Below are 57,671 nucleotides of genomic sequence, written 5' to 3' on the forward strand. Positions count from 1 at the left end.
CCGTTCTCCCCGAGAATCTCCTCCGGGCTCTTATACTGTTTCAGTAGGTCATCGATTACAGCAAGGTCAATGGTCATGGCAACTCCTTGGGGTAAGTGGATTTACCCCGAAATGACCATTTACACAAACCTTTTTACACCCCCGAAGACGTAAGGGGACTGGCTCCACCGGGTGCCTGTCCCCCTTGCCTTGCTGTTACCCCGATCTTAAAATCCGGAGGCCGAAGTTAACAAGATCGGGCTCGATCTAAAAATCCGGAGGCCGAAGTTAACAAGATTGGCCTCGATCTAAAAATCCGGAGGCCGAAGTTAACAAGATTGGCCTCGATCTAAAAATCTGAAGGCCGAAGTTAACAAGATCGGGCTCGATCTAAAAATCTGGAGGCCGAAGTTAACAAGATTGGGCGCGATCTAAAAATCTGGAGGCCGAAGTTAACAAGATCGGGCTCGATCTAAAAATCTGAAGGCCGAAGTTAACAAGATCGGGCTCGATCTAAAAATCTGGAGGCCGAAGTTAACAAGATCGGGCTCGATCTAAAAATCTGGAGGCCGAAGTTAACAAGATTGGGCGCGATCTAAAAATCTGGAGGCCGATCTTAACAAGGTCGGGCTCGATCTTAAAATCCGGAGGCCGACCTTAACAAGTCGGGGCGCCTTTGCTGTAGGTAGGATTAACGATCTGATGCTTGGCAACGTCCCCTCCCGCAAAAAGACAAAAGCCTTTCCCCTAGATTTCTTGTCAAACGCCGATCCACTGATAGTGGTGCCAGGTCTTGCAAAATGACTTTTACGACAGCTAAGGCCAACAGTACAAGACCTAGCATCGGTTCCTCTGGCACCGGTCCGCTAACTCCCGAATTGTCTGTAGTATATGATTTTGTGCATTTTTTGTGACTTAACTCACCAGATTAGAGTGTGTATTTAGTTGTGCATTCATGAATGCTGGTATAATGTCTACCGTGCTTTATGTCAGTTTGAATAACTCCCGGTAGCATGCCGTACGGCGCCTATGAGTGAGATATGCACAACATCGACATAAATGTGAATGTGATGACGCCTGGCCCTGAAATGGAGATGGTGCAAAAGGCCAAGGAGGCTTTGGGAGAAGGAGGACTGAAGTCCGTCCGGTTCCCGGAACCGCTGGAATCCGCCTTCAACGAGTACTACCGCGAGAAAACCCTGAAACACGTTAGGGTCGCACTCCTGACCGGGTTCATTCTGTACGCGGTCTTCGGGCTGGTGGACGGCCTGCTCCTGCCTGCGGACCGGGCCCACATGTGGTTCATCCGCTACGCCGTGGTCTGCCCCACGGTCATGGCCGGCCTTGCATTCACCTACCTTCCCCATCTCCGGCGTTTCATGCAGCCGGTCGTCTCGCTGGTGATGCTGGTCGGGAGCCTCGGCATCGTCTCCATGGTCTACTACGACCCGACCCCCACCAAGAATTACTACTACTCCGGTATTTTGCTCCTCATCATGGGTGCCTTCACCTTCGTAAGCCTCAGACTCCGTTACGCGGTCTGCTGGGCCATGGCCACCACGCTGGCATACGAGGCTGTGGCCATCTTCTTCAACCACACCGACGTCACTATCCTCATTCAGAACACCTTCAGCATCGTCGCCACCATCATCATCGGGGCCTTCTCCAATTCGCTGATGGAAAATTACCTGCGCCGCGACTTCCTGAACGCGAACCTGCTCGAGTACGAAAACCGGCAGCTCCAGAATGCGACCCTGGAATTGCGCAGGCTTTCCATCTCGGACCCGCTGACCAGCCTGGGCAACCGCCGCCAATTCGAGGTGATGCTGGACCAGGAATGGCTGCGCGCCGTCCGCTCCGAGGCCCCCATAGCGCTCATCTTCTTCGACATCGACTTCTTCAAGTTCTTCAACGACAACTACGGACACCAGGCTGGCGACAATTGCCTCAAACTCGTGGCGCAGGAACTCGGAGGGTTTGCCAGGCGCCCCGGAGACACCGCGGCGCGCTACGGCGGCGAGGAGTTCGTTTTGCTGCTTTCCGGGGTCGGCCTTGACGATGCGGCGTCCATCGCGGAGTCCTGTCGTAAAGCCGTGGAGGCCCTCCAGGTCCCTCACAGTCATTCTCCGGTTGCCCGGGTGGTCACGGTCAGCGCCGGTGTCGCTGCCATGTGTCCGGACCGGGACGCGAGCAGGTCCCAGCTCGTCGAAGCTGCGGACAAGGCGCTGTACCGGGCCAAGCTGAAAGGGCGCAACCGGGTGGTCTCCTCCAAGAAGGAGCCGGGAAAGAGAGTGAGGCAGGTTTACCCGCACGCCGTCAACTGAATCAGCTCTCAAGCCCACCCCTGTCACCCGCCGCAGAGTTCATCACCTCACTCGGGAAAATCCTGCCCGACCGCTCCCAGAACCGGATCAGGTCATTCGTCCTGCTTGACCTCTCATTTCCTGCCGTTATGATCCTTGTGTCGGTTTATCACTAAGAGAGCAACACGGAGAACGGCATGGAAACGATGACGAGATTCAAAGCACTGGTCGTGGAGAAAGGGGCGGACAATACCTTCACCAGGAGCCTTAAGCAGCGTGACATAAACGAACTGGGGGCGGGGGAGCTTTTGGTGCGGGTGCGCTATTCTTCGCTCAATTACAAGGACGCCCTCTCCGCCACCGGCCATCCCGGCGTGACCAGGCAGTTCCCGCACACACCGGGGATCGATGCCGCGGGCGAGGTCGCTTCCTGCAGCGACGGCAGCTTCGCGCCGGGCGCCCAGGTGGTGGTCACCGGGCACGACCTCGGCATGGAGACCGACGGAGGGTGGGGCGAGTACATCCGCGTCCCCTCGTCATGGGGGGTGCCGCTTCCTGCCGGGCTTTCCCTGCGCGAGAGCATGATTCTCGGGACCGCCGGGTTCACGGCAGGGCTGTCGGTGTTGAAACTGGAGTGGGCGGGGGTGAGGCCGGAAAGCGGCGACGTCCTGGTCACCGGTGCGACCGGCGGGGTCGGGAGCATGGCGGTGAGCATCCTGGCCAAGGCGGGGTACCGCGTCGTGGCCGCCACGGGCAAGGCGGCCGACGAGGGTTTTCTGCGGGACTTGGGCGCGGCGGAGGTGATCTCCCGCGCCGAAGTGATGGCGGGGGCGGAGCGAGCCCTGATGAAGGAACGTTGGGCGGGGGCCGTCGACGTGGTCGGGGGAGAGATGCTCGCCGCGGTGCTGAAATCCACGCGCTACGGCGGTACGGTCACCTGCTGCGGTCTGGTCGGCTCCGCTGAACTCCCGGTCAACGTCCATCCCTTCATCCTGCGCGCAGTCACCCTGGTCGGGATCGACTCCTCGCGCTGCCCGAGCGCCACGCGGCTCGAGGTGTGGCAACGGCTCGCCGGTCCGTGGCGCCCCGCACTCCTGGGCCAGATGGCGACCGAGGTGACGCTGGAGGGTCTGGAGGATGAGATCAGTCGGATTCTCCGGGGTGGCGTCAGGGGGAGGGTGGTGGTGCAGCTGTAAGCTCTGCTGCCGCGGGCAAAAATAAAGGCCAGTCCGGGTGCGGGCTGGCCTTTACTTGTGAAGGGGCTCAGGAAATCGGGATGCGGTGCCCCGTGCCGCGTTGCTGTTGCGGCTTTGGTAGCCGGATGGTGAGGACCCCGTTGTTCAGGTCCGCCCTGATCTTTTCTTCCTGCACCGGATACGGCAGCACCACGCTGCGGGAGAAGCTGCCGTAGCGGCACTCGGAGAGGAAGCCTCCCGCGGCCCCTTTCCCCTCGCGTACGACCTTCTTTTCACCCCTGATGGTGAGGCGCCGGTCCACCAGTTCGACGCTGAAATCTTCCTTCTTCATCCCCGGCACTTCGGCTCGGATCACGAGTTCCTCGGCGGTTTCGTGCATGTCGACCAGCGGGCCGCCGCGCTGCATGAACGCGGGAATCACGTCGGCGGTGAGGTTCTCCAGCGTTCGTTCCTCTTTCTTCGCGGGCACCAGGTTGTTCAGCAGGGTGCCCACCTTGTCCTGTACATGTTCAAGGGCGTCACGCCACTTCTCAGGTACCAGGCTTGCCATCCCTCATTCACCTCCTGTGCAACGTCTTTAGCTCACCTGCACCTCGATGCGCCGCGGCTTGGCGATTTCGGCCTTGGGTATGCGCAGTGTCAGTATGCCGTTGGCGAAATCGGCCTTGGCCTGGCCGTGGTCGAGGCTCTCCGGAATGGTGAACTGGCGGAAATAACTGCCCAGTTCGAACTCGCGGTAGACCGGAGTGCCCGCCATGGTGTGCGATGCGGGTGCGCTGATGGTGAGTACTCCCTTCTCCACGTTGACGTCGATGCTCTCTTTGGCTGCGCCCGGGAGATCGGCGGTGACGAAAAGACCTTCGTCGGTTTCGATGATGTTTACTGCCGGGCGTATGAATCTCTCGTTCGACCTCGTTTCTTCACGCGGTTGTACGTTCATTTCGTCGTTTCTTTCGGTCAAGCTGTTGGGTGCCATATCGATGACCTCCTCTTCACAGTATTTCCGGCTTTAGGAAAGCTTGATTTCGATCCGTTTCGGCTTGGCGTGCTCCGCCTTGGCCAGGGTCACGGTCATGATGCCGTCCTTGCACCGGGCGCTAATCCTGTTGGCGTCGATGTCGACCGGGAGCTCGAGGGTGCGGCTGAATTTGCCGGAGCCGAGCTCGCTGCGGTGCACGACCCCTTTCACCTCGGCGAAAGGCTTGCGCTCGCCGCTGATGGTCAGGGTGTTTCTGAGGACCGAGAGGTCCACATCTTTGGGGTCCACCCCGGGGATCAGGGCTTCCACGTAGACGTTGCCCTCATCCTCGCTGAAGTTGACCATCGGGAAGCGACGGGTGGTCACCGGCGAGAGGAACGTCGGACCAAAGGAACGGTTCACTCCTACGCCGCGGAAGGCTTCGTCGATCTCTCTTCTCAGGTTGTCCAGTTCTCTGAAAACATCCCAACTTGCCATGTGATTTACCTCCTTTCGGTGAGTCGAATTTCTGAGAGTAAGATAATCACTGTTTTTGCGCTGTCAAGGGGGGGGCGTGTGAGGCCATCGTCCTGGTGCGGTGCTTTGGGGGGGGCTTTCGGAGGGGAGGGCGCGCGATATACTCTAGCCATTCCGGCCGGGAGGTGGCGCATGCATTCGATCGGCAACGAGGCATTGTTTGACCTGCGCAAGGTCGCTTTCCTTTGTTCCCGCAAGTTTCCCCAGGAGGCGGCGGAGAAGGCGTGTCGCTGGGCGGAGGCGCAACGCGAGGCCGGCAACTGCGTCATCTCCGGCTACCATTCCCCGATCGAGAAGGAGGTGCTCTGCAGGCTGCTGCAGGGAAACCAGCCCATCATCATCGCCCTGGCTCAGGGGCTGAACCGGCTGGACTCGCAATGGGAGCGACACCTGGCGGCGGGGCGCCTCCTGGTGATATCCCGCTACGCCCAGAGTGTGAGTCATCCCTGCGAGTCGAAGTGCTATCAGCGCAACAAGATGATGATCGACCTCGCCGACACCGTTGTCATAGCCCATGCGTCTCCTGGCGGAAGTCTGGAGCGGCTGTGCTCGGAGCACCGAGGCAAAGTGGTTCTGCTGTAACGCGGCTGGCTCTGAAATTTCTAAAAATAAAAATATTGACAATCGCGAGCCCCTCCTCTATAAAAGAAAACAACTTTCAAAACCAACTGTGACATTGGTCCATCTGGCAATTCCATCCCCCAGTCAATCAAAGGTTTAGCTCTGGAAGTGGCGATGTCTTGACTCTCGCAATGCGGGGTTTTTCTGTCACTGTATTCCCGGGTTGATGCTCTGAAAGTGAATGTCATTGTACTGATGACGTTCTCAGGGCACGAGATTCCGATTACGGACAAATGGCGCAGCGTCACTGTGTTACCGACAGCGATGCAACGACTCAAGGGAGTATTGTTTTTTTTCTCCAATGAATGAAATCGGTTTTCAGTTTTGAATGAACGGGCCGATAGACCACAAGTAGTGAATAACAATCAACTGGATACGGCAACTTGTTCCAGATTTTGCAGTCAAAGCCGGCGGAGTCGAAGCAATTATAAGAGGAGGGGGTTATGGTCAAAGTGAAGAAGGTCGCCGTGAGCGGCATGCTCCTTTTGGGGAGCCTTTTTATGACATCGGGGGCTGCCTTCGCGCTGCATCCCGAGCTGGTGGTGCCGGAAAAGGTGGAGTGCAACGTGAAGGCGTGCCAGGAAATCATGCGCCTGGGCAACAAGTACCAGGTGGAGGGGCTCTTTTCCAAGGAGTTCCAGGAAGGAAAAGCGCAATGCTCCCGCATGGACGTGGCGCTGGCGGTGCATCTTCTCACCGAGAAGATGGCGGAGAAGGTGGTCAAGGAGGGGAACCAGGCGGTGGACAAGGAGGACCTGGTGCTCCTGAGCGACCTCAAGGAGGAACTGCGCGCCGAGATGCTCCTGGTCGGCACCAGGACCTTCCAGTCGCGCCATGAGGACCTGGGAACCAAGTTCACCGCCCTGACCAAGAACATCGCCCTCTCGGGCGGGATGGTGGGCGTGCTGCAAGGGTCGATCGGCAACAAGCCCAAGGACTCTACGGACGTGGTAGGGCGGGCTGATCTCGTGTTCAACTTCAAGGTGGGTGAGAACACCATCGCGGTCATCGACGTCGAGGCGACCGGCGGCGACGGCGTCGACGCCAGGGTCCCCTCCTTCTCCGGGATGAACGGCGTGGCCGGTTCGACCGGCGACCGGGTCCGCTTCCGCGAGGCATGGATCGAGCACTCCGCTCTCAGCGACCGCCTCCTGCTTACCGCGGGCAAGGTCGATCTCTCCAACTACTTCGACACCAACGCCGTTGCGGGCGACGAAAACAGCCAGTTCCTCTCCGGCGCCTTCGTTCATTCCGCCGTGCTTCCCTTCCCGGCCAACGGCCCGGGTGCGCGGATCCAGGCCAAGCTGGCGGAGCCCCTTACTTTCGGAGTCGGCTACGGCAGCGGCGACGCCGACAGCGCGAACGACTCGGACAGCAACGACATCTTCGATCACGGCTTCGGCATCGCAGAACTTGCCTACAAGCACAAGGCGGGCGAACTCGAGGGGAACTACCGGATCTACGGCGCCTTCGATAGCGCACCGGCGGACGGGACCCGCAAGCTGGTCGGCAAAAGCGCCTACGGCCTGGGAGTCAGCTTCGACCAGCAGGTCACCGACAAGCTCACCCTCTTCGCCCGCTATGGCCAGCGCGACAAGGATGTCTACGCGGCAACCCGCGCCTGGAGTGCCGGCGGCCAATACCTGGGGCTCGTCGCCGGCCGCAAGGACGACGTGCTGGGCTTCGCCTACGGGCAGGTGAAGGCGGCGCGTACCGTGGCCGATGCCCAGGAGAAGCTTGCTGAGATCTATTACAGGTACAAGGCAAGCGACCAGATCGAGATCTCGCCTGTGGCGCAGTACCTGGTGCACCCGGCGGGCCTTAGCGGTAACGACGACGTGCTGGCGCTCGCGCTGCGCGCGAAGATCAGCTTCTAGAGAGGCGGACACAAGGGGGGCGGCGCCACCCGACGCCGCTTGTACGGCACACAGTAAAGGAGCGTGGATGATACCTCTGGGACTTTTAAGCGCAGGCGAAAACGGCGAGATCGTCGAGATCGTGTTCGGCAAGGGGGAGGCGGGTCGCGCCGGGAGCGCCGAACAGGATAAGAGCATGGTCCGGGTCGAGGAGATGGGGCTTCGGATCGGCAAGAACGTTGAAATGCTGACCAACGGCGGCAGCACCATCCTGCTCAGGGTGGACGAGGCGCGGATCGCCCTGGCCCGCCGCATGGCGATGAAAATCATGGTGAGGAGATAGCGAGATGAATCTGGCAAGGCTGAAGCCCGGGCAGAAGGGGACCATCACCTCGATCGGGTCGATCGGACCTTTGAAAAGGCGGCTCATGGATATGGGGGTGTTGGTGGGTGAAGAGGTCAAGGTGCTCAAGGTGGCACCCATGGGCGACCCCATCGAGGTGAGCATCAAGAGCTACAACCTGTCCCTCAGGAAGAAGGAAGCGGAAGGTATCGCGGTGGAGGTGGCGGGATGAGCACGCAGTTGAAGTACAAGGACGAGGAGTCAGACGGCGAGATCTCCGGGCGCAGCGCCGAGGCGCGCGTCATCACCGTGGCAGTCGCGGGCAACCCGAATTCCGGCAAGTCCACGCTGATCAACGCCATCGCCGGCACCAGGCTCCACGTCGGCAACTGGGCCGGGGTGACCGTGGAGAAGAAGGAGGCCCTCTTCGACTTCGGCGGCAGGAAGATCCGCCTGGTCGACCTTCCCGGGACCTACTCGCTCTCCCCCTACTCGCAGGAGGAGATCGTGGCGCGGGATTACCTGGTCCACGAGCGCCCGGATCTCATCATCAACGTGGTGGATGCCACCAACCTGGAGCGCAACCTCTACCTCACCGTGCAGATCATGGAACTGGGCATCCCCGTGGTCATGGCGCTCAATATCTACGACGAGGCGCAGGAGAAGGGATACCGGATCGACGGCAAGGCGATGGAAGAGATGCTTGGTATCGCGGTGGTTCCCACTTCGGCCACCAGGAAGACCGGGCTCGACCAGTTGCTCGACACTGCGCTGCGGGTGGCTGACGCCCCGAAGCAGCGGGTCCCGAAAAAGCTCAACTACGGTGAGGACATCGAGGTCGCCTGCGACTACCTGGCCAAGTCCTTCCGCACCAGTTATCCGGCGCTGACCGACAGCTACCCGCAGCGCTGGCTGCTCTTGAAGCTCATGGAGCAGGACAGCCACGTCATGAGGGAACTGGACCTGGACGACCTCGACTTCCTGGACCAGGCGCTGCACCACCTGAGGAAGGCCCACGGCGAGGACATCGAGTCTATCATGGCCGACGCCCGCTACTCGCTCGCCTCCGGGCTGACCCGCGAAGTGCTGCACAAGCCAGAGCTGCGCCCTACCGAGATCACCGAGAAGATCGACAAGATCGTGCTGAACCGTTTCCTGGGGATCCCGATCTTCATGGCCGCCATGTGGCTGCTGTTCAAGCTCACCTTCGACCTGTCCGCCCCGTTTGGGGCCTGGCTCGGCTCCATGACCGACGGTCCATTCAAGCGTTGGGCCTCCGCCCTGCTGACCCCTCTGGGGGCGCCGGACTGGACCGTGTCGCTGGTGAACGACGGGGTGATCGCCGGGGTGGGCTCGGTCATCGTCTTCGTGCCGGTCATCTTCGCCATGATGTTCTTCATCACCTTCCTGGAGGGGAGCGGCTACATGGCGCGCGCCGCCTTCGTGATGGACCGCACCATGCACGCCATAGGCCTGCACGGCAAATCATTCATACCGATGCTGCTCGGTTTCGGCTGCAACGTCCCGGGGATCTACGCGACGCGCACCCTGGAGAACCCCAAGGACAAGGTGCTGACCGCGCTCTTGGTGCCGCTCATGTCCTGCGGCGCGCGCCTGCCGGTGTACGTGGTCTTCGTTTCCGCCTTCTTCCCCAACAACTCCAGCACGGTGATCTGGTCGTTGTACGTGATGGGGATACTGCTCGCGGTGCTGATGGGGCTCATCTTCAAGAAGACGCTGTTCCGCGGCGAGGCCCCCATGTTCATCATGGAGCTCCCCCCCTACCGCATGCCTTCCCTGCACAGCCTCTGCGTGCACACCTGGGAGAAGGGGAAGCACTTCCTGTACAAGGCCGGTACCTATATCTTCGCGGTCTCGATCCTGGTCTGGTTTCTGTTGAACCTTCCCTGGGGGGTCGAGCACAAGCGCGATTCTTACCTGGGGCAGGCGGGCGCTGTGGTGGCGCCGGTGTTCCAGCCCATGGGTTTTGGCACCTGGGAGGCGGCATCGTCCCTGATCTCAGGCGTCATCGCCAAGGAGATCGTGGTCGGCACCATGGGCGAAATCTACGCGCCCAAGAAGGAAGAGCAGGCGGAGGTGCCGACCCTGCAGGAGGATCTGAAGGAGATTGGGGTTTCCTTCGGCGCGGCCTGCAGCAAGGCGGTCAAGACGCTCCTGTATCTGCCGGTACCGGAGGAGAAGGAGAAGGACCGTTCCGCGCTAAAACAGGCGCTGCTGGGGGTATTCACCCCGCTGTCGTCCTACGCCTTCATGGTGTTCGTGCTGCTCTACATGCCCTGCGTGGTGGCGATCGCCGCCATGCGCCAGGAGTTCGGTACCTGGAAATGGGCCGTGGTGGGGCTTGGTTATCAGACCGCGCTGGCCTGGTGCGCCGCGCTGATCGTCTATCAGGGGGGAAGAGTCCTGGGGCTGGGAGGTTGACATGGGAATCGCAGACGCAATCATCGCGGCCCTCCTCGTAGGGGGAGCCTGCTACATCCTGTACGCCACGCTCTGGAAGAAGAAGGGGTGCTGCGGTTGCGAAGGGGGGAGCTGCTGCAAGAAGTAACGCGCTGAAACGACGAGGGCCGGGGAAGTTCCCCGGCCCTTTGCGGTTGGTGGTCGGTTTTTTCAGGCGTAGACGGAGAACCCCTCCGGCGGGTTCACCGCGGCCGCTTGCTGGGCCAGGATGTTGGCCATCTGCATCTGGGCGTTGGCCGCGTTCTTCATCAACTCCATGGAGGCCGACTGCTGGGCGAGAGCAGCGGCGCCTGCTACCTGCATGGTTGCTATGGTGGTTACATCCATAACGTGTCCTCCTGCAGCCCCTTATCTCGGCCGCTGCAGCTCTTTTCGGCAGGGAGGCTGCGATCCTTGAGGGGAAATCGCTCCGCCCTCCCCTTTCCCGCGCCCGGCGGCTATACCTCTACGTTCAGGGTGCTTCCTTTCAGTGTGGTCTCCACCCGGATCTCGCCGGTGAGGGTGCGGTGCACCGGGCATTTCTCCGCGATCTCCAGGAGCTTCTCCCTCTGCTCCAGGTCGAGCTCCCCGATCAACTCAAGCTCCCGTATGAACTTGTCGATGCGTCGGTCCTCGGACTCGCAGTCGCGGCAGTCCTCGGCGTGGATCCTGTGATGGGAAAGCCGCACCAGCGCCTCGACGAGCGGCCACCCCTTGCGCCGGGCGTACATCTGGACGGTCATGGTGGTGCAGGCTGCGAGCGCGGCCATCAGGAACTCGTAGGGGGAGGGCCCCTCGTTGCTGCCGCCGTAACTGACCGGTTCGTCGGCGGTCAGGCTGAAACCGTTGGCGAAGATTTCGGTGCGGAACCCTTCGGCACCGGTGCGGGCGGTGACCCTGTTGTCCGAGGCCTGGGAATCCGGCTGAGCCACGGGCTCGGCCTCGGCCTCGGCCGCGCCGAGATAGCGGGTGGCCCAGGAGGCGATGACCTCCCCCGCATAGCGCGAGTCGGCGCCCTCGGAGAGGAGGTGGTCGGCGCTTCCCAGGGAGATGAAGCTCTTCGGGTGGTGGGCCGCCTGGAAGATCTGGGTCGCGTTGTCGATCTTCACGATGCCGTCTGCCGGTGAATGCAGCACGAGGAGAGCCCCCGCGAGATGTGCCAGGGTCTCGGCGGGACGCTGCGCCTCCAGGTCGTCGAGCAGGCTTTTCCTGATGGTGAAGTCGCTGCCCCCCAGGTTGACCGTCGCCTCTCCTTGCCGCTCGGCCTCTTCGGCCGACTCTCCCAGCAGGCGGCGCAGATGGGAAGGGCTGTAGGGAGCGGCGATGGTGGCCACCGCCGTGGCCGAAGGGATTTCGGCGGCGGCAACGAGCACCGCCGATCCGCCCAGCGAATGACCCACCAGCAGGCGCGGAGCCTGGTACTCGCGCTCCAGAAAACGTGCCGCCGCCACCAGGTCGGATACCTGCGAGGAGAAATCGGTGTCGGCGAAATCCCCCTCGCTCTCGCCCAGCCCCGTGAAGTCGAAACGAAGCACGGCTATGCGCCGGCTGCTCATGGCCCGCGTGATGTTGACCGCCGCCTTGATGTTCTTGGAGCAGGTGAAGCAGTGGGCGAAGATGGCGTAGGCCACCGGGCGCTCGTCGTCCGGGAGTTCCAGCCGGGCCGCCAGCCGGTAGCCGCTTCCGTTGGGAAAGGTGATCTTCTTCGTGTTCATGGCGAACTCCTCGGCGGGGCCGTCCTGGCCGTCGCGCACCCTGCGTTCTCGCAGCCAGGAAAATGATAATTGCGGCCGGTCGCAAGTCAATGGGTTGCCATTTCCCTGCTCATCGACAGGATTACCCCAACGGCAACCTGATGGGGGAAATCCGGATAATGGGATTTGAATCACAACATGGCAACTCTTTGCCTCTTTTCTCTTTAAGGAGAATGAGATATAAACGTAACCTCCATCATTATAATGTAATGCAATGCCATTGGGAGTCAGAAGATGTTTGCAACGTGGTCGATCAAGAAGAGGGTTGTCGTTTCCGTTGTCGCTTTGTGTGTCGCCAGCATCACCATGCTGGGGCTGTTTGCCTACCTGTACCAGATGCACCAGATGCGGGAGGGACTAAAGGACGAAGCCGCCAACAGCGGTCGCCTGTTCGAGGCGATCCTGAAAGGGGACGCCGAGGGGTTGGCCCGCGCCCACGCCGGCCTCGACAAGCTCGACGTGCTGCTTGCTCCCTTTGCCGCAGGCAACAAGGACGCGCTCCTTGCCGCGGCCAAGCCGATATTCGGCGAGATCAAGCAGAACAACAACATCACCCACATGTACTTCATCCAGCCTGACGGCAAGGTGCTGCTGCGGGCGCACAAGCCGGAGCAGGACGGGGACATCCTGAAGCGGGAAACGTTCCTGAAGGCCCAGGCCACCAAGCAGATGGCCTGGGGGCTGGAGATGGGGAAGAACTTCTTCTCGCTGCGCTGCGTGAAGCCCGTCAGCTACCGGGGAAGCGCGCTGGGCTACATGGAGGTGGCCGAGGAGATCGACCACGTCTTCCAGCAGATGAAGCAGATCACCGGTAACGACGTCACCCTCTTTCTCACCGAAGACTTCCTGAAGGGCAAGTCGACGGAGGTGAAGAGCGAGAAAGTCGGCTCCTTCCGCATCCTGTATCCGACCCAGAAGGAAGTGGCGCTCGGACTGGCGGCCAAGGTGCTGCCGGAGATGAACGAAGCGCTCAAGGAGCCGCAGCTTGCCATCGTCTCCCTGAAGGGGGGGAGGTACCTGGTCGGCGTCGGGCCGGTGAAAGACGCCTCCGGCGGGACCGTCGGCATCCTCTTCTCCCACAAGGAGATCAGCCCCCTGTTCGCTACCATGTGGAAGGGGGTGGCGGCGCAGCTGGGGATCTTCATCGCCATCCTGCTTGCCTCCATCGCGATTCTCTACCTGTCGCTCAAGCCGAGCCTGGATCTCTTCACCACGCTGAAGGAACACATAGTCTCCGTTACCACCACGTGGGACCTGAACCGCCGCCTCGAGGTGCAAACCGAGGACGAGATAGGCGCCATGGCCGCGGATTTCAACGCCATGACCGAGAAGCTCGCCCTGATGGTGCGGCAGGTGAGCCACTCCAGCAACGAGCTGGGCGCGGTTTCCGGCAACCTCGTGCAGGTCTCCGGCACGGTCATGGGGGCTGCCGAACAGCAGTCGAGCTCGGTGAACGAGGCCTCCAGCGCCATGACCCAGATCACCGCCTCCATCAAAGGGGTGGCGGGAGCTGTGGAGGGGCTGTCGCAGTCGGCCTCGGAGAGCTCCTCCTCGGTCTTGGAGATGGCTTCCAGCATCGAGGAAGTGGCGCTCAACGCCGAAGCGCTGGCCCAGCAGGTGGACGAGGTCGGCTCGGCGATCATCGAGATGGCCGCTTCAATCAAGCAGGTGGGGAGAAACGCCGACCTGCTCCTCGAAGAAGCCAGCATCAACTCCTCCTCCATCGTGGAAATGGACAGTTCCATCAAGGAGGTGGAGAAGAACGCGCTGAACACGGTGAAGATCTCCGAAGCGGTCAAGCAGGACGCGGAGGTGGGTAAGAGCGCCGTCGACTCCACCATCCTGGGGATCAGGGCCATCAAGGATTCCTCGCGCATCACCTCGGAGGTCATCGCCACCCTTTCCCAGCGCGCCGGCGACATCGGCGCCATACTGTCGGTCATCGACGACGTCGCGGAGCAGACCAACCTCTTGGCCCTCAACGCCGCGATTATCGCGGCCCAGGCCGGCGAGCACGGCAAGGGGTTCGCGGTCGTGGCCGGCGAGATCAAGCAGCTTGCCGAGCGCACCAGCGCCTCCACCAGGAAGATCTCGGACGTGATCAACGGCGTCCTCGAGGAGACCGACCGCGCCGTGGTCGCCATCAGCCAGGCGGAGCAGAACATCGCCCAGGGAGAGGAACTCTCCCGCAGGTCCGGCGAGGCCCTGGAGCAGATCGTTGCCGGCGTGCAGCAGGCGACCGAGCAGGTGAACGGCATCGCCCGGGCCACCGCCGAACAGGCGCGCGGCAGCCTGATGATCAGGGAAACAACCGAAAAGGTCACCACCATGGTGCGCCAGATCGCCATATCGACCCGCGAGCAGGGGGAGGGGAGCAGCCTCGTGCTGAACGCGGTGGAGAAGATGAAGGTGCTCACCGACCAGGTGAAGAACTCCACCCGCGAGCAGAGCAACGTCGGGAACTTCATCGCCCAGTCCACCGAGAACATCACCGAGATGATCCGCCACATCAAGAAGGCCTGCGACGAGCAGAGCAAGGGGGCCGACCAGGTGCTTCCGGCGGTCGAGAGCATCAAGGCCGCCACGGAGACCAACCTCGGCGCGGTCAAGGTGCTCGGCGAAAGCATGTCGGCGCTCGCCGGCCAGATCACCGTCCTGCAAAACGAGATCGACCGCTTCGACGTCTCGTCCAAGGGGTAGATTGCCGACCATCGCAAGACCGTTGACCACTGTAGGGGCGAATGATCATTCGCCCCTTTTTTCATTCCGCCGCCACACCACTTCCCGACAGCGCCGGTAAAACCGGGTATAATTCCTGGCGTTGCTCAATCCCCAGAGCGGGGCCCGCAGCCACTCCGCTCCGAGAAAGGCGGCCGGTGCGCCATGCCCGAAAAGGACCTAAGCTTCACCGTCATGACCTACAACGTGCACCGGTTGACCGGCAACGACCGGCACACCTCGGCCTCGCGCATCGCGGAGGTGATCGAAACCTGCCAGCCCGACATCGTGGCGCTCCAGGAACTTCCCGGCGCGCGCTTTCGGCCCGAGATCGGGGGCGCCTGCCAGGACCTGGCGCATGAATTGGCGTTGGTGGTGAGAAGGGAAGTTCACTACCATCTGGAACGGGAACGGTGGGGCAACGTGGTCTTCAGCCGTTTCCCGATGCGGCTGGTCCGGGCAGGGGGGCTGCATCCGGAGAACCGCTACCGTACCATGGTGCCGCGGGGCGTGATGTGGGTGGAGATCGACCTGTACGGGCAGAAGCTGCAGTTCGTGAACACCCACCTGGGGCTCACCCCCCGGGAGCGCAGCTACCAGGCGAAGGTGCTCACCGGGGCCGAGTGGCTCGCGCACCCCGATTGTCGCCCCCCGGTGGTGTTGTGCGGCGACTTCAACGCCCTCCCCAGTTGGAGCATCCACAAGCGCCTCAGAAATGCGCTCCAGGACGAGCAGGAGCGGCTCAAGTTCGGGCACAACCAGTCCACCTTCCCGAGCAGCATGCCCATAGTCCGGTTCGACCACATCTTCATCTCGCCCGACCTCGCGGTCGAGAGCGAACTGATCCCGCGCACCAGGCTGACCGCCGTTGCGTCCGACCACTTGCCGCTCGTCGTAAAGCTGCGTCTGGCAGGCGTTGAGCCGCAGGCGGCGCTGGTCAGGTAGCAGCTGAAATCGCCAAAAATTCTAAAGTCGGCGGCCACCTCGTCCGAAGAGAAGGGAGAATCAAACAGATGCCCCGCAGCGGGGAAACGGAGAGATGCTATGAGCGAATACACGGAGATGCCGGACGATATGGAAGTACAGGAAGTTATCATCGAGCGCGTGCTGCAGAACACGGGCTCTTTGCTGGAAATCTGCCTGGTGAAGCACGGGCGCCAGTACGAGGCGGCGATCTTCGTGGAGAAGAAGTACAAGCCGGGACCGCCGCTGCCGCGCCCGCTGGAGGCCCCCTCCGGCCAGTTCAGCCACTGGATGGGGGTGCGCCCCAAGGTGGGGCTCTCCCAGGAGGAGGCAGACCAGATCTGCTACGAGGTGAATGGCCTGAACGCCTTGCACCGGATCCAGATGAAGGACAACTGGGGGAGCCTGTTGGACGCAGTCTGACCGCGCCTTCCTTCCCCGCCACATCGATACGAAGAAGGGCCGCTCCCGTCGGGGGGCGGCCCTTTTCCTTTTCCATTCACGATGGTCTTTCGTTCCCTCTCTACATCTCGACCCTGGTCAGAACCCCCTGCAGCTTGCTGGCGGGAAGCTGGTTGAACTGGACGAAGTTCGGGCTCAGCTTCTTGATGGCGTTGAACACCTTCCAGATCGGGTTGTTGGTGGTGATGTCCTCGACGCCGTAGAAGATGACCTTCTCGTGGATGTCGTTCTTCTTAAGGAGCGTCTCGATGTCGATCACCTCCATGTACCCGGCGAAGATCTCGAAGGAGTCCAGCCCGCTGCCCCGGTTCTCGGTCAGCTTGTAGGAGACCCCGAACGGCTCGTCGGTCCTGATGATGGAGATGAAGACGTTGCGCTCGTAGATGATGTTGCTGCGGATGATGCAGTGCACCACGTAGGGGGGCACCACCGCCCACTCGCGGGTGAAGAAGAGACCGGTCCCGGGGATGGTGCGCTGCTTGGCGAAGATCTGCTCGTAGGAGAGGAGGAAGGTCTCCACGTCCAGCGGCTTGAGGGCCCGGTACAGGGCGCGCTGTCCCTTGGTCCAGAGCAGGATGGTCAGGAAGGGGATCGAGGCCAGGATCAGTGACCAGTAGCCGCCGTGCGGCAGCTTGTTCAGGTTGGCGATCAGGAACACGAAGTCGACCACGGTCACGGCGATGGCGACGGGGACCTTCCACTTCTTGGTGGTGTTGGCGAAGATCATGGTCATCATGATGCCGGTGATGGTCATGCTGCCGGTGACAGCGAGGCCGTAGGCGGCGGCCAGGTTCTCGGACTTGCCGAAGAGCAGCATGATGAAGATGACCGCCACCATCAGGGTCCAGTTCACCGAGCCGATGTAGATCTGGGACTTCAGGTGGCTCGAGGTGTAGTCCACCTTCATGAGGGGCATGATCCTGGTGGTGATCCCCTGGTAGATGATCGAGAAGACGCCGCTGATCAGGGCCTGGGAGGCGATTACCGTAGCCAGGATGGTGAGCAGCAGGAAGGGGATGTACAGGTATGGGGCCTGCCCGTGGATCATGCCGAACAGGGTGTTCTTCTCGTGCTGGTGCTCCAGCAGGAAGGCTCCCTGCCCCAGGTAGTTGATCACCAGGGCGACGAAGACGAAGTACCATGCCCGCACGATCGGCTTTCTCCCCAGGTGCCCCATGTCGGCGTAGAGCGCCTCGCCCCCGGTGGCGCACAGGATCACCTCGGAGAGGACGAAGAAGGCGGACATGCCGTTGTCGAGGAAGAACTTGATGGCGTACCAGGGCGAAATCGACTTGAGGACTTCAGGGTGTCCCGAGATGGCGATCAGGCCGGACAGGGTAAGGGCCGAGAACCAGAGCACCATCAGGGGGCCGAAGGCGCCTGCCACCTTGTCGGTTCCCTTGGATTGGAAGATGAAGAGGATGATGGCTATGGTGGCGGCGATGGCGATCACGCCTGCCTGCGACAGGTTGGCCGTGGCCGGTATCAGCTCGAGACCTTCGACGGCGGAGAGTATGGAAATGGCCGGTGTGATGACGCCGTCCCCCAAGAGCAGGGATACCCCGATGAAGGAGAGGAGGCCGATGAATCCCATGGAGCGCCCCCCCTTGAGCAGGCGGACCAGGATCTCCTTCAAGACGATGGTCCCCCCTTCCCCCTTTCTGCCGAGGCTCATGGCAAGCCAGGCGTACTCGACGGTGACCAGGATGAACAGGGTCCACACGATCAACGACAGGATGCCGAAGATGTTGTCCGGTGTCGGTTTGGTGAGGGCGAAGATGACGGTAAGGGTATAGATGGGGCTCGTGCCGATGTCGCCGAAAACCAGGCCCATCGATTTCACAACCCCGCCCCAGTATGATTGTTCGTGTTTCATGGAGCAAGCCTCCGGTTGATATCAGCGCGCAACATATAGCACCGCTGTCAGTCGGTGACAAGAAAAACCGCGCAAACAGCCGGTATATCGACAGCCCGCCCCGCGTCGCCCACGTGCTGCCTCGCCGCGGGTAGCCCTTTTGGCAGCACTAAAGTCAGGGGGGCGTCTTGATCGGGTCGAACCGTTTCCCGGAAGGACCCGAGCCCGGCGCCGGCGTCCGTGTCGTGCCGGACGGGCGCGGCGGGGACGCCGGGAAGGGGGCTTCGCCATGCTTCATATACGCCATCGGCCTCGGGAATGTCCCTTCCGCTTCAGGAGGGGGGCGGCCAAGCGGGCGCCGCTCGCGCTGAGATCGTCGGAAATCCCTGTTTGCGCTTGACATTCTCCCCTATTGCTTGTAGCTTAAGTCGTTTCTCTCAAGGCTTGAACTGACAGCGCGGAGGCCGTTTACATGGATTACAAGGACACTCTCAATCTCCCCGACACCAAATTCCCGATGAAGGGGAATCTTCCCCAGCGCGAGCCCGAGATGCTCAAGCAGTGGGCCGAGGTTGACATACACAACAAGATCGAGGAGGCCGGCAAAGGCAAGCCGCGTTACGTGCTGCACGACGGCCCTCCCTACGCCAACGGGCACATCCATATCGGCCACGCACTGAACAAGATCCTCAAGGACATCGTGCTGAAGAGCAAGAGGATGGAGGGATTCGCCGCCCCCTACGTCCCGGGGTGGGACTGCCACGGTCTCCCCATCGAGCTGCAGGTGGAGAAGAACCTTGGCTCCAAGAAGCACGAGATCTCCAAGCTGGAGATGCGCAAGCTCTGCCGCGAGTACGCCGCCAAGTTCGTGGGGATCCAGCGCGCCGAGTTCGAGCGCCTCGGGATCTTCGGCGACTGGGACGAGCCGTACCTGACCATGAACGCGAGCTACGAGGGGGCCACCGCCCGCGAACTGGCCCGCTTCGCCGAGAACGGCGGCCTCTACAAGGGGAAGAAGCCGGTGCACTGGTGCTCCTCCTGCGGCACGGCGCTGGCCGAGGCCGAGGTCGAGTACGCCGACCACAAGTCCCCCTCCGTCTTCGTTAAATTCGCTCTGAAAGAGGACGCCGGGAGCGTGGCGCCCGAGCTTGCCGGCAAGAAGCCCTCCATGGTGATCTGGACCACCACCCCGTGGACCCTTCCCGCCAACCTCGCCATCGCGCTGCACCCGGAGCTCGACTACGTGGCGCTTGCGCTGAACAGCGGCGACGTGGTCATCGTGGCCGACGGCCTGAAGGAGAGCTTCCTCAAGGAGATCGGCGCGGAAGGGGAGGTGCTGGCCAAGTTCCCCTCCAAGCTGCTGGAGAAGAAGCTGGCCCGCCACCCGTTCTACGACCAGGATTCCGTCATCCTCCTGGGCGAGCACGTAACCCTGGAAGCCGGTACCGGCTGCGTTCACACCGCACCCGGCCACGGCCAGGAGGACTACGAGCTGGGGCTGCAGGAAGGTCTCGACATCTACAACCCGGTCGACAACCGTGGCCGCTTCTACGAGAACATCGAGTTCTTCGGCGGGCAGTTCGTCTTCGACGCCAACAAGAACGTGATCGAGAAGCTGACCGAGGTGGGCGCCCTGTTGGGTTCCAAGGAGATCTCGCACTCCTACCCGCACTGCTGGCGCTGCAAGAAGCCGGTCATCTTCCGCGCCACCGAGCAATGGTTCATCTCCATGGAGAAGAACGACCTGCGCGGCAAGGCCCTCTCCGAGATCAACAACGTGAACTGGATCCCGAAGTGGGGTCGCGAGCGCATCTACGGCATGATCGAGAACCGTCCCGACTGGTGCGTTTCCCGCCAGCGCTCCTGGGGCGTCCCCATCGCCGCCTTCTACTGCAAGAGCTGCGGCCACGTCATGGCCGACGGCAAGATCATGCACCAGGTGGCCGACCTCTTCGCCGAGCACACCTCCGACATCTGGTACGACTGGGATGCCGCGAAGTTCCTGCCGGAAGGGACCTCCTGCCCCTCCTGCGGCAAGAACGAGTTCGAGAAGGAAGGCGACATCCTCGACGTCTGGTTCGACTCCGGCACCTCGCATGCCGCCGTGCTCGAGCTGCGCGACAACCTGGGCTCGCCGGCCGACATGTACCTGGAAGGGAGCGACCAGCACCGCGGCTGGTTCCACTCGTCGCTTCTGGCCAGCGTCGGCACCCGCGGCCGCGCCCCCTACAAGAACGTGCTCACCCACGGCTTCGTCATGGACGGCGCCGGCAGGAAGATGAGCAAGTCCGTGGGCAACGTCGTGGCACCCGAGGACGTCATCAAGAAGTTCGGCGCCGACGTGCTCCGCCTGTGGGTCGCGGCGCAGGACTACCGCGACGACCTGCGCATCTCCCAGGAGATCCTGACCCGGCTCTCCGAGAGCTACCGCCGCATCAGGAACACCTGCCGCTACATCCTGGGCAACATCCACGACTTCAACCCCGACACCGACTGCGTCCCCTTCGCGGAGATGCCGGAGCTGGACCGCTGGGCCATGCACCAGCTGGAGCTTTTGAAGGAGAAGGTGCTCGCCTCCTACACCGACAGCGAGTTCCACATCCTCTACCACGCCGTGAACGGCTTCTGCACCGTCGAGATGAGCGCATTCTACCTCGACATCCTGAAGGACCGCGTCTATACCTCGAAAAAGGATTCGCAGGCCAGGAGGAGCGGCCAGACCGTCATGTACAAGGTGCTCGACGCGCTGGTGCGCATGGTGGCGCCGGTACTCTCCTTCACCGCGGAGGAAGTCTGGGCGGAGATGCCCGGCACCCGCGAAGCGAGCGTACACCTGGCGCTCTTCCCGGCGCTCACCCCCGAGGTGAAGGACGAGGCGCTGGCAGGCCGCTGGGAGAAGATCATCAAGATCCGCTCCGAGGTTTCCAAGGCGCTCGAACTGGCCCGCGTCAAGAAGGTGATCGGGCATTCCCTGGATGCCGCCGTCGCCATCAAGGCTACCGGCGACACCGAGGCGCTCCTGAAGGAATGCGCGGACCAGCTTGCCGAGATCTTCATCGTCTCCAAGGCTGGGCTTGCCGGTGAAGTCTCCGGCGAGGTCTACGTCGCGGAAGGGATCGAAGGGCTGGAGGTGGGCGTGAGCGCGGCTCCCGGCGAGAAGTGCGAGCGCTGCTGGTGCTACAGCGAGGAGCTCGGCAAGGACGCCGAGCACGCGGGCATCTGCCCGAAATGCCTTGCGGCGGTGAAATAAGAGGCGGTCACCAAACCGGAATGTCCATGCCCCCTCCCGCCGGGAGAGGGTGCCCGTAGGGCGGGTGAGGGGTGTGCCCGTGGCGTTACCCTCACCCTAGCCCTCTCCCGGAGGGAGAGGGAACCTTGGACCACGTTCTAAAGGATCCTATGAAACCAAAATACATCATCCTCGCGGCGGTCTCGGCGCTGGTGCTGGTCCTCGACCAGTGGAGCAAGCTCTACATCGACAAGAGCATGACCCTGCACAGCTCCTATCCCGTCATCGAGGGGTTCTTCAACATCACCTATCTGCGCAACAAGGGGGCCGCGTTCGGGATATTGGCCTCTTCGAGCTACCGGCTCCCCTTCTTCCTGCTGGTTTCGAGCATCGCGGTCATCGTGATCCTGGTGGCGGTCAGCAAGGTGCGGGACGACCAGACCTGGAACGTCGCCTCCCTGTCGCTGATCTTCTCAGGCGCCCTGGGCAACATGATCGACCGCGTCCGCCTGGGCGAGGTCATCGACTTCCTGGACGTGCAATGGAAAGGGCACCACTGGCCCGCCTTCAACATCGCCGACTCCGCCATCTGCGTCGGCGTCTTCATCCTGGCCGTCGAGATGCTGCTCGAGGAGCGCAGGGAAAAGAAGACGCCACCCACCTCGGACGCATCCTGACGGTCCTTTCCGGATTTCCTTTCACCTCGGGCGCTGGGGCCCACCGTATAGGTGCGGCCTCGGCGGCCTGTAGGGGCGAATAAATATTCGCCCGGCACAGCCGGTCCGAGGCACCTGCGCCGCGCGCAAGCCTCCCGCTGGCGCACCAACAGGGGCGACTGGTTATTCGCCCCTACGCATTTTCATTCCCAGGGGAGCGATGCTTCACCCTTCCTCGCCTTTCTCCTCCAAAAGCCGCGTGAACAGCTCCCTGATCTCGTTGGGCAGGCGCCGCGCCTTCATCTCCGGGCTCACGCACGCCAGCGTCACCTTCGCCTCCACCAGCAACTTGTCGTCTTCCTTCCTGACCACCTGTTGCGCCACGGTGAACGAGCTGTTCTTCAGCGTGGCAATCTGCGTGCGCACCACCAGGAGGTCGTCCAACCTGGCCGGCGCCCTGAAATTCGCCTCGATGGAGACCACCGGGAAGATGATGCCGAGGTCGTGCATCTCGCGCACCGACAGCCCGTGTCCCCTGAGGAATTCCGTCCTCGCCCTCTCCATGTAGCTTATGTAGTTGGAGTGGTACACCACCCCCCCCGCGTCGGTGTCCTCGTAGTAGATCCGTACTTCCATGCAGCCTCCTATAAAAAAAGATCCCCGGGGGATCTGTCCATGTAGCCCTCGCCCTGCGGGAGAGGGCGGCCGCAGGGCGGGTGAGGGAGGTCTTGATGCCAACGCCCTCACCCCTGCCCCTCTCCCGGAGGGCGAGGGGGGATTCCTCGTCTTTACTGTAGGGGCGAATAACCATTCGCCCGGTTTTGGTAGTGCCGCGCCGGTGCCTGGCGTTCAACAGCTGCAGAGATGAGGGGCGGGGCTGGGCGAATGATTATTCGCCCCTACGCGTTGTCAACCGGCTCGGCGCTGGCGGATTCGGAAGGCGCCTGCACCTGCGTCTCGTCTCCCAGGATCCTGCCGTACACCTCGCGCACCGCCTCGGTGACCCGCTCGTAATCGGCCATGAGCGCCTGCCCCGGGTTCTTCAGCATCGGGTCGTAGCCGAGCCGTCGCGCCAGCTTGTTCAGGTACTTGAGCGGCCCCCCCAGGTCGTTCATCGAGTAGTCGTGGATGATCCTCAGCCGGTTCTCCAGGCGGCGCAGGAAGCGGTAACCTTCCGCCAGGGACTGGAAATCGGGCTCGGAAATGTGGCCGAGCATGCGCATGGCGTCCATTGCTTCCAGGGTGTTGGAGCCGCGGATCTCGCGGTGCTCGCAGCCGTACCTGAGCTGCAGGAACTGGATGATGAACTCGACGTCGACCATGCCGCCGCGACCGGTCTTGATGTTGTAGCTCCCGGTCGACTCCTTGGCGAGCTCGTTCTCCATGCGCATCCTGAGGCGGTGGATCTCCTTGCGCACCGAGTCGTCGGCGCTGGAGCCGTACACCGTCTGCTCGATGACCTTTTCCACCTTTTCCTTCAGACGGGGGTCGCCGTAGGTGACCCGCGCCTTGGTGAGCGCCTGGCGCTCCCAGATCTGCGCCTCGGTGGCGTGGTAGCTCTGGAAGGATTCCAGCGAGGTGACCAGGGGGCCGGCGTTCCCCGAGGGACGCAGCCTGGTGTCGATCTTGTAGGCGTACCCTTCGCGCGTCTGGGTGGTCAGCACCAGGATGATCTTCTGCCCGAGCTTGGCGAAATACTCGCGGTTGGTGATGCTCTTCTCGCCGTCGGTGAACCCCTGCCCGTCGTAGATGTAGATGACGTCCAGGTCGGAGTGGTAGTTAAGCTCGAAGCCTCCCAGTTTCCCCATGGCCACGATGGCGAAGGCCGCCTCGTGCCTGGTGCCGTCTTCGTTGACCACCATGGGGCGTCCGAAGCGGGCCAGCTCTCCGGTCGCTATGCAGCAGGCCGCGGCGAGGGTCACGTCGGCCAGATCGGTCAACTGCTGGGCCACCTCGGGCTGCTTCATCTTGCCGTAGATGTCGTTCATGCCGATGCGCAGGAACTCCTCGTGGCGGTAGCTCCGCATCGCGTCCAGCTGCTCTTCGAAGCAGTCGGCCTGGGTGATGAAGTCGTCCAGTTCCTTGGCCATGGCGGCGCGCTCTTTCTGCAGGTAGGCATAGCCGCGCGTGGTCATGCTGTCCAAGAGTTCCGGGTGACCGATGAAGATCTTGGAGAGGAACTCGGACATGCCGAACATCGAGGTGAGGAGCTTCAGGATGTCCCGGTTCTCGGCCAGGAGGGCGTAGATGGAGGAGCGGGTTCTCTGCGAGGAGAGGAACCGCTCCAGGTTGGCCAGCGCGAGGTCCGGGTCGGGGGAGCTGAACACCTCCTGCAGGAACAGCGGGGCGATCTTCTCCAGGGTGCGCCTTCCCTGTTCGGTCAGGTTCGCCTTGGCGGGGCCGTCGCGCAGCACCAGGAGGTTCTGGTAGGCGGCGTCGGGGTGCTCGAAGTGACGCTCCTCGAGCATGTCCTTGATGAGGTCCGGGTCGGCGTTGTGGTCGAAGAAGAAGTGTACCTCGGGGAGTACCTCCTCCTTGATCTTCTCGTCGCGCGACAGGAACAAATCCCCGTAGATGGCGGAGACGGCGCGCCGGTGCCCCTCCAGGGTTTCCCGGAACCTGTCCATCCCGTCCTTCCTGAGGTAGCCGCAGCGCCGTGCCAGCGCGCGCAGTTCCTCATCCTTTCGGGGTAGGGCGTGGGTCTGCCGCTCCTGGACCACCTGGATCCGGTGCTCGACGGTGCGCAGGAAGCGGTAGGCGTCGGAAAGGGCGGTGCAGTCGGCTTCCTTGATGATGCGCGCCTGGTAGAGGGTCTGCAGGGCCCTCAGGGAATTGCGCTCGCGCAGGTGCGGGTTCTTGCCGGCGTAGACCAGCTGCAGCGCCTGGATGAAGAACTCGATCTCACGGATGCCGCCCCGCCCGAGCTTGATGTTGACCTCCCCCTCCTGGTTCCTGGCCAGGGAGGCGTCGATCTTCTTCTTCATCGCCATCATGTCCTCGATCAGGTTGTAATCGAGATAGCGGCGGTAGATGAACGGGGTGAGCGCCGCGAGGATCCTCTCCCCCAGCTCGATGGAACCGGCGACGGGGCGCGCCTTCATCATGGCGGCGCGCTCCCAGGACTGTCCCCACGCCTCGTAGTAGACCTCGGCGGAGCGCATGGAGCTGGCGAGGTCCCCCGCCTTGCCGTCGGGCCTAAGCCCCATGTCGACCCGGAACACGAAACCGTCCTCGGTAACCTGGGAGATCGCGCGGCTCACCATTTCGGCCAGCTTGACGAAGAAGGTGTGCAGCGAGAGCTTGCCCTTGAACCCGCCCCGGCCGTCGGGGATGCCCGTGCACTCCCCCTTGTCGGAGGAGTAGAAGTAGATCAGGTCGATGTCGGAGGAGAAATTGAGCTCCCTGCCGCCGAACTTGCCCATGCCGATGATGGTGAATTCCGCCGGGATCCGTCCGTCAGGGCTGTCCTCCATCGGCGTGCCGTGTTCCTGCACCAGTTGGGCAAAGGCGGCCTCGTAGGCGAGCTGCAGCGTGGCCGCAGCGAGCGAGGACAGTTCGCCGGTCACCTCCTCGAGCGTGGCCAGGCCGTTCAGGTCGCGTGCGGCGATGCGGAGCATCTCGGCGTACTTGAAGCGGCGCAGGTGGGGGAAGAGGTCGGCGTAGCAGGTTCCCTGCGGGACGCGCTCGCGCAGGGCCTGCAGCATCTCGTCCTCGCTGCGGCGCCGCATGATATCGCGCTCGATGAAGAGGTGCTGCAGGTAGGAAGGATCACGGCAGATGATGTTGGTGAGAAACGGGGAGGAGCCGCAGATGTTCATCAACTGGGCGGTGAGCGCGCGGCGGGAGCAGATCTCCAGCAGGACCTCGCGCGGCACCACGGTGCTGATGCGCTCGAAGCCGTTCAGCGCCATGTCGGGGAGCGGGGTGGCGAGTGCGGAGAGCGCCAGTTCGACCAGGCGCTCGCCGGGCAGCACCTCGGAGAGGAGCCTCAGGTTTTCCACCGACCGCGCGCCATAGCTGAACCCGACCTGTTCCAACTGGTGGGACAAGTCCCCTTTGTCCGGCTCCGAAAGCGCGGACAGAAGCAGCGCGGCCAGGTCGGAAAGGCGGCTCATAGCCCGACCAGTGCCTTCAGCTCCGTCTCGTAGTCGCCGCGCACCACCCCTTTTTCGGTGATGATGCCGGTGATGTAGCGGGCGGGGGTGACGTCGAAGGCGGGGTTTCTGACCTTGACGCCTTCGGGTGCGATGGTGACCCCCTGCACCTTGGTGACCTCCTCGGAACTCCGCTCCTCGATGGGGATCAGGTCGCCGTTGGCGAGCTTCAGGTCGAGGGTGGATATCGGCGCGGCCACGTAGAACGGGATCCGGTTCTCCTTGGCGAGAACGGCGACGCTGTAGGTCCCGATCTTGTTGGCGGTGTCGCCGTTGGCGGCGATGCGGTCGGCGCCGACCACGCAGAAGTCGATCTGTCCGCTCTTCATAAGCCAGCCGGCCATGTTGTCGGAGATGAGGGTCACCGGGATGGAGTCCTTCATCAGTTCCCAGGCGGTGAGGCGTGCGCCCTGGAGCCAGGGGCGGGTCTCGTCGGCAAAGACGTGGATGTTCTTGCCCGCCTCGTGGGCGCCGCGGATCACGCCGAGCGCGGTGCCGTAGCCGGCTGTGGCCAGGCCTCCCGCGTTGCAGTGGGTGAGGATGGCAGCTCCCTCCTTGACCAGGGCGGCACCGTGGCGGCCGATCTCCTTGCAGATGGCGAGGTCTTCCGCCTCGATGCTGATCGCCTCGGCCTTCAGGATCTCGCGGATGGAGTTGAGGTCGAGTTCCTTGTGCTGCAGCGCGACCCGTTTCATCCGCTCCAGCCCCCAGAACAGGTTGACCGCCGTGGGGCGGGTGCGCCCCAGGACCTCGCAGACGTTCTCGAGTTGGCGGTAGAAGGTGTCGAAGCTGTCCGCGATGATCTCGCGAGCGCCGAGCGCCACCCCCATGGCGGCGGCGATGCCGATGGCCGGGGCGCCGCGGACCACCATGCCGCGGATCGCCTCGGCGACCCCCTGGAAGTCCGTGTACTCGTTGTAGACCTCCTCGGCGGGGAGCCGGGTCTGGTCTATCATGATCACCTTGTTGTCGCGCCACTCTATGGTTCTGAAGGACATATCCACCTCGTTTGACTGCTAACTTCAAAAAAACCGAACTTCTGTAACGCAAAGACGCGGAGCCGCAAAGTCGCAAAGGGGAATCTGGGGGGAAAACCCTCGATTCGTTTTTCTTGGCGCCTTAGCGCCTTTGCGACTTTGCGTTGAGCCTCTGGCTTTTGCCTTTCTTTCCTACCCCTGGAGCTTTTTCAGGAGCAGCTCGTTCACCACGGCGGGGTTGGCCTTGCCTTTGGAGGCGCGCATTACCTGGCCGACGAAGAAGCCGAAGACGGTTTCCTTGCCGCCCCGGTACTGTTCGACCTGCGCCGGGTTGTTGTTCAGCACTTCGTCAACCATCGCCTCGATGGCGCCGGTATCGGAAACCTGCACGAGCCCCTTCTCCTCGACGATCTTCTCCGGCGCCTTGCCGGACTTGTACATCTCGTCGAAGACGGTCTTGGCGATCTTGCCGGAGATGGTCCCTTTCTCCATCAGCTTCAGGAGGTCGGCCAAAAGCGCCGGGGTGACCGGGCAATCGGTTATGGAGCGGTTGTTGTCCTCGTTGAGCGCGCGGGAGACCTCGCCCATGACCCAGTTGGATACCGTCTTCGCCTGCGGGAAGAGGGCGACGGTCTCCTCGTAGTAGGCGGCCAGTTCGCGGCTCGACACCAGCACCTCGGCGTCGTACTCGGGAAGGCCCAGCTCGGCGACGTAGCGGGCGCGCTTCGCCTCCGGGAGCTCCGGCAGCGTGGCGCGCACGTCCTCGATCCACTGGTCCGGGATCAGGACCGGAACCAGGTCCGGGTCCGGGAAGTAGCGGTAGTCGTGCGCCTCTTCCTTGCCGCGCATGGAGCGGGTGGTGCCGGTGTTCGGGTCGAAGAGGCGGGTTTCCTGGATCACCTTGCCGCCGTCGTCGAGGATCTCGGCCTGGCGCTCGATCTCGTATTCGATGGCCTGCTTGATGAACTTGAAGGAGTTGATGTTCTTCAGCTCGGCGCGGGTGCCGAAGACGGTCGAGCCGACCGGCATCAGCGAGACGTTGGCGTCGCAACGGAAGCTCCCTTCCTCCAGGTTGCCGTCGCAGATGCCCAGGTACATGACGATCTGGTGCAGCTTCTTGAGATACGCGATCGCCTCGTCGGGGGAGCGCATGTCCGGCTCGGAGACGATCTCCAGAAGCGGCGTGCAGGCGCGGTTCAGGTCGACGCAGGAATCGTCAACCCCGGGGATGTCGGCGTGCACCAGCTTGCCGGCGTCCTCCTCCATGTGGATGCGGGTGATGCCGATCCGCTTCCTTTCGCCATCTACCTCGATGTCCAGGTGCCCGTGCTGGCAGATGGGGAGGTCGAACTGGCTGATCTGGTACCCCTTGGGGAGGTCGGGGTAGAAGTAGTTCTTGCGGGCGAACACGTTTCTCTGCGTGATAGAGCAGTTGGTGGCGAGTCCGGCGAGGATGGCGTTTTCCACCACCTGCTTGTTGAGCACCGGCAGGGCGCCCGGGAAGCCGAGGCAAACCGGGCAGGTCTGGGAGTTCGGCTCGGCGCCGAAGCGGGTCGAGCAGCCGCAGAAGATCTTGGTGTTGGTGGTGAGCTGGGTGTGTACCTCAAGCCCGATGACAACCTGATATTTCATATGAGCTCCAAAAAACCGAAAGGCTGTAAACCGTTAGCCACGGAGAAAATCTGAGGAAATCTGAGAAAACCAAACACAAAGCTTTCGGGGTTACCCCAAAGCCTTCACAGTCTTCTGGTCACGGTTTGCTCCGAAGTTCTCAGATTTTCTCCGTGGCCAATGGTTTTAGGTTTTACAGCGGCGCCTTCTTCAGGTGCCACTGGGTCTCCCTCTCGAACGCGTAAGCGGTGGAGAGGATGGTCGCTTCACCGAAGGGCTTGCCGATCAGCTGCAGGCCGATGGGAAGACCGGCGGCGCTGAAGCCGGCGGGGATGCTGATGCCGCAGGTACCGGCCAGGTTCACCGGAATGGTGAAGATGTCGGAGAGGTACATCTGCAGCGGGTCGGCCAGCTTCTCCCCGATCTTGAAGGGAGGCGTCGGCGCGATCGGGGTGAGCAGCACGTCCACCTCCTGGAATGCGTTCAGGAAGTCCTGCATGATCAGGGTCCTGACCTTCTGGGCCTTGACGTAGTAGGCGTCGTAGTAACCGGAGGAGAGGGCGTAGGTCCCCAGCATGATCCTTCTCTTCACCTCGGAGCCGAACCCCTCGGCGCGGGTCTTGGCGAACATCTCCTTGAGGCCCCGGACATCCTCGGCGCGGTGCCCGAAGCGGACCCCGTCGTAGCGCGCCAGGTTGGAGCTCGCCTCGGCGGTGGCGATCAGGTAGTAGGTGGCCACGGCGTACTCGGTATGCGGCAGGCTCACCTCGCGCAGCTCGGCGCCCAGGCTTTTATACAGGGCGATGGCCTCGTCCATGGCGCGTTTCACGTCCGGGTCCAGCCCCTCGATGAAGTACTGCTTGGGGAGACCGATCTTCAACCCCTTGACGCCGGTTGCGAGGCCGGCGACGTAATCGGGGACCGGGGTGTTGACCGAGGTGGAGTCCTTGGGGTCGTAGCCGGCAACGGCCCCCAGGAGGAGCGCCGCGTCGGTGACGTCGCGGGTGAGCGGCCCGACCTGGTCCAGGGAGGAGGCGTAGGCGATCACGCCGTAGCGGGAAACCCGGCCGTAGGTGGGCTTGAGCCCGACGCAGGAGCAGTGGGAGGCCGGCTGGCGGATGGAACCGCCGGTGTCGGTGCCGAGGGTCGCCGTCGCGGTGCGCGCGGCGATGGCGGCGGCCGAACCGCCGGAGGAGCCCCCCGGGGTGCACTCCAGGTTCCAGGGGTTCTTCACCGGGCCGAAGTAGGAGGACTCGTTGGAGCTCCCCATGGCGAACTCGTCCTGGTTCAGCTTGCCCACGATGACCGCGCCCTGTTCCTTAAGCTTCGCGACCGCGGTGCCATCGTAGGGGGGGACGAAGTTTTCCAGGATGCGGGAGCCGCAGGTGGTGCGGATCCCCTTGGTGATGAAGATGTCCTTCAGGCCGACGGGGATGCCGGTAAGGGGTGCCACGTCGCCGGCGGCGATGCGCCGGTCGGCCGCTTCCGCCTCGACGAGCGCCTGCTCCGGCGTCACCGTGATGTAGGCGTTCACCTGGCCGTCCACCGCCTCGATGCGCTCCAGCATGGCGCGGGTCGCCTCGACGGAGGAGACCTCCTTCGCCTTAAGCTTCTCGTGCAGCTCATGTATGGTAAGGTCGAAAATTTCCATTGCAAAACACTCCGATCTTGTAGTGTCAGACCAGTCAGAATAGTCGGACCAGTCAGACGTCCGACTATTCAATGACCTTGGGCACCCTGAAGAAGCTCTCCGCGCGCTGCGGCGCGTTGGCGAGGGCGGCTTCCACGCCGATCGAGTCGGCGGGCTGGTCGGGGCGGAAGGCGTTCTCCATCGGCACCGCGTGCGAGGTCGGTACGATGCCGTCGGTATCCAGTGCGTTCAGCTTTTCCACGTAGGCAAGGATGCCGTCCATCTGTCCGGTGAAGGTGTCCAGCTCGCTGTCGGAAAGCTCCAGTCGGGCAAGCCTTGCTACGTGCTCCACCTCACTTCTCGTGATCTTCATACCTGCTCCAAATGCGCCCCTGACGGGGCGTCCTGACGTTAAAAGTGTCCCCGGTTATTATCATGAACGGTCTAAAAAGGCAACGGGAGCTAGTCCGGGAGTACCAGCCCCGCCTCCACGACGTTGGACGGCGCGCTCTCGACGTTTTGGCTGTCGATGGCCGCGACGCTGGTCACGGCGTAGCTGTAGGTGATCCCCAGGATCACCTCCCTGTCCTGGTAGGTGTTGCCGGCCAGCGGCGCCTTGTTGAGCGGGGCGAGCGGCATCGGCTCCCCCTTTTTGCTCCGATACACGTTGTAGCCGGCAGCGCTTCCCTGTTCCGGGGGGAGTCCCACGAAGCTCAGCGTCACCTCGTTGGGGGAGCCCGCCGCCTCCAGCACCGGGGGGAGGGGAGGGGTGACCGCAGTGCGCCGCACCTTGTTGGAGTCCTTGCTCTGCGCGCCGCTTTTGGTGAAGGAGCGCACCTTGTACTGGTAGGTCTGCCCCTTTTTCAGGTCGAAGTCGTCGTAGATCCAGAGGCTCCCCACCTGGCGCACCCCTTGGGGAAGGTCGAGATCGACCAGCGCCAGCTGCTTGTACGCGTTCGGGCACTCCTCGCAGTCCTGCGCCGGAGGAAGCACGTCGCGCCGGTAGAGCAAAAAGCCGGCAAGGTCTTCCAGCTTGCCCCCCTTTTCCTGCTTGCCCGGGCCGGACCAGCTCACCTGGAGCTCGCCCCCCTTCTGGGCAGCGGCCAGCGTTGCGATCGGCGCCGGGACCAGCGCCTCGGGGGGGATGAGCTGGCCCCGCTTGCCGCAGCCCGGCAAAAGCGCGAGCGAGGCGGCCAGGAACAGGGGGGGGAGGAACCTGCGTGCGGTCGCCACGGCTTAACGCCCTTCCTTGGCGCGTGCGATCTCGGCCTTGACGCACTCGAGCGCGGTGCCGCCGGTGGCCCTGCGTGCGTTGACCGAGGCTTCCAGGGTGATGGAGCCGAAGATGTCGTCCTCGATACGCCCGGAGAAGATCTGCCACTCGGCCAGAGAGAGCTCCGGGATGTCCATCTCGTTCTCGATGCAGTAGCGCACCGCCTTGCCGACGATCTCGTGGGCGTCGCGGAACGGGATACCCTTCCTGACCAGGTAGTCGGCCACGTCGGTCGCGGTGGAGAACCCGGCGGCCGCGGCGGTCTTCATACGCGCCTCGTTCACCTTCATCTCGCGCACCATGTCCGCGAAGATCTTCAGCGATCCCTTGACGGTGTCGATGGTGTCGAACAGCGGCTCCTTGTCCTCCTGCATGTCCTTGTTGTAGGCCAGCGGCAGCGACTTCATCAGGGTGAGGAGCGACATCAGGTTGCCGTAGACCCGGCCGGTCTTGCCGCGCACCAGTTCCGGGACGTCCGGGTTCTTCTTCTGCGGCATGATGGAGGAGCCGGTGCAGAAGGAGTCGGAGAGGTCGACGAACTTGAACTCGCTGGTGGACCAAAGGATCAGCTCCTCCGCGAAACGGGAGAGGTGCATCATCAGGATCGAGGAGGCCGCGCAGAACTCGATGGCGAAGTCGCGGTCCGAGACCGAGTCGAGGGAGTTCCTGGTCACCTCGGGGAAGTCGAGCAGTTCCGCCACGTGCTCGCGGTCGATGGGGAAGGTGGTCCCGGCCAGTGCGCCGGCGCCAAGCGGCATCACGTTGGTGCGCTTCAGGCAGTCCTCCATGCGCCCCTTGTCACGCTTGAGCATCTCGTGGTAGGCCATCATGTGGTGCGAGAAGAGGATCGGCTGCGCGGTCTGCAGGTGGGTGAAGCCCGGCATGATGACGCCGAGGTTCTGCTCCGCCTGGTAGATGAGGGCGTCGATCAAGAGGTCGATGTAGGCGGAGATCTCCACCAGCTCGTCCCTGAGGTAGAGGCGGATGTCCAGCGCCACCTGGTCGTTGCGGGAGCGGCCGGTATGCAGCCTCTTGCCCGCGTCGCCGATCTTCTCGGAGAGGCGCGCCTCGATGTTCATGTGGATGTCTTCCAGGGAGACCGAGAAGTCGAAGTTCCCCGCCTCGATCTTATCCAGGATCTCCCTGAGACCGTGCACGATCTCCTCGACGTCCTTTACCGGGATGATCCCCTGCTTGCCCAGCATGGTAGCGTGGGCGATGGAGCCGCGGATGTCCTGGTGGTACAGGCGCTTGTCGAAGTTTATGGAGGCGGTGAACTCTTCTACGAACTTGTCGGTGGGCTGGGTGAAACGCCCACCCCACAGTTTGTCTTTGGACATGTTTTTCGGTCTCCTGCTGCTGATTTTTTGTAGAACTGCAACTTCTTTAATGCAAAGACGCCAGGGCGCGAAGGCGCAAAGAGAAAAGTTGGGTTTTTTACCCGGTACAGTTTTTTACTTGGCGTCCCTGCTCCTCCGGGGCTTTGCGTTGAATGCTTTAAAGAACCTGCCCCTCGCCGTCGCCTGCCTTGATCCACCCCTCGTCGGTCCAGCGCAGCACCGTGTGCACCTTCAAGGGGACCCGAGAGCTTCTCGGGTCGAGCTCGTGGGAGAGCGGCAGGTTGAAGTAGTAAAGCCTGGTGCCGGTGCCGAACCTCAAGCGGCAGACCGGTGCGCCGTCGAAGTCGTCGCTGGCGAACTCCCGGTCCTGGAAGGGGGACATCTTGTGGCGCGCGCTGATGGCCACGAACGATACCCCGTAGCAGCTCTGGCAGCGCACCCCTTCGATTTCGCTCTCGTCGGAGCAGTTGCCGAAGACGGTCACCGTCTCGCGCACACCCGGGGTGTCCTCCAGGTACTCGCCGTAGAAGCCGCTCAGTGCGTCCCGGTAAGCGCCGTGCTCCGGCTTGGGGTTGCACTGGATCACGAAGAGGGCGTCCAGCGACTGCCTCATGGTGAAGAAGAGCCGGTTGGCGTGATCGATGATTTGCTTGATGTTGGACGAGTAGAGGTCCCGGTACAGGTAATCAAGACAGATGATCGCCATGAAGTTGAAGCAGGCCGGTTCGCCGCGGAACAGGTAGAAGTGGCGTCCGCGGTACAGGTCGTGGTCCTTGTCCAGGAACTCCTCGCCGCGGAAGGGGTGCGTCTTGGCCTCCAGGAAGACCCGCAGGCGGCCGCTGGTCTCCTTGATGGCGATGCAGCACCAGTTGACCGGCATCCCGAGGATGTCTCCGGAGTCGATGTCGCGCTCCACGCAGTCCAGCGCCTCGGCGTTGTCCTCCCGGAAGCGGGTCAAGAGCGCCCGGTACTGCTCCAGCCGGACCTGCTCCATGCCGAACATGGTCACCGTGTTGCTGCGGAAGCGCTCCCCGATCATGCCGAGCAGGTCGTCGAAGCGGGAAAGCGGGACCGACGTCTCCGGGAACATCAGGAAGTGCAGCCGCTTCAGGTTTCCGGCGCCGTCGGCCACCAGGTCGAGAACACTCCGCACCATGTGCCACTGCTCCTCCGCGTTCACCAGGGAAAACAGGTGTTCGCGGCGCTGCAGCCGGTTCGGGATCTGCGCGATGAGGCAGTGCAGGTGATGACCCAGAGGGAAATCGAGCTGGACGTGTTTCTCGACGATCTTGACCATAGACACCAATGAGAGATTAAGACTGAGATGAAGATAAAGAAGGCCGGCAACCTCGACCGTTTTCCAAGCCCCTTAGTCTTTATCTTTATCCTTGTCTGTTTCAAAGATCAAATTAGAGATTAAGACTGAGATTAAGATAAAGAAGGCCGGCAACCTCGACCGTTTTTCAATTCCCCTTAGTCTTTTTCTTTGTCTTTGTCTTTATCTTTGTCTGTTTCAAAGATCTTCGTCAGGATGAAGCGGGCGCCGGCGGGGATCTTGTAGTCGGGCAGCTCGTCCGGCTCGACCCAGCGCGCCTCGGCCACTTCGTCCTGGTTGTGGTTCACGTCGCAGAAAAGCGGCGTGCAGCGGTAGTAGATGATGATGAAGTGGTAGTTGGCCTCCCCCGGCGTCACGTGCTCGAACACGTCGATGAGATTCCCCACTTCCACCTCGAGGCCCACCTCTTCCCAGACCTCGCGCTTGAGCGCCGCCACGATAGGCTCGCCCAGGTCGATCTTGCCGCCGGGCATCACCCACTCCCCCTGGAAGGGGGGGATGTTCCTCTTGGTGAGGAGCACACGGCCGTCGGTGTCGATGATGACGGCGACCACCGAGGTGACTATGTGGCTGGCCTTGAAACCGTTTTGCTCCATATAAGCGGATAGGGGCACGAAAGCCTCGTGCCCCTATGACCCTCCTTTACTGCAGTCGGAACTACTTGTTCTTGTTGGCCTGCATCAGGGAGCGGATCCTGAGCCTCAGCGAGTTCAGCTTGATGAAGCCCTCGGCGTCCGCCTGGTTGTAGACCTGGTCCTTCTCGAAGGTGGCGAAGTCGAGGTTGAACAGGGAGTCGCTCTCGGACTTCCTGCCCACGGTGCGCACGTGCCCTTTGTAAAGCTTCAGGCGCGCGACGCCGTTCACGGTCTTCTGGGAGTCGTCGATCAGGCACTGCATCATCTCGCGCTCCGGGGAGAACCAGTAGCCGTTGTAGATCATCTCGGCGTAGCGCGGGATCAGGGAATCCCTCAGGTGCATCACCTCGCGGTCCATGGTGATCTGCTCGACCGCCATGTGGGCCTCGCGCAGGATGGTGCCGCCCGGGGTCTCGTACACGCCGCGGGACTTCATGCCGACCGAACGGTTTTCGAGGAGGTCGACGCGGCCGATGCCGTGCTCGCCGCCGATGGTGTTCAGGTGGGCCAGAAGCTGCGCCGGGGACATGCGCACGCCGTCGACGGCTACCGCGTTACCCTTTTCGAACTCGATCTCGATGTACTGCGGCTTGTTGGGCGCCTTCTCCGGTGCCTTGGTGAGCACGAACATGTTCTCGGGCGGCTCGAGCCAGGTGTCCTCCAGGATGCCCCCTTCGAAGGAGATGTGCAAAAGGTTGCGGTCGGAAGACCAGGGGCGCTTCTTGGTGATCGGGATCGGGATGTCGTTTCTCTTGGCGTAGTTGATCAGCGCCTGGCGGGAGTTGAGCTTCCACTCCCTCCACGGGGCCACCACGGTGATGGCCGGGTTGAAGTGGTAGTAGGCCAGCTCGAAGCGGACCTGGTCGTTCCCCTTGCCGGTGGCGCCGTGGGAGACGGCGTCGCACCCCTCGATCTTGGCGATCTCCATCTGGCGCTTGGCGATCAGCGGACGCGCGATGGAGGTGCCCAAGAGGTAAGACCCCTCGTAGATGGCGTTGGCGCGGAACATCGGGTACACGAAGTCGCTGACGAACTCCTCGCGCAGGTCGTCGATGTACACCTTGTCGGCGCCCGTCTTGAATGCCTTCTCGCGCACCGGCTCCAGCTCGTCGCCCTGGCCCAGGTCTGCGGAGAACGTCACCACCTCGCAGCCGTACTCGTTCTTGAGCCACTTGAGGATGATGGAGGTGTCAAGCCCGCCCGAGTAGGCGAGGACGATCTTTTTCACTTCTTTCTTTGCCATGGGTTCTCCTTTGGTCGTTGATCGCTCTGGCCACCCTGAGGGCGGCCGGTCGGATTATTTCATCAGTGTGGCCATGATGGCTTTCTGGACGTGCAGGCGGTTCTCCGCTTCGTCCCAGACGGCGGAGTGGGGACCTTCGATAACCTCGTCGCTGATCTCCTCGCCGCGGTGCGCCGGCAGGCAGTGCAGCACCATGGCGTTCCCCTTGGCGAGATCGAGCAGTTCCTCGTTCAGCTGGTAGCCGGCGAAGGCCTTCTCGCGGATCTTCTGCTCCTCTTCCTGTCCCATGCTGGCCCAGACGTCGGTGTTGAGCACGTCGGCGTCCTTGGCGGCCTCTTTGGGGTCGCGGGTGATCACGATCTTGGAGGAGCCGTTCTTCTGCGCCCACGCGAGCACCTCGGCGTTCGGGTCGTACCCTTCGGGGCAGGCCAGCGTCAGGTCGAAGCCGAAGATGGCGGCCGCCTCGATCCAGGAGTTGGCCATGTTGTTGCCGTCGCCGATCCAGGCGAACTTGAGCCCGTCGTAGCTCCCCTTGTGCTCGATCACGGTGAACACGTCGGCCATGATCTGGCAGGGGTGGTGCAGGTCGGTCAGGCCGTTGATGACGGGGATGGAGGCGTATTTCGCGAACTCCTCGACGGTCGCCTGGGCGAAGGTGCGGATCATGACGCCGTCGCAGTAGCGGGCCATGACGCGGGCGGTGTCCTTGATCGGCTCGCCGCGCCCCATCTGGGAGTCCTTGCTGGAGATGAAGAGCGGGTGCCCCCCCAGCTGGTACATGCCGACCTCGAACGAGATCCTGGTGCGTGTCGAGGACTTCTCGAAGATCATGGCCAGCGATTTCCCCTTGAGGAGGTGGTGCTCGACGCCGCTCTTGGTCTTTGCTTTGAGGTCCTTGGTCAGGGCAAACATGGCGTCCAGTTCGGCTTTGGTGAACTGGCTCAGCGCAAGGAAGTCTTTTTTCATATTCGCTTGTTCTCGCTTCTCGGTATGATAGTGCCGGCGTGCGGCATCGCTACTCTTTGTTCCCTAGCCCCCCTCTCCCGTAGGGCGAGGGGAGCATCACTCCCCCCTCCGGGGGAGATGGGTGGACGGCGCGGGGACAACGCCTACAGTTCCTGCAAAATCTCCGTCAAGGTGGCGATCATCTCGTCCACCTCCTTCTTCCCGACGATGAGCGGCGGGACGAAGCGGAGCACCTTCTCCTGGGCGCAGTTCAAGAGGAGCCCGCGGGAGAGGGCGGTCTTGACGATGTCGCCGCCCGGGATGGCGAGCTCCACGCCGATCATGAGGCCGATGCCGCGCACCTCGGTGATCAGGCCGGGGAACTTCCTGCCCAGCGCCTCCAGTTCGCCCATCAGGTACTCGCCGATCTCCTCGGTGTGGTTCAGGATCCCTTCCTCCTGGATGGCGCGCACGGTGGCCACCGCGGCGGCGGTCACCAGCGGGTTGCCGCCGAAGGTGGAGCCGTGGGTGCCCGGGGTGAAGGATTCCGCCAGCTTGTCGGTGGCGAGCATGGTCCCGATCGGGGCCCCGCCGGCCAGCGCCTTGGCGAGCGTCATGATGTCCGGGGTGATGCCGAAGTGCTCGTGGGCGAACATCTTGCCGGTGCGCCCCATCCCCACCTGGACCTCGTCGAAGATGAGGATCAGGTGGTTCTCGTCGCAGATCTTGCGCACTTCCTGGAAATAGGCGGCGTCGGGAACCACCACGCCCCCCTCGCCCTGGATCGGCTCCAGCATGACGGCGCAGGTGCCGGGGCCGATGGCCTCCCTGAGCGCCTGGGCGTCGTTGAAGGGGATGTGGCGGAAGCCGTGCAGGAGCGGATCGAAGAACTTCTGCACCTTCTCCTGGCCGGTGGCGGAAACGGTAGCCATGGTGCGGCCGTGGAACGAGGATATGGCGGTGATGATCTCGTAGCGGTCGAGCCCGAACTTCTCACGGCTGTACTTTCTGGCCAGCTTGATGGCCGCCTCGTTCGCCTCGGCGCCCGAGTTGCAGAAGAAGGCCTTGTTGGCGAAGGAGAGGTTGCACAAAAGCTCAGCCAGTTCGATCTGGGTCGGGATGTGGTAGTAGTTCGAGCAGTGGATCAGCTCGGCCGCCTGCTTGGCGAGCGCCGCCGTGACCTTGGGGTGGCAGTGACCGAGGTTGTTGACGGCGACCCCGGCCAGGAAGTCGAGGTAGCGTTTGCCGTCCGCGTCCCAGAGGTAGCATCCCTCGCCCTTAACCGGCACCAGCGGGTACCGTCCGTACGTCTTCATGATGTATTTGTCAGCCTTGTCTATCCAGGCAGATGAATTCATAAAACCTCCAGAAGCCGTTCTATGTTCTGCGTTCCAGGTTCTACTTTAGAACCCGAACGGAACCGAACCGGCCGTCACTGAATCAATGTCACAGTATCTCCACCGCCGGCGCCTTGGCGCCGTGAACGTAGAACATAGAACATAGAATGCAGAACAGCAGTTAAGCCTGTATCTCCGTCCCGATGCCTACGTTGGTGAAGATCTCCAAAAGGATGGCGTGCTCGATCCGGCCGTCCACGATGTGGGCCTTCTTGACTCCCGCGGCGAGCGCGTCGGTGCAGCAGGTCACTTTCGGGATCATGCCGCCGGTGACGGTGCCGTTGTCGATCAACTCAGGTACGTCGGCCAGCGGAATGCTGGAAAGAAGCTCCCCTTCCTTGTTCTTGACGCCGGAGACGTCGGTCAGGAGGATCAGCTTTTCCGCCCCGAGTGCCGCGGCGACCTTGCCGGCCACCACGTCTGCGTTGATGTTGTAGCTCTGCCCGTCGCGGCCCACACCCACCGGCGCGATGACCGGGATGAAGCCACCCTTTTCCAATGTCTGCAAAATGGCGGGATTCACTTCGACGACGTCGCCTACGAAGCCGATGTCGACCATCTCGACCCCGCCGTCCTCTCGTCGGATTTCCTGGAGCAGCTTCTCGCACAGCAAGAGGTTGCCGTCCTTGCCGGAAAGGCCCGCCGCCCGGCCGCCGTGCTGGTTGATGTAGCCGACCACCTCGCGGTTCACCTGCCCGGTCAGAACCATCTCCACCACGCCCATGGTTTCCGCGTCGGTCACGCGCATCCCCTTGACGAACTCCGACACTATCCCGTAGCGCTTCAGTGTCTCGTTGATCTGGGGGCCGCCGCCGTGCACTACCACGGTGTTGATGCCGATGTATTTGAGCAGGATGATGTCAAGGGCAAAAGACTTCCTCAGCTTCTCTTCTGCCATGGCGTGCCCGCCGTACTTGATGACGATGGTCTTCCCCGAGAAACGCCTGATATAGGGAAGAGCCTCCATGAGGGTGCTCGCCTTCTCTATGAGATGCTGCATGAGTGCCTCTTCTAGCGTTAATTAGTGCACAGAAAGTCGTTAATATAGCAGATAGGGGGAAATAATCAACTTCAAACAGGGGGAAGCCTCAGGCTTTTCAGGGGCTTTGGCTGGTTTTGCTGGGGAGGGTGATGACGACGCGGGTGCCGACGTTTTCCTCGCTGTCGATGCTGACGGTACCGCCGTGCATCCGGATGAACTCGCGCACGTAGAAAAGGCCGAGTCCGAAGCCGCGCACCTGGCCGGTGTGCTCCTCGTCGACCTGGTAGAACTTCTCGAACAGCTTGGGGAGCTGCTCGGTGGGGATGCCGATCCCGTTGTCCTGGACCGTGATCTCGCACTGGTCTTCCAGGTTTCTCAGCGTCACGCAGACCACGCCGGTTTCCTTGGAGAACTTGATGGCGTTGTCGATCACCTGGCGCACGGCGAAGCTCACCTTGTCGCGGTCCAGCATAAGCTCCGGGACGTTGTCCAGGGTGATATGGGTGGTGACGCCGGGACGGTCGGCGATTTCCTGGGCTTCCTGCAAGAGCTTGGGGAGCAGCAGGTTGAGGGTGCAGGGTTCCAGGTTCAGCCCGACGCCGCTGTCCATGACCGAGGAGAAGGTCAGCAGGTCGGTGACCAGGTTTCCCAGGTAGCACGCCTCGTTGTAGATCAGCTTGATGTGTTCCTTGGCCCCCTCGTCGGACGGGTCGATCACCCCTGCCGCCAGGTTCTGCAGGAACAGCGAGATGGAGGTGATGGGGGTGCGGAATTTGTGGGAGATGAGCGACAGGAACACCGTCTTGAAACGGTCCAGGTTCCTGAGGTTGGCGATCTCCTCCTTGAGGGCCTTTTTCACCAGCGCCTTGCTGATGGCGCTCTTCAGCTGAAGCAGGTTGAGCGGCTTGGTGATGAAGTCGTCCGCGTCGGCCTTCAAGGCCTTCAGGATCAGGTCCTTGTCGGCAAAGCCGGTCATGATGATGACCACCATGGTCGGCTCCCGCTCCTTGAGCTTTTTCAGGAGCTCGATGCCGTCCATCCGGGGCATCATGACGTCGGTGAGAATGACGTCGATGCCGCCGCGCAGGAATATCTCGTACGCCTCCTGCCCGTCCCCCGCCTCGACGATGTGGTAGTCGTTGAGCACCCGCTTGCACAGGTCGCGGATCACCCCTTCATCGTCGACGATGAGGATGGTCTGCTTTTCCCTGTCGTGCAGGAGTTCCTGGCTGTGCTGGGCGGTCAGTTCGAGCATCGGCATGTCCCGGTTGTGCTGGATTTGTCTGCCTGTCTTACCTGGCGACGGCTTTACTGCGTTGGAGTTTGCCTCTCCTTTCCGGCAAGGAGGGTGCCAATAACTCCCCCTCCCCCGCCAGGGGGAGGGGAGCCGGATGATCGTTCTACCCTACGATGCGGTACACCGCCTCGAGCGCCTCGGCGAGGTTCTCCGGCTTGGAGCCGCCAGCCTGGGCCAGTTCCGGCTTGCCGCCGCCGTTGCCCCCGACGATCGGGGCGATGGCCTTGATGATGTCGCCGGCCTTCCAGCGCGAGGTGAGATCGGAGGTGACCGCCACCAGCAGGTTCGCCTTGACCGCGTCACCCGCGCCCAAGACGATGATGCCGGAACCGATGCGCTCCTTGAGGGTGTCGGAAAGCTCGCGCAGCCCCTTGGCGTCGCCGTCGACCTTGACGGCGAGGACCTTGACGCCGTTTTGCTCGCGCACCTGCTGGATCAGGTCGGCGGACTTGGAGGCGTTCACCTTCGCCTGCAGCGCCTCGAGTTCCCTCTGCAGCTCGCGCTGGCCCGCCAGGAGCTTCTCCACGCGATCCAGGGTGCTGACCCCCTCGGCCTTCAGAAGCGTCGCGATGCTCCTCTGCTCGTCTTCCATCTGGTGCACCACTGCCAGGGCGCCGTGCCCGGTCTGGGCCTCGATGCGCCTGACGCCCGCGGCGATGCCCGCCTCGGAGATGATCTTGAAGAAGCCGATCTCGCCGGCGCCGTGCACGTGGGTACCGCCGCACAGCTCCGAGGAGACGTCGCCTACGCGCACCACGCGCACGATGTCGCCGTACTTCTCGCCGAAGAGCGCGGTGGCGCCCGCGGCGAGGGCCTCGGCGGCCGGCATCTCGCGTGCGTCGACGGCGTCGTTGGCCATGATGTGGCCGTTCACCAGGACCTCGACCCTGCGGATCTCCTCGGCGGTCATCGGGCTGAAGTGGGTGAAGTCGAAGCGCAGACGGTCCGGGGTGACCAGGGAGCCGGCCTGCTTGACGTGGTCGCCGAGCACCTCGCGCAGCGCCGCCTGCAGGAGGTGGGTCGCGGTGTGGTTTCTCGCGGTCGCGGCGCGGTTCGCCGAGGCGACCTTCAGGTCGACCGCCTCGCCGTTGCGGACGTTGCCGGACACGACCTTGCCGCGGTGCACGATGAGGTCGGTGAAGGGGCGGGTGGTGCCCTCCACCTCGATGTGCGCGGCGCCGGTGGAGATGGTGCCGCTATCGCCCGCCTGCCCGCCGGACTCGCCGTAGAAGGGGGTCCTGGCGGTGACGATTTCGACCTCGTCCCCGGCGTTGGCCTCCTCGACCAGGACGCCACCCTTGATGATGGCGCTCACGGTGGAGTAGGCGGTCTGCTCGGCGTAGCCGACGAACTCGCTGTTAATGCCGGAGCCGTGCAGCTCCTTGTAGATGGCCGCGAGCCCCTGCTCGCCGGAACCCTTCCAGTTCTCCCTCGCCTTGACGCGCTGCTTCTCCATGCACAGGGCGAAGCCGTCCTCGTCAAGGGTGAGCCCTTCCGCCTCGACGATGTCGGCGGTGAGGTCGACCGGGAAGCCGAAGGTGTCGTAGAGCTTGAAGATCACTTCGCCGGACAGAACCGTCTCACCCTTGGCCTTGAGCGCAGCGGTCTCCTCGTTGAGGATGGCCAGGCCGCGGTCGAGGGTCTCGATGAAGCGCTCCTCCTCCGCCTTGATCACCTTCTTCACGTAGTGCTCGCGCTCGAGCAGTTCCGGGTAGGCGTCGCCCATCATCATGTTGACGGCGTCGACGACGCGGTAGAGCATCGGCTCGGACACCCCCAGCATCTTAGCGTGGCGGGCGGCGCGGCGCATGATGCGCCGGAGCACGTAGCCGCGCCCCTCGTTGGAGGGGAGCACGCCGTCGCAGATGAGGAAGGTGGTGGCGCGGGAGTGGTCGGCGATGACGCGCATGGAGACGTCGTCCTTCTCGTCGGAGCGGTACTTCTTGCCGCAGATCCCCTCGATGTGGCGGATGATCCCCTGGATCAGGTCGGTGTCGTAGTTGGAGGTGACCCCCTGCATGACGGCGGAGATGCGCTCGAGACCCATGCCGGTGTCGACGGACGGTTTGGGGAGCGGAGTCAGTGTGCCGTCCTTGTCGCGGTTGAACTGCATGAAGACGTTGTTCCAGATCTCCATGTAGCGGTCGCAGTCGCAGCCGACCGCGCAGTCCGGCGAGCCGCAGCCGGTGCCGGGGCCGTTGTCCCAGAAGATCTCGGAGCAGGGACCACAGGGGCCGGTGTCGCCCATGGCCCAGAAGTTGTCCTTCTCGCCGAAGCGGTAGATGCGCTCGCGCGGCACCCCTTCCTGGTTGTGCCAGATGTCCGCGGCCTCGTCATCGTCGTTGTAGACCGTGACGTAGAGGCGGTCCTTGGAGAGGCCGAGTTCGACGGTGAGGAATTCCCAGGCGTAGGCGATCGCTTCCTTCTTGAAGTAGTCGCCGAAGGAGAAGTTACCCAGCATCTCGAAGAAGGTGTGGTGGCGCGCGGTGCGGCCGACGTTCTCGAGGTCGTTGTGCTTGCCGCCGGCGCGCACGCATTTCTGCGAGCTGACCGCGCGGATGTAGTCGCGTTTCTCAAGGCCCAGAAACACGTCCTTGAACTGGTTCATCCCCGCGTTGGTGAAGAGCAGGGTGGGGTCGTTCTTCGGGATGAGGTTCGAGCTCTCCACCAGGGTGTGACCCTTTCTCTGAAAGAAGTTGAAGAACTGCGCCCGGATCTCTTTGCCTGTCATAAAAAAACCTCAAATAAAATGGGATATCTAAACCTTGTAACGGTTGTGCGTCGTGCGGGGGTGTACAGGGTGCACCCTTTTCCCGGGGCTGGTGTGGGGGGCGAATGATTATTCGCCCGCCTTCAATCCTCCTGCGCCTTCAGCTCGCGGAAGATGGCCGAGAGGGAAAAACCCTTCCTCTGCAGGTAGCCTACGATGCGCCGCTTCTCCTTGTCGGAGGCGGTGGCCGCGTCGAAACCGGGATAGCGGCGCTGCATCAACTGCGTCAACAGCTCAGCCTCGCTGTACTCCAGTGCCATCTCGTCCAGCACCTGGCTCACGATGTTCCCTGCCACGCCGCGGCGGGAGAGTTCCAGCTTCAGCCTCGGCCCGACCCCCTTGCCGTTTCGCAGCGCCGAGGAGGCGAAGCTGCGGGCGAAGCGCAGGTCGTCCAGGTAGCCGAGCTCCTTCATCCGGACTACGCTCGCCTCGATCTCTCCCTCTTGGTACCCCTTGCCGGAAAGCTTCTTCCTAAGCTCCCCCTCGGAGTGGTCGCGCAGGGTGAGAACGCGCAGGGAGCAGTCGAAGGCGCTACCGCGCTGCACCTAGTACTTCTCGATGACCAGGTCCCCTTCGCCGCCTTCGGCCGCAGCTTCCGGCTCTTCGGCGAAGTTGTCCCAGCTGGAGTCCGAGGTGGAGGAGATGCCGGAAACCTTGAGGGCGAAGTCGTCGGGGTTGCTGGACTGGCGCATGGCCTCTTCGTAGGTGATCAGCTTCCTGCTCAAAAGCTGCATGAGCGACTGGTCGAAGGTCTGCATCCCGTAGCTCGTGTGCCCCTGGGCGATGGCGTCCGGGATCTGCTTGGTCTTTTCCTTGTCGTCGATGCAGTCCCTGATGCGCGCGGTGCCGATCATGACCTCGACGGCGGGGACGCGCCCCTTGCCGTCCATGCGGGGGACCAGCCTCTGCGAGATGACCCCCCTCAGGATGCCGGCCAGCTGCATCCTCACCTGGCGCTGGTGGAAGGGGGGGAACACCGAGATGACCCTGTTGATGGTCTCGGCGGCGTCCAGGGTGTGCAGGGTGGAGAGCACGAGGTGCCCGGTCTCGGCGGCGGTCAGCGCGGTCTCTATGGTCTCGTAGTCGCGCATCTCGCCCACCAGGATCACGTCGGGGTCCTGGCGCAGGGCCGAGGTGAGCGCCTTGCCGAAGGTGAGCGTGTCGAAGCCGACCTCGCGCTGGCTGATCAGGCTCTTCTTGTCCTTGTGCAGGTACTCGACCGGGTCCTCGATGGTGATGATGTTGCAGGTCCGGTGCTCGTTGATGTAGTCGATGATGGAGGCGAGCGTGGTGGACTTGCCGGAACCGGTGGTGCCGGTGACCAGGACCAGGCCGCGCTGCTCCAGTGCGAGTTTCTTCAGCACCGGCGGCAGGTTCAGCGTCTCCAGGGTGGGGATGGCGATCGGAATGGCGCGCAGCACCATCGCCACCGTCCCGCGCTGGGCGAAGGCGTTGACGCGGAAGCGCCCGAGACCCGGGACCCCGTAGGAGAGGTCCACTTCGTAGTTCTCCTCGAAGATCCGCTTCTGGCGCTCGTTCATGATGGAGAAGGCCATGTTCCTGACCACCTCGCTGGAGAGCCGCTCCGCGTTGGGGATGGCACGCAGGGAGCCGTCGATCCTGACGATGGGGGGAAGCCCCGCCTTCAGGTGGATGTCCGACCCCTTCGCCTTCATGGCTATGCCGAGGATCTCGTTAAGTTGCATGGCTTAGGCTGCGCCGGATGCTTGGGCGTCTTGTTCTGGAGCGGTGAGTTTTGCCCTGATCTCTTCGGTGATCTCCGGGTGTTCCTTGAGGAACATCCGGGAGTTCTCGCGCCCTTGGCCGATGCGCTCCTTGCCGTAGGAGAACCAGGCGCCGCTCTTTTCCACCACGTTGCGTTCCACGGCGAGATCGAGGATGTCCCCTTCCTTGGAGATACCTTCGCCGTAGAGGATGTCGAACTCCACTTCCTTGAAGGGGGGGGCCACCTTGTTCTTCACCACCTTGACGCGGGTCCGGGATCCGATCATGTCGTTGCCCTGCTTGAGGGCCGCGATCTTCCTGATGTCCATGCGCACCGAGGCGTAGAACTTGAGCGCGTTGCCGCCGGTGGTGGTTTCCGGGTTGCCGAACATGACGCCGATCTTCATCCTGATCTGGTTGATGAAGATGACGCAGCAGTTGGACTTGGAGATGATGCCGGTGAGCTTTCTGAGTGCCTGGGACATCAGGCGCGCCTGCAGGCCCATGTGCGAGTCGCCCATGTCGCCCTCGATCTCGGCTTTCGGTACCAGGGCGGCGACGGAGTCGACGACGAGGACGTCGATGGCGCCGGAACGTACCAGGGTTTCCGCGATTTCCAGCGCCTGCTCGCCGGTGTCCGGCTGGGAGACCAGGAGGTCGTCGGTCTTGACGCCCAGTTTCCTGGCGTAGCCGATGTCGAGGGCGTGTTCCGCGTCGACGAATGCGGCGATGCCGCCCAGCTTCTGGGCCTCGGCGATCACGTGGAGGGCGAGGGTGGTCTTGCCGGAGGATTCCGGCCCGAAGATCTCGATGACGCGGCCGCGGGGCACGCCCCCAACCCCCAGCGCCAGGTCCAGGGAGAGGGAACCGGTCGGGATCGACGCCACGTCCGGCAGCGCCTCCTCGTTGCCGAGCCTCATGATGGCCCCTTTGCCGAACTGTTTCTCGATCTGGCTCATGGCCAGGTCGAGGGCTTTTTCCGCTTTTTCCTTGTCGAGCATCGTTTTATATCTCCTTAGCCTTGTCAGGCGCTGTTTTGGGTCTGGTTCCGGAACCAATCACACATAACACAACTAAAACCGCAAAGGCAAATGCAAAGGCGACCGTTCCGCGTTCTATGTTCTGCGTTCTACGTTAAAACCTCGAAAAGCGACTTCCCCCCCCGGCGCGACAGCCGATTTTCCCGCGCCGCCGCCCAAAGCAGTCGCCCTGGAACATGGAACGTAGAACATAGAACATAGAACGTAGAACCTGGAACACGTTTTAGAACAGAGCCGGCTGGATCAGCTCCTGCTCCAGGGGGAGCACCAGGAAGAAGGAGCTGCCGTCGTTGCTCTCCACCCAGACCATGCCGCCGTGGGCCTCGACCATACCCTTGACGATGGCCAGCCCCAACCCGGCGCCTTTGCCCTGCCGTCTGCCGCTTGAGTGGTGCCTGATCTCCCCCACCTCGTAGAAGATCTCGAAGATCCCCTGCTGCTCGTGCAGCGGGATGCCGATGCCGCAGTCGCGCACCTCGACTTCCAGATAGCAGCGGTCGCCGCAGCGCCTGAGGAAGTCGGGATTGAAGCGCGCAAGCGTGTGGGCGCGCTGGTGCAGGTCCTTCCGTTGGACCACCCGGCCGTTCACCACGATCTCGCCCCCTTCGGGGCTGAAGCGGATGGCGTTCAAAAGGAGCTCGTAGAAGACCCGCTCCAGGTAGCCGCAGTCCCCCTGGAAGAAGGGGAGGTGGTCCAGGTCGCGCAGCGTAACCACCTGGCCGCGCTCCTCGAACAGGGGCTGGAGCTGGTCCAGGAGGGTCTCGAGCAGCATCCTCAGGTGGATGGCGGAGGTCTCCAGCCCTTCCCGGCGCGACTCCAGCCGGATCAGCTTCAAAAGGTCCGCGACCAGCGCCTTCAGCCTGAGCCCGCCGTCGCGCACCATCTCCAGCACCCGGCAGGCGTCCTCCTGCGAGCTCCACCCCTGCTGCAGCAGGTGGTCGACCCCCGACAGGATGCTGGTAAGCGGCGTGTTGAACTCGTGGGAGACCATGCCCAGGAACTGGTTCTTCATGCGATCCAGCCGGACCTGCTCCAGGTGCGCCCTTTCCACCAGCGCGAGGTTCTGCTTCAGCTTGGTTTCGGAAACGGAGAGGTTGTGGCTGCTCTTCTCGAGGAGCCGGTGCGAGCGGAGCAACTCCTCGCTCTTCCACTTGAGCTCGGTGAAGAGCCTGATCTGCTCGATGATGCTCCCCATCTGCTTGCCGACCGTCTCCAGGAAACGCAGTTCTTCCGGGGCGTAGCTGTGGGGTTCGCGGTGGATCAGGTGTATCACCCCGATCAGGTGCTCCTGGGAACTGACGGGAATGGAGGTGAGGCTCCCCCATCCTTGGCAGGCAGTGCCGAGCGGCACGATGCAAACCTCCCGGAAGCCTTCGGGGTTGCTCAGGGTTTCCCCGAGCACCTCTTCCAGGTCCGGGGAGGCGAATTTCGAGGCGCAGAGGGTGGGAGAGAGGGTGTCGGGGGTGGAAAGGTGCAGGGTGCCGCCTTCGGCACGGAACAGTTCCATCAACTGGAGCAGGGTCCCTTCCTGCACCGCCTTCAGTTCGGTCCCGAGGTTCATGCTGGTCAGCATGTTGTTCAGGATGGAGAGCTCGCGGTTTCTCTGCCAGATCTCCCGCTCGGTGCGCCGCTTCTCCGTTATGTCGCGCAGCAGGCAGTGCGCCACCTGCTCGTCACCGAGGTCGATCAGGCGTGCGTTGATTTCGCCCAGGAAGGAGGAGCCGTCCTTTCGTATCAGCCGCACCTCGTCCCAGTCGGCCTCGCCCTGCCGCACCAGCTGGTACAAAAAGCCCCGGACGCGCTCGTGCTCACAGGGATCGAGCAGGTCGCGCACCACCATGGTGCCGAGCTCGTCCTTGGTGAAGCCGAAAAGCTCGCGCCCCAGCCGGTTCTCCTCTTCGAGCTCAGCCGTTTCCACGTTGAAGATGAAGATGGCGTTGCCGGCGCCTTCCAGCAGGCTCTTGTAGCGCCGCGCGCTCTTGGCCGCCTCCTGCTGCATCTCCCCGATCTCGCGGCGCAGGCCGTCCACCATGGTCTCCTGGCGCTGCTTGAAGAGCGCCACGAAACAGAGGAGCACCGTCGCGAGCGACACGGAGACACCGAAGTGCAGCCATCCGGGCAGCGGCGTGTACTGCTCGATCAGAAGGAGCAGCAGTTCGCAGGCGACTATGAGTAACAGCGGCGCAAAGTGCAAGGCGGTTTCCCCTTGACCAGCTTGTTATCGCCCCCCTAGTTCGGGGACTCGGCTCCGTGGCGGGAGAGGAGGTATTGGCGCAGCCAGTTGAGCGCGGTAAAGCAGGTGATGGAGCGGACCCGGGTGCGGTCCCCCTGGAAGTTGCAGCGTTCAACCCGGCAGGTTTCGGCGTCGGCCAGGGCGATGTACACGGTGCCCACCGGCTTTTCCGGTGTGCCGCCGTCCGGCCCGGCGATGCCGGTCACCGAGAGGGCCAGGTCGCTCCCCGCAGCTTCGCGGGCCCCTTCGGCCATGGCACGGGCGACCTCCTCGCTCACTGCTCCGTGCCGTTCGATCAGCTCGGGCGGCACCCGCAGCATGCGGCTCTTGGCGGCGTTGCTGTAGGTCACGTTTCCTTCCAGGAAGTAGGCGGAGCTCCCGGCCAGGGCGGTGATGCGGGCAGCGATCATGCCACCGGTGCAGGACTCGGCCAGCGCCAGGGTGAGGCCGCTCTCCCGGAACAGGCGCGCCAGCACCTGGTCCATGGTCTCGTCGTCCTCGGCGAAAAGGTATCGGGAGAGCCGCTTGCGCACCTCGGCGGCCGCCTCCTCGAGCTGCGCCGCGTCTGCCGTGGCCGCCCGGAGGATCACGTGGATCTCGGGGTACTTCACGCAGTAGGCGAGCTGCAGGGGCGCTCCTGCCGGGATGGCCCCTTCCAGCCGCTCCGAGATCGCCGCTTCCGGGATGCCGAAGACCTTCAGGGTGATCCGCCGCCAGGGGGGCGGGAGCCGCCTTTGCAACTCCGGGAGCACCGTCTCCGCCAGCATCCGCTCCATCTCGTACGGGACCCCGGGGAGGAAGAAGAGCTCCGCCCGGCCGATCTTCACCGTGAAGCCGCAGGCGGTCCCCAAGGGGTTCGGGATGAGCCGGCATCCACCGGGGACGAGCGCCTGGCGACGGTTGGCGGGGTGCAGCGGCCTCTCTATCCTCTTCTCGAACTCGGCCAGGTGGTCGAGCGCCTCCTGGGACAGCTCCAGCTCGACCCCCGCCGCCCGTGCAGCGGCCTGAGCGGTGTAATCGTCGGGGGTGGGGCCGAGTCCGCCGGTCACGATGACGGCGTCGCTTGCCCCGGCCAGCTCGACAAGGGCCTGCACGATCGCCTCATCGTCGTCGGGGACGGTGAGGTGCCTGAAGACCCGGGCGCCGCAACCGTAGAGCCGGTCGGCGATATGGCTCGCGTTGGTGTCGGTCACCTCGCCGGTGAGGAGCTCGTCCCCTATGGAAAGAACGGCGACTTTCACAAGAGCCTCAACGCCAGGTGGGTGGCGGCGCAGGCGTATAACCCGGCGACGATGTCGTCCAGCACCACGCCGTAGCCGTTTTTCAGCGAACGGTCGAACCAGCGCGCCGGCTGGGGCTTCAGGATGTCGAAGAAGCGGAACGTCAGGAAGCCGATCAGGATCCCCTGCCAGGTTGCCGGGACCGCGATCATGGTCACCAGGTAGCCGGCCACCTCGTCGATGACGATCTTCCCCGAGTCGTGCTCCCCCCAGAGCTCCTCGCCAAAACCCGCGCTCCAGCAGGCGAAAAGCGTGAAGGCGACCGTGGTGACGAGGTAGAGCCACAGCGGCAGGTCGCGGAGGAGCAGGAAGAAGGGGATCGCGCCGAGCGTCCCGACGGTTCCGGAGGCAAAGGGGGAAAAGCCGGTGCCGAACCAGGTGGCGGAAACAATCACGAATTTTCTCATTCCTCGCCGCACTCCCTCTCCACCGTCCGGTACACCTCTATGAGCGGCATCCCCTGCCCGAGCGCGATCTCCCGGCAGGAGTCGTATTCCGGCGTGACCCGTCCGTTGCCTAAAAGCTTCACCCGCACCTCGCCCAGCGAGGTCTGCCGCGTCCCGCAGCTGCGGGGGAGGGTGATCCGGCCGGCCGGGTAGTAGCGCAGGCCGATGGCGCTCGACTCCGCCAGGATGATGCCGGAGAGTTTCTGCAGGTCGCCCGGCTTCGCGATCACGGTGAGCCTGGTTCCCGGCCGGTTCTTCTTCATCTGCAGCGGCGAGAAGGAGACGTCGAGCGCCCCCGCTTCCATGAGCCGCTCCATGAGGAAGCCGAAAATCTCGCCGGGCATGTCGTCGATGTGGCTCTCGAGGACCAGCACCTCACGGGCCTCGCCCGGCTCGGCGCGCTCCCCGAGCACCAGCCGGAGCAGGTTGGGAAGTTCCGGGAAGTCCTTTTCCCCTGCGCCGTAGCCGGTCCCGTTGACGGTCATGGCCGGGGGAGGGCCGAAGCTCTCGGCGAGCGCCGCCACGATGGCCGCGCCGGTCGGGGTGACCCGCTCGCCTTCGCCGATGTCGGCGGAAAGCGGAATCCCCTCCATCAGCTTCGCGGTGGCAGGTGCCGGGACCGGAAGCAGGCCGTGCGCGGTCTTGACGAAGCCGCGCCCGTAGGGAAGGCCCGATGCGTAGACCTTGTCGATCCCCAGGTAGTCGAGCCCGATTGCGGTGCCGACGATGTCGACGATGGAGTCGACGGCCCCGACCTCGTGGAAGTGCACCCGCTCGAGAGGCACTCCGTGCACGCTCGCCTCGGCCTGCGCCAGCTTCAGGAAGATGCGCTGGGAGAGCTTCTTGACCCGGGGTTTGAGGCCCGACTTCTCGATCATCGCGGCGATGCCGGAATAGTGGCGGTGCGGCTGGTCCTCTTCGGCGAGGGTGACCTTGAAGGAGGTGCCGGAGACGCCGTGACGCTCGACCTTGCGGCTCTCCAGCGTGTAGCCGCAAAGCGGCAGCGAAGAGAGCTCCTGTTGCAGCGTCTCCAGCGGGAGCCCGAGCTCGATGAGGCCGGCCACGGTCATGTCGCCCGCGATCCCCGCGAAACAGTCGAAATAGAGTACCTTCATCCGTGAATCCTGTTCATGAGGCTCGCCGCGTAGGCGGCCCCGAAGCCGTTGTCAATGTTCACCACCGTGACCCCGGCGGCGCAGGAGTTGAGCATGCCGAGCAGGGCCGCCACGCCGCCGAAGGAGGCGCCGTATCCAACCGAGGTGGGGACCGCGATCACCGGCTTGTCGACCAGGCCTCCCACCACCGAGGGGAGCGCCCCCTCCATCCCGGCCACCACGATGATCACCGCGGCCTCCGCGAGCGCGCCGCGCCGTGCCAGCAGGCGGTGCAGCCCGGCCACGCCCACGTCGTAGACCTTCTCCACCTCGTTCCCCATAAGCTGGGCGGTCAGGACCGCCTCGGCCGCCACCGGGATGTCCGAGGTGCCGGCACAGACCACCAGGACCTTGCCGCGGCCGCGCAGTTCAACCGGATGCTGCTCGATGGTGAGCGCCCGGGCGTCGGGATGGTAGACCGCCTGCGGGAAGAACTCCTTTAGCTTGGCGCCCTTGGCGCCGTTGACGCGGGTGGCCAGGACGTTGCCACCCTTCTCGACGAGCGCGGTGATGATGGCGCGCATCTGGGAGATGCTCTTGCCCTGTCCGAAGATGACTTCGGGAAAGCCCTGGCGCAGGGTGCGGTGGTGGTCCACCGTGGCGCAGCCCAGGTCTTCGAAGGGGAGGTGCTTCAGTCGCTGCAGGGCTTGCGCGACGTCGAGCGCCCCCTCGCTCACCTCCTGGAGGACCTTTTCAATTACCTTGTTTTGCATGAATATGAAGCTGCCTCCGCAGGTTGAAAAATAGGATTAAGGCTAACATACAAAGTGCGGATTCGCTGCTAAAAAATGCGATTTTTGGCAGGAGGGGATAAATTCCTGAGAGATTGCCGCGCTGGTTGTGTCACTGCGCTGCAACATGGCGGAGTACATAGTAAAAACCTCTCCGTAGGGGAGGGGTGTGAGAGGGAGTGCGGAAAGCCGGATCTCTTTCTGCCGGAGGAGGTGTCGATCCCCTCCTTTCGCTCGGAACATGAGTTGCTCATTCCAAAAGAAAACGGGATGCGGCCCCTGGTCATCAGGCTGCATCCCGTTTGTCGTGGTGGCGGCTGGGCGCCGCTTTTCCCGTCCAGGTCCTAGCGGATCCGGTTCAGCCTGTGCTGGTACAGGTAGTCCGCACCCTGGTAGTAGGCGAGCATGTCGGCCAGCATGCCGTTGCTCACCGGCTCGGCCTTGGCGTCGCCGGTTTTGCGGTCCACCTTGTACTGCGCCGCATACTGGCGCGGCCCCAGGACCAGGAGCTCGTTCTCGGTCAGGTACCCAAGCTTCTGGTAGGTCGAGATGAACGCGCGTCCCGGCTGGCCGGACTCCTTGAAGATGTCGCGTCCCAGGAAGTCGCTCTGGTAGCTCATGTTCATCAGGCCGAGCACGGTGGGGGCGACGTCGATCTGGCTCATCAGCTTCTCCACCCGGGCCGGCTTGATGTGTGCCGGGGAGTAGATGAGCAGCGGGATCTCGTACTTCTTGATGGGGATGTCGGTCTTGCCGGCGCTGCCGGCGCAGTGGTCGGCGACGATGACGAAGATGGTGTCCTTGAACCAGGGCTTGCTGCTCGCCTCCGCGATCAGCCTGCCGATGGCGTAGTCGGCGTATTTCACCCCGCCGTTGCGCCCCTTCTTGGCCGGGATGTCGATCCTCCCCGCCGGATAGGTGAAGGGACGGTGGTTGGAGGTGGTCATCACCATGGAGAAGAAGGGCTTGCCCGTCTCGTACGACTTGCTCCCCTCCTTGATGACCTTGCGGAACAGGTCCTCGTCGCACACCCCCCAGACGTTGGCGAAGGTGATCTCGTCCTTGGCGAAGTCGGTGCGGTCCACGATGGAGTAGCCGTTACCCGAGAAGAAGGCGTTCATGTTGTCGAAGTAGCCGTGCCCGGCGTAGATGTACTTCGACTGGTACCCCTTGGCGTTCATGATCTCGCCCCAGGAGCGGAAGCCGCCGTTATTGGGACGTTTCACGATCGAGGTGCCCGGCAGGGGGGGGACGGAGAGGGTGAGCGCCTCAAGGCCGCGCACGGTGCGGGTGCCGTTGGCGTAGAGGTTCGTGAACAGAAGCGACTGGGAGGCCAGGCGGTCAAGGTTCGGGGTGAGCCCCTTGTCGTTGCCGAAAGTCCCCAGGTAATCGGCCGACAGGCTCTCCTCGATCACCACCACCAGGTTCAGGCGCTTCTCCGGCCCCTCGGCGCGGATGGTGCGGGTGAAGCGCTCGGACTTGGGATCGACGAAGCTGTTGTTGCGCTCAGCGACCAGGGTCCTCAGCCGTGCGTTCACCTGGTTCTGCGGGAGCGTGCGGTAGAACCTGGTGAAGGGGAGCTCGTTGTTGATGAAGGCGGCAAACAGGTTGTAGACCCCGTTGCCCGCGATCTCGTTGGCGTAGTTGTTCGTGGAGATGGTCGACTGGGAGATGTTGACCACGCCGTAGGAGAGGACGGCGGGGAGCAGGAGCAGGAACCCGGTGCGGTGGTAGGCGCCGTTGAAGGTCACTTCCGCCCCGCGGGCAAGCGGCTTTCTGAGGACCCAGCAGACCGCCGCCGCCACGGCGCCGATGCCGGAGAAGATCGCCGACAGCGGGTAGGACTCCCGGATGTTGCCGACCACCTCCTGGGTGTAGACCAGGTAATCGATGGCGATGAAGTTGAAGCGGGTGCCGAACTCGTCGAAGAAGATGTACTCGGCGCAGACGTCGAAGATGAGCACACCCACGAACAGGCCGAAGAAAAGGCGCACCAGCCACATGTGCCGGCGGTGCGTCGCCGCCCGGCGCGGGACCAGGATCAGGTAGAGCGCCAGCGGCACGATCGCATAGGCGAGCGTCGCCAGGTCGAAGTAGAAACCTGCAGCTGCCGACTTGAGCAGCAGCGAGAGCTTGAGGCCGGCCCCTTTCGGGGTGGCGGCCGCCAGCATGATGCGGATGGCAGTGGAAACTGCGAGGAAGGTGAGGGAGACGAAGGCGACCAGCCCCAGTCGGTGTTTCGGCATAGAGAAACCTCTTGAATGTTCTTACGGCAAAATAGGCCTATAGTACGGTAACGCTCCTTGCCGATGCATTGCAGGGAGATGACATTTCTGTCATGTAACTGGGCGGGTTATTCGGCTTTCGCGTCGAGGACGGCACGTACCTTCGCGGCGAGGTCGTTCATCGTGAAGGGCTTGGAGATGAAGTTCACCCCCTGGTCCAGTACGCCGTGATGGGCGATCACGTTGGCGGTGTAGCCCGACATGTAGAGACTCTTGACGTTGGGACAGAAGGGGAGCAGCCTGCGCACCAGGTCCCTGCCGTTCATCTCCGGCATCACCACGTCCGTGACCACCAGGTCGATCCGGTCGCGGTACTGCCGCGCGACTTCCAGGGCGTCTGCCGGTTTGGATGCCGGCAGCACCTGGTAACCCTGCAGGGCCAGGAGCGATACGGCGACGTTCAGGATGCTCGGCTCGTCCTCGACCAGCAGGATGGTCTCGCTGCCGCCGTGGGCCGGGGCCGGAACGGCTTCCGGCACGGTTCGCGCCCCCTCCTCGCTGTGCCGCGGCAGGTAAATCTTGAAGGTGGTCCCTTCCCCCGGCTCGCTGTAGGTGTTGATGAAGCCGTTGTTCTGCTTGACGATGCCGTACACCGTGGCGAGCCCCAGCCCCGTGCCCCGTCCCACCTCCTTGGTGGAGAAGAAAGGTTCGAAGATCTGCGCCAGGGTCTCCTGGTCCATACCGCAGCCGTCGTCGCTCACCGCCAGCAGGACGTACTCGCCGGGGACGAAGTCGAAGTGCGCGTTGCAGTAACCGGCGTCGAAGGCGACGTTGCCGGTCTCGATGGTGATCTTGCCGATGTCGGCGATGGCATCGCGCGCGTTGACGCAGAGGTTGGCCAGGACCTGGTCCAGCTGCGAGGGGTCCATGCGCACCTTCCAGAGTTCCTTGCCCGGGCTCCATGCGAGGTCGATGTCCTCTCCCACCAGGCGCTTGAGCATCTTCAGCATCTCTTCCACGGCGTCGTTCAGGTTCAAGACCTTGGGCGCGATGGTCTGCTTGCGGGCAAACCCGAGCAACTGGCTGGTGAGAGCCGCCGACTTTTCCGCGGCCTGCCGGATCCCCTCCAGCCTCACCAGCGTCGGGTGGTCCGGCCCCAGCTCCCGGATCCCCAGCTGGGCCAGCCCCATGATGACCGTGAGCAGGTTGTTGAAGTCGTGCGCCACCCCTCCGGCGAGCCTCCCCACCGACTCCATCTTCTGGGCCTGCTGCAACTGGTGCTCCAGCCGCTGCCTTTCCGTCTCGGCCCGTTTCAGCTCGGTGACGTCGGATACCAGTACGTAGAATCCGCGGGCGGAGCCGTCCACCAGGTCGGGTATGTAATGGGACCAGACGTAGGCGACCTCGCCGTCGCGTTTCACCAGCGTCCTTTGGAAATGCTGCGGCTCTCCCGCAAGGACGGCGCTAACGTGCGGTTGGTTCTGGGCGAAAAGCTCTTCTCCCAGGAGTTCGCGCATGGTGGTGCCGATGATCTCGTCAGAATTCCTGCCGAACCACTCGCGGTAGGGGCTGTTGGCGAAGCCGCAGGTCAGGTCCGCATTCCAGTACCCCACCAGGCCCGGCAGGTGGTCGGTCAACAGGCGCAGGAAGCGCTCGTTGGCCTGAAGCGCCGTCTCGAAGCGTTTTCTTTCGGTGATGTCCTCGGTGAAGATCACGATGCCGCCGACCTCGCCGGTCGCTTCATACCAGGGGCGGATCTCCCACCTGACGTACTGCAGCGATCCGTCGGCGCGCCGGAATTCGTCCGCCTCCTCCCGGAGGGTCTCGCCGGCAAGCCCGCGGCGGTGGAACTCCTTCCAGGACTCGGGGATCTCGGGGAAGACCTCGTAGTGCGACAGCCCCAGGATGTCGCGCTCCCCAAGGCCGTACATGGAGAGCCAGCGGCGGCTCACCTCGAGGTAGCGCATGTCGCGGTCGAACATCGCCAGTGAGGCGGGCGCCGCCTCGAAGAACAGGCGCAGCTGCGCGTTCTTCTGGCTCAGGCGCTCCAGGCTCTCCAGGCGCCCGCGATCCGCGGTCGCCAGCTGGCGGAGGAAGCGGTTGATCAGGAAATAGAGGAGGGTTGCGGTGCAGAGGATGAAGACGAACCCCTTGGTGACGGCGATCTTAAGGAGCGTCCCCTTGTCGTCGACGAGCAGGTCGATGATGTGGTCGGAACCGTAGATCCAGGCCAGCCCGAAGAGGGCGTAGATCCCGACGATGCGCACGGTCTGGTTCTGGATCGGGGGGCGGCGGCCGGAAGACGCGGTACCCGAAGATTGCTGGTCATGTTTCTGCAACGGTCGCTCCTGTCTCTCCCCGAGGGGGGGGCGGAAAGCGCAGGGTGACCACGGTTCCCGCGCCGGGACGGCTGGCCACCGAGGCGGTGCCGCCGTGAAGGTTCATGATGGAGCGCACGATGGCGAGCCCCAGTCCGCTCCCCTGGTTGTAGATCTGGCGGGCCTGCGGCGAGCGGTAGAACCGGTCGAACACCCGTGGCAGTTCCGCCGGGTCCATCCCCATGCCGTCGTCCTCGACGGCGATTTCCAGGCCGCCGTCGTCAGTCGGCCGCAGCTTCACCCTGATCTCGCCGAAACCGGAGCCGTAGTGCAGGGCGTTGGAGATGATGTTCCCCACCGCGCGCTGGAACAGGTTCGGGTCGACGCTCACCCCCCCGTCCCCTTCGATCACGATCGCGGTATGCTGCTCGTCGGCGAGGTTGCCGTAGTACTCCGCCAGCCGTTCCACCTCCATCCGCGCGTCGATCAGGACCGGCTGGTGCCCCCGGTCCGGCCGCGCCAGGAACAGGATGTCCCCCACCATGCGCGAGAGCCGCTCGTACTCCTCGATGGCCGACTCGATGATGTGGCGGTACTCCTCCTCCGAGCGCGCCCGGGAGAGCGCCACCTCGGCCTCCCCCCGCAGGTTGTTGATCGGGGTGCGCAGCTCGTGGGCCAGGTTGGCCGAGAACTCCGAGAGCCGGGCGAAGGATTCCTCCAGCCTCCCCAGCATGGCGTCCAGCGCCACGGTGAGCTGGTCCAGTTCGCGCGGCCAGTTCGCCGTCCCGATGCGCTGGTGCAGGTCGGCCTCGGTGATCTGCGCCACCTTTTCCGCCATCTCCTGCAGGGGCCTCAATCCCCGGCGCGTGATGGTCACCCCCAAAACCGCCGCCAGGAGCAGCCCCGTCGCCACCGATGCCGCGGTCCGGATCAGGTACTTGGACATCAGCGCGTCCTCGTCGGTGATGTCCAGCGCGACCTGGATCAGCCGGTAGTGAGGGTTGTCGCGTCGTCCGCCCCAGGCGGCGTTGAGCAGGTA

Annotated in this window: 46 protein-coding genes (1 of these 46 running past the window's edge); 13 read left to right on the plus strand and 33 right to left on the minus strand. The window is 63.2% G+C overall.

Going from position 1 to position 57,671, the window contains the following annotated elements; translation table 11 throughout:
- Positions 1–1,019 precede the first annotated feature (1,019 nt).
- Both KOM00_RS03610 and KOM00_RS03615 read left to right on the plus strand, forming a co-directional pair.
- Positions 1,020–2,303: a GGDEF domain-containing protein gene (locus KOM00_RS03610; protein ID WP_216497473.1), complete on the plus strand. Its 1,284-nt coding sequence runs from the start codon at positions 1,020–1,022 to the stop codon at positions 2,301–2,303.
- Positions 2,304–2,479: 176 nt separating this feature from the next.
- Complete coding sequence (locus KOM00_RS03615) at positions 2,480–3,478, plus strand: YhdH/YhfP family quinone oxidoreductase (RefSeq protein WP_216497474.1); 999 nt, start codon at positions 2,480–2,482, stop codon at positions 3,476–3,478.
- Between the two features lie 67 nt (positions 3,479–3,545).
- Here the strand turns inward: KOM00_RS03615 and KOM00_RS03620 are convergent, their stop codons facing one another.
- Genes KOM00_RS03620 through KOM00_RS03630 form a run of 3 tightly spaced genes read right to left on the minus strand, consistent with a single transcriptional unit; the run spans position 3,546 to position 4,934 of the window.
- A complete protein-coding gene (locus KOM00_RS03620; RefSeq protein WP_216497475.1) occupies positions 3,546–4,028 on the minus strand; it encodes an Hsp20/alpha crystallin family protein in 483 nt (160 codons plus the stop codon).
- Positions 4,029–4,055: 27 nt separating this feature from the next.
- Positions 4,056–4,454, minus strand: a complete 399-nt coding sequence (locus KOM00_RS03625) for an Hsp20/alpha crystallin family protein (RefSeq protein ID WP_216497476.1) — start codon at positions 4,452–4,454, stop codon at positions 4,056–4,058.
- A 33-nt stretch (positions 4,455–4,487) separates the two neighbouring features.
- Positions 4,488–4,934 carry an Hsp20/alpha crystallin family protein gene (locus KOM00_RS03630; protein WP_216497477.1) on the minus strand — a complete coding sequence of 149 codons (447 nt, stop codon included), beginning with the start codon at positions 4,932–4,934 and terminating at the stop codon, positions 4,488–4,490.
- Between the two features lie 171 nt (positions 4,935–5,105).
- Between KOM00_RS03630 and KOM00_RS03635 the strand changes: the two genes are divergently transcribed.
- The 6 genes from KOM00_RS03635 (at position 5,106) to KOM00_RS03660 (ending at position 10,362) form a co-directional block, all read left to right on the plus strand.
- Positions 5,106–5,555: a DNA-processing protein DprA gene (locus KOM00_RS03635; protein ID WP_216497478.1), complete on the plus strand. Its 450-nt coding sequence runs from the start codon at positions 5,106–5,108 to the stop codon at positions 5,553–5,555.
- Between the two features lie 482 nt (positions 5,556–6,037).
- On the plus strand, positions 6,038–7,471 hold the full coding sequence (locus KOM00_RS03640) for a carbohydrate porin (protein WP_216497479.1): 1,434 nt from the start codon (positions 6,038–6,040) through the stop codon (positions 7,469–7,471).
- A 67-nt stretch (positions 7,472–7,538) separates the two neighbouring features.
- On the plus strand, positions 7,539–7,793 hold the full coding sequence (locus KOM00_RS03645) for a FeoA family protein (RefSeq protein WP_216497480.1): 255 nt from the start codon (positions 7,539–7,541) through the stop codon (positions 7,791–7,793).
- Positions 7,794–7,797: 4 nt separating this feature from the next.
- Positions 7,798–8,025, plus strand: coding sequence for a FeoA family protein (locus KOM00_RS03650; protein WP_216497481.1), 228 nt, complete (start codon positions 7,798–7,800; stop codon positions 8,023–8,025).
- Positions 8,022–10,235, plus strand: a complete 2,214-nt coding sequence (gene feoB / locus KOM00_RS03655) for a ferrous iron transport protein B (RefSeq protein ID WP_216497482.1) — start codon at positions 8,022–8,024, stop codon at positions 10,233–10,235. The genes KOM00_RS03650 and feoB overlap by 4 nt, the downstream gene beginning before the upstream one ends.
- 1 nt (position 10,236) lies before the next feature.
- Entirely contained in the window at positions 10,237–10,362 is a 126-nt protein-coding gene (locus KOM00_RS03660) for a FeoB-associated Cys-rich membrane protein (protein ID WP_216497483.1), read from the plus strand.
- 62 nt (positions 10,363–10,424) lie between these two features.
- Here the strand turns inward: KOM00_RS03660 and KOM00_RS03665 are convergent, their stop codons facing one another.
- Positions 10,425–10,601 carry a hypothetical protein gene (locus tag KOM00_RS03665; RefSeq protein WP_216497484.1) on the minus strand — a complete coding sequence of 59 codons (177 nt, stop codon included), beginning with the start codon at positions 10,599–10,601 and terminating at the stop codon, positions 10,425–10,427.
- A 110-nt stretch (positions 10,602–10,711) separates the two neighbouring features.
- Positions 10,712–11,968, minus strand: coding sequence for a bifunctional alpha/beta hydrolase/OsmC family protein (locus tag KOM00_RS03670; protein WP_216497485.1), 1,257 nt, complete (start codon positions 11,966–11,968; stop codon positions 10,712–10,714).
- Positions 11,969–12,241: 273 nt separating this feature from the next.
- Between KOM00_RS03670 and KOM00_RS03675 the strand changes: the two genes are divergently transcribed.
- The 3 genes from KOM00_RS03675 (at position 12,242) to KOM00_RS03685 (ending at position 16,111) form a co-directional block, all read left to right on the plus strand.
- Positions 12,242–14,707 (plus strand): methyl-accepting chemotaxis protein, encoded by a 2,466-nt coding sequence (locus KOM00_RS03675; RefSeq protein WP_216497486.1) that lies wholly within the window; start codon positions 12,242–12,244, stop codon positions 14,705–14,707.
- A 183-nt stretch (positions 14,708–14,890) separates the two neighbouring features.
- Entirely contained in the window at positions 14,891–15,670 is a 780-nt protein-coding gene (locus KOM00_RS03680) for an endonuclease/exonuclease/phosphatase family protein (protein ID WP_216497487.1), read from the plus strand.
- A 99-nt stretch (positions 15,671–15,769) separates the two neighbouring features.
- Complete coding sequence (locus KOM00_RS03685) at positions 15,770–16,111, plus strand: hypothetical protein (protein WP_216497488.1); 342 nt, start codon at positions 15,770–15,772, stop codon at positions 16,109–16,111.
- 100 nt (positions 16,112–16,211) lie between these two features.
- Here KOM00_RS03685 and KOM00_RS03690 read toward each other — a convergent pair whose 3' ends face one another.
- On the minus strand, positions 16,212–18,026 hold the full coding sequence (locus KOM00_RS03690; protein WP_216497489.1) for a KUP/HAK/KT family potassium transporter: 1,815 nt from the start codon (positions 18,024–18,026) through the stop codon (positions 16,212–16,214).
- A gap of 451 nt (positions 18,027–18,477) precedes the next feature.
- Here KOM00_RS03690 and ileS point away from each other — a divergent pair, with 451 nt between their 5' ends.
- Positions 18,478–21,255 (plus strand): isoleucine--tRNA ligase, encoded by a 2,778-nt coding sequence (gene ileS / locus KOM00_RS03695; RefSeq protein WP_216497490.1) that lies wholly within the window; start codon positions 18,478–18,480, stop codon positions 21,253–21,255.
- A 149-nt stretch (positions 21,256–21,404) separates the two neighbouring features.
- A complete protein-coding gene (gene lspA / locus KOM00_RS03700; protein ID WP_216497491.1) occupies positions 21,405–21,911 on the plus strand; it encodes a signal peptidase II in 507 nt (168 codons plus the stop codon).
- A gap of 204 nt (positions 21,912–22,115) precedes the next feature.
- Here lspA and ybgC read toward each other — a convergent pair whose 3' ends face one another.
- From ybgC to KOM00_RS03835, 27 genes are all read right to left on the minus strand, one after another.
- The gene (ybgC, locus tag KOM00_RS03705; protein ID WP_216497492.1) at positions 22,116–22,526 is read right to left on the minus strand and encodes a tol-pal system-associated acyl-CoA thioesterase; all 411 of its coding nucleotides are present in this window, start codon (positions 22,524–22,526) and stop codon (positions 22,116–22,118) included.
- A 263-nt stretch (positions 22,527–22,789) separates the two neighbouring features.
- A complete protein-coding gene (glnE, locus tag KOM00_RS03710) occupies positions 22,790–26,005 on the minus strand; it encodes a bifunctional [glutamate--ammonia ligase]-adenylyl-L-tyrosine phosphorylase/[glutamate--ammonia-ligase] adenylyltransferase (protein WP_236026736.1) in 3,216 nt (1,071 codons plus the stop codon).
- The gene (gene mtnA, locus KOM00_RS03715) at positions 26,002–27,042 is read right to left on the minus strand and encodes an S-methyl-5-thioribose-1-phosphate isomerase (RefSeq protein WP_216497493.1); all 1,041 of its coding nucleotides are present in this window, start codon (positions 27,040–27,042) and stop codon (positions 26,002–26,004) included. The genes glnE and mtnA overlap by 4 nt, the downstream gene beginning before the upstream one ends.
- Positions 27,043–27,213: 171 nt before the next feature.
- Positions 27,214–28,653 (minus strand): Asp-tRNA(Asn)/Glu-tRNA(Gln) amidotransferase subunit GatB, encoded by a 1,440-nt coding sequence (gene gatB, locus KOM00_RS03720; RefSeq protein ID WP_216497494.1) that lies wholly within the window; start codon positions 28,651–28,653, stop codon positions 27,214–27,216.
- A 172-nt stretch (positions 28,654–28,825) separates the two neighbouring features.
- On the minus strand, positions 28,826–30,283 hold the full coding sequence (gatA, locus tag KOM00_RS03725) for an Asp-tRNA(Asn)/Glu-tRNA(Gln) amidotransferase subunit GatA (RefSeq protein WP_216497495.1): 1,458 nt from the start codon (positions 30,281–30,283) through the stop codon (positions 28,826–28,828).
- Positions 30,284–30,347: 64 nt separating this feature from the next.
- A complete protein-coding gene (gene gatC, locus KOM00_RS03730; RefSeq protein WP_216497496.1) occupies positions 30,348–30,635 on the minus strand; it encodes an Asp-tRNA(Asn)/Glu-tRNA(Gln) amidotransferase subunit GatC in 288 nt (95 codons plus the stop codon).
- An 89-nt stretch (positions 30,636–30,724) separates the two neighbouring features.
- Entirely contained in the window at positions 30,725–31,495 is a 771-nt protein-coding gene (locus tag KOM00_RS03735) for a fibronectin type III domain-containing protein (protein ID WP_216497497.1), read from the minus strand.
- 3 nt (positions 31,496–31,498) lie between these two features.
- A complete protein-coding gene (gene argH / locus KOM00_RS03740; RefSeq protein ID WP_216497498.1) occupies positions 31,499–32,875 on the minus strand; it encodes an argininosuccinate lyase in 1,377 nt (458 codons plus the stop codon).
- A 157-nt stretch (positions 32,876–33,032) separates the two neighbouring features.
- Positions 33,033–34,172, minus strand: a complete 1,140-nt coding sequence (locus KOM00_RS03745; protein WP_216497499.1) for a hypothetical protein — start codon at positions 34,170–34,172, stop codon at positions 33,033–33,035.
- A 176-nt stretch (positions 34,173–34,348) separates the two neighbouring features.
- Entirely contained in the window at positions 34,349–34,807 is a 459-nt protein-coding gene (locus tag KOM00_RS03750) for an NUDIX domain-containing protein (RefSeq protein ID WP_216497705.1), read from the minus strand.
- 61 nt (positions 34,808–34,868) lie between these two features.
- Positions 34,869–36,089, minus strand: coding sequence for an argininosuccinate synthase (locus tag KOM00_RS03755; protein WP_216497500.1), 1,221 nt, complete (start codon positions 36,087–36,089; stop codon positions 34,869–34,871).
- Between the two features lie 54 nt (positions 36,090–36,143).
- Positions 36,144–37,055 (minus strand): ornithine carbamoyltransferase, encoded by a 912-nt coding sequence (argF, locus tag KOM00_RS03760; protein WP_216497501.1) that lies wholly within the window; start codon positions 37,053–37,055, stop codon positions 36,144–36,146.
- A gap of 143 nt (positions 37,056–37,198) precedes the next feature.
- Positions 37,199–38,392, minus strand: a complete 1,194-nt coding sequence (locus tag KOM00_RS03765) for an acetylornithine transaminase (RefSeq protein WP_216497502.1) — start codon at positions 38,390–38,392, stop codon at positions 37,199–37,201.
- 160 nt (positions 38,393–38,552) lie between these two features.
- Positions 38,553–39,431, minus strand: a complete 879-nt coding sequence (gene argB, locus KOM00_RS03770) for an acetylglutamate kinase (protein WP_216497503.1) — start codon at positions 39,429–39,431, stop codon at positions 38,553–38,555.
- Positions 39,432–39,528: 97 nt separating this feature from the next.
- Positions 39,529–40,668, minus strand: a complete 1,140-nt coding sequence (locus KOM00_RS03775; RefSeq protein WP_216497504.1) for a hybrid sensor histidine kinase/response regulator — start codon at positions 40,666–40,668, stop codon at positions 39,529–39,531.
- Positions 40,669–40,813: 145 nt separating this feature from the next.
- The gene (gene alaS / locus KOM00_RS03780) at positions 40,814–43,441 is read right to left on the minus strand and encodes an alanine--tRNA ligase (RefSeq protein ID WP_216497505.1); all 2,628 of its coding nucleotides are present in this window, start codon (positions 43,439–43,441) and stop codon (positions 40,814–40,816) included.
- 122 nt (positions 43,442–43,563) lie between these two features.
- On the minus strand, positions 43,564–44,025 hold the full coding sequence (locus KOM00_RS03785; RefSeq protein ID WP_216497506.1) for a regulatory protein RecX: 462 nt from the start codon (positions 44,023–44,025) through the stop codon (positions 43,564–43,566).
- Positions 44,026–45,186, minus strand: coding sequence for a type IV pilus twitching motility protein PilT (locus KOM00_RS03790; RefSeq protein ID WP_216497507.1), 1,161 nt, complete (start codon positions 45,184–45,186; stop codon positions 44,026–44,028).
- A gap of 3 nt (positions 45,187–45,189) precedes the next feature.
- A complete protein-coding gene (gene recA / locus KOM00_RS03795) occupies positions 45,190–46,206 on the minus strand; it encodes a recombinase RecA (RefSeq protein WP_216497508.1) in 1,017 nt (338 codons plus the stop codon).
- 262 nt (positions 46,207–46,468) lie between these two features.
- Entirely contained in the window at positions 46,469–48,439 is a 1,971-nt protein-coding gene (locus KOM00_RS03800; protein WP_216497509.1) for a sensor histidine kinase, read from the minus strand.
- Between the two features lie 35 nt (positions 48,440–48,474).
- The gene (locus KOM00_RS03805; protein WP_216497510.1) at positions 48,475–49,719 is read right to left on the minus strand and encodes a competence/damage-inducible protein A; all 1,245 of its coding nucleotides are present in this window, start codon (positions 49,717–49,719) and stop codon (positions 48,475–48,477) included.
- Positions 49,716–50,165, minus strand: coding sequence for a phosphatidylglycerophosphatase A family protein (locus KOM00_RS03810; protein WP_216497511.1), 450 nt, complete (start codon positions 50,163–50,165; stop codon positions 49,716–49,718). Before KOM00_RS03810 ends, KOM00_RS03805 begins: the two co-directional genes overlap by 4 nt.
- Complete coding sequence (larC, locus tag KOM00_RS03815) at positions 50,162–51,319, minus strand: nickel pincer cofactor biosynthesis protein LarC (RefSeq protein WP_216497512.1); 1,158 nt, start codon at positions 51,317–51,319, stop codon at positions 50,162–50,164. The genes KOM00_RS03810 and larC overlap by 4 nt, the downstream gene beginning before the upstream one ends.
- The gene (larB, locus tag KOM00_RS03820; RefSeq protein ID WP_216497513.1) at positions 51,316–52,071 is read right to left on the minus strand and encodes a nickel pincer cofactor biosynthesis protein LarB; all 756 of its coding nucleotides are present in this window, start codon (positions 52,069–52,071) and stop codon (positions 51,316–51,318) included. Before larB ends, larC begins: the two co-directional genes overlap by 4 nt.
- A 362-nt stretch (positions 52,072–52,433) precedes the next feature.
- Positions 52,434–54,335 (minus strand): LTA synthase family protein, encoded by a 1,902-nt coding sequence (locus KOM00_RS03825; protein ID WP_216497514.1) that lies wholly within the window; start codon positions 54,333–54,335, stop codon positions 52,434–52,436.
- A 107-nt stretch (positions 54,336–54,442) separates the two neighbouring features.
- Positions 54,443–56,653 (minus strand): hybrid sensor histidine kinase/response regulator, encoded by a 2,211-nt coding sequence (locus KOM00_RS03830; RefSeq protein ID WP_236026737.1) that lies wholly within the window; start codon positions 56,651–56,653, stop codon positions 54,443–54,445.
- Positions 56,640–57,671: the 3' portion of a heavy metal sensor histidine kinase gene (locus tag KOM00_RS03835; protein ID WP_216497515.1), read on the minus strand. 408 nt of this gene lie beyond the right edge of the window; 1,032 of the gene's 1,440 nt are visible here — the last part of the coding sequence; its start codon lies beyond the right edge, outside the window; the stop codon is at positions 56,640–56,642. Before KOM00_RS03835 ends, KOM00_RS03830 begins: the two co-directional genes overlap by 14 nt.

Origin of the sequence: Geomonas diazotrophica (assembly GCF_018919385.1) — a bacterium.
Taxonomy (GTDB): Bacteria; Desulfobacterota; Desulfuromonadia; order Geobacterales; family Geobacteraceae; genus Geomonas; species Geomonas diazotrophica.

Coding starts and splice junctions, on each gene's coding strand:
- KOM00_RS03640 (WP_216497479.1), top strand. CDS start 6,038: ATGGTCAAAGTGAAGAAGGTCGCCGTGAGCGGCATGCTCCTTTTGGGG.
- KOM00_RS03825 (WP_216497514.1), bottom strand. CDS start 54,335: ATGCCGAAACACCGACTGGGGCTGGTCGCCTTCGTCTCCCTCACCTTC.
- argB (WP_216497503.1), bottom strand. CDS start 39,431: ATGCAGCATCTCATAGAGAAGGCGAGCACCCTCATGGAGGCTCTTCCC.
- KOM00_RS03670 (WP_216497485.1), bottom strand. CDS start 11,968: ATGAACACGAAGAAGATCACCTTTCCCAACGGAAGCGGCTACCGGCTG.
- KOM00_RS03750 (WP_216497705.1), bottom strand. CDS start 34,807: ATGGAGCAAAACGGTTTCAAGGCCAGCCACATAGTCACCTCGGTGGTC.
- KOM00_RS03665 (WP_216497484.1), bottom strand. CDS start 10,601: ATGGATGTAACCACCATAGCAACCATGCAGGTAGCAGGCGCCGCTGCT.
- KOM00_RS03790 (WP_216497507.1), bottom strand. CDS start 45,186: ATGCAACTTAACGAGATCCTCGGCATAGCCATGAAGGCGAAGGGGTCG.
- lspA (WP_216497491.1), top strand. CDS start 21,405: ATGAAACCAAAATACATCATCCTCGCGGCGGTCTCGGCGCTGGTGCTG.
- gatA (WP_216497495.1), bottom strand. CDS start 30,283: ATGGAAATTTTCGACCTTACCATACATGAGCTGCACGAGAAGCTTAAG.
- KOM00_RS03620 (WP_216497475.1), bottom strand. CDS start 4,028: ATGGCAAGCCTGGTACCTGAGAAGTGGCGTGACGCCCTTGAACATGTA.
- KOM00_RS03615 (WP_216497474.1), top strand. CDS start 2,480: ATGGAAACGATGACGAGATTCAAAGCACTGGTCGTGGAGAAAGGGGCG.
- KOM00_RS03685 (WP_216497488.1), top strand. CDS start 15,770: ATGAGCGAATACACGGAGATGCCGGACGATATGGAAGTACAGGAAGTT.
- KOM00_RS03690 (WP_216497489.1), bottom strand. CDS start 18,026: ATGAAACACGAACAATCATACTGGGGCGGGGTTGTGAAATCGATGGGC.
- glnE (WP_236026736.1), bottom strand. CDS start 26,005: ATGAGCCGCCTTTCCGACCTGGCCGCGCTGCTTCTGTCCGCGCTTTCG.
- KOM00_RS03775 (WP_216497504.1), bottom strand. CDS start 40,668: ATGCTCGAACTGACCGCCCAGCACAGCCAGGAACTCCTGCACGACAGG.
- larC (WP_216497512.1), bottom strand. CDS start 51,319: ATGAAGGTACTCTATTTCGACTGTTTCGCGGGGATCGCGGGCGACATG.
- KOM00_RS03610 (WP_216497473.1), top strand. CDS start 1,020: ATGCACAACATCGACATAAATGTGAATGTGATGACGCCTGGCCCTGAA.
- KOM00_RS03660 (WP_216497483.1), top strand. CDS start 10,237: ATGGGAATCGCAGACGCAATCATCGCGGCCCTCCTCGTAGGGGGAGCC.
- gatC (WP_216497496.1), bottom strand. CDS start 30,635: ATGAAGATCACGAGAAGTGAGGTGGAGCACGTAGCAAGGCTTGCCCGA.
- KOM00_RS03765 (WP_216497502.1), bottom strand. CDS start 38,392: ATGAATTCATCTGCCTGGATAGACAAGGCTGACAAATACATCATGAAG.
- argH (WP_216497498.1), bottom strand. CDS start 32,875: ATGTCCAAAGACAAACTGTGGGGTGGGCGTTTCACCCAGCCCACCGAC.
- argF (WP_216497501.1), bottom strand. CDS start 37,055: ATGAAAAAAGACTTCCTTGCGCTGAGCCAGTTCACCAAAGCCGAACTG.
- gatB (WP_216497494.1), bottom strand. CDS start 28,653: ATGAAATATCAGGTTGTCATCGGGCTTGAGGTACACACCCAGCTCACC.
- KOM00_RS03675 (WP_216497486.1), top strand. CDS start 12,242: ATGTTTGCAACGTGGTCGATCAAGAAGAGGGTTGTCGTTTCCGTTGTC.
- alaS (WP_216497505.1), bottom strand. CDS start 43,441: ATGACAGGCAAAGAGATCCGGGCGCAGTTCTTCAACTTCTTTCAGAGA.
- KOM00_RS03755 (WP_216497500.1), bottom strand. CDS start 36,089: ATGGCAAAGAAAGAAGTGAAAAAGATCGTCCTCGCCTACTCGGGCGGG.
- KOM00_RS03745 (WP_216497499.1), bottom strand. CDS start 34,172: ATGGTCAAGATCGTCGAGAAACACGTCCAGCTCGATTTCCCTCTGGGT.
- KOM00_RS03650 (WP_216497481.1), top strand. CDS start 7,798: ATGAATCTGGCAAGGCTGAAGCCCGGGCAGAAGGGGACCATCACCTCG.
- KOM00_RS03635 (WP_216497478.1), top strand. CDS start 5,106: ATGCATTCGATCGGCAACGAGGCATTGTTTGACCTGCGCAAGGTCGCT.
- recA (WP_216497508.1), bottom strand. CDS start 46,206: ATGCTCGACAAGGAAAAAGCGGAAAAAGCCCTCGACCTGGCCATGAGC.
- mtnA (WP_216497493.1), bottom strand. CDS start 27,042: ATGTCCTTCAGAACCATAGAGTGGCGCGACAACAAGGTGATCATGATA.
- KOM00_RS03810 (WP_216497511.1), bottom strand. CDS start 50,165: ATGAGAAAATTCGTGATTGTTTCCGCCACCTGGTTCGGCACCGGCTTT.
- KOM00_RS03645 (WP_216497480.1), top strand. CDS start 7,539: ATGATACCTCTGGGACTTTTAAGCGCAGGCGAAAACGGCGAGATCGTC.
- KOM00_RS03680 (WP_216497487.1), top strand. CDS start 14,891: ATGCCCGAAAAGGACCTAAGCTTCACCGTCATGACCTACAACGTGCAC.
- KOM00_RS03630 (WP_216497477.1), bottom strand. CDS start 4,934: ATGGCAAGTTGGGATGTTTTCAGAGAACTGGACAACCTGAGAAGAGAG.
- feoB (WP_216497482.1), top strand. CDS start 8,022: ATGAGCACGCAGTTGAAGTACAAGGACGAGGAGTCAGACGGCGAGATC.
- ybgC (WP_216497492.1), bottom strand. CDS start 22,526: ATGGAAGTACGGATCTACTACGAGGACACCGACGCGGGGGGGGTGGTG.
- larB (WP_216497513.1), bottom strand. CDS start 52,071: ATGCAAAACAAGGTAATTGAAAAGGTCCTCCAGGAGGTGAGCGAGGGG.
- KOM00_RS03625 (WP_216497476.1), bottom strand. CDS start 4,454: ATGGCACCCAACAGCTTGACCGAAAGAAACGACGAAATGAACGTACAA.
- ileS (WP_216497490.1), top strand. CDS start 18,478: ATGGATTACAAGGACACTCTCAATCTCCCCGACACCAAATTCCCGATG.